At 44.1% G+C, this 56,170-nt stretch carries 59 protein-coding genes and 1 pseudogene; 57 read left to right on the forward strand and 3 right to left on the reverse strand.

From position 1 onward, the window contains the following. From QVP35_RS13135 to QVP35_RS13195, 13 genes are all read left to right on the forward strand, one after another. Positions 1-643 (forward strand): ABC transporter substrate-binding protein (locus QVP35_RS13135; RefSeq protein WP_288187925.1); only part of this gene is annotated, 643 nt, incomplete at its 5' end. A 5-nt stretch (positions 644-648) separates the two neighbouring features. Then, the gene (locus QVP35_RS13140) at positions 649-1,383 is read left to right on the forward strand and encodes an ABC transporter ATP-binding protein (RefSeq protein WP_009291125.1); all 735 of its coding nucleotides are present in this window, start codon (positions 649-651) and stop codon (positions 1,381-1,383) included. 290 nt (positions 1,384-1,673) lie between these two features. Then, the gene (locus QVP35_RS13145) at positions 1,674-1,934 is read left to right on the forward strand and encodes an HPr family phosphocarrier protein (protein ID WP_009291126.1); all 261 of its coding nucleotides are present in this window, start codon (positions 1,674-1,676) and stop codon (positions 1,932-1,934) included. A 6-nt stretch (positions 1,935-1,940) separates the two neighbouring features. Continuing rightward, complete coding sequence (locus QVP35_RS13150) at positions 1,941-3,995, forward strand: BglG family transcription antiterminator (protein WP_006567705.1); 2,055 nt, start codon at positions 1,941-1,943, stop codon at positions 3,993-3,995. Next, the gene (locus QVP35_RS13155; RefSeq protein ID WP_022261250.1) at positions 3,992-4,717 is read left to right on the forward strand and encodes a phosphoenolpyruvate-utilizing N-terminal domain-containing protein; all 726 of its coding nucleotides are present in this window, start codon (positions 3,992-3,994) and stop codon (positions 4,715-4,717) included. Before QVP35_RS13150 ends, QVP35_RS13155 begins: the two co-directional genes overlap by 4 nt. A gap of 12 nt (positions 4,718-4,729) precedes the next feature. Next, positions 4,730-5,137: a hypothetical protein gene (locus tag QVP35_RS13160; RefSeq protein WP_006567703.1), complete on the forward strand. Its 408-nt coding sequence runs from the start codon at positions 4,730-4,732 to the stop codon at positions 5,135-5,137. Positions 5,138-5,289: 152 nt separating this feature from the next. Continuing rightward, on the forward strand, positions 5,290-5,745 hold the full coding sequence (locus QVP35_RS13165) for a PTS sugar transporter subunit IIA (RefSeq protein ID WP_006567702.1): 456 nt from the start codon (positions 5,290-5,292) through the stop codon (positions 5,743-5,745). Between the two features lie 15 nt (positions 5,746-5,760). Next, the gene (locus QVP35_RS13170) at positions 5,761-6,060 is read left to right on the forward strand and encodes a PTS sugar transporter subunit IIB (protein WP_009291130.1); all 300 of its coding nucleotides are present in this window, start codon (positions 5,761-5,763) and stop codon (positions 6,058-6,060) included. A gap of 41 nt (positions 6,061-6,101) precedes the next feature. Further along, a complete protein-coding gene (locus QVP35_RS13175) occupies positions 6,102-7,529 on the forward strand; it encodes a PTS transporter subunit IIC (protein ID WP_009291131.1) in 1,428 nt (475 codons plus the stop codon). A 40-nt stretch (positions 7,530-7,569) separates the two neighbouring features. After that, positions 7,570-8,625: a 2-hydroxyacid dehydrogenase gene (locus tag QVP35_RS13180; protein ID WP_009291132.1), complete on the forward strand. Its 1,056-nt coding sequence runs from the start codon at positions 7,570-7,572 to the stop codon at positions 8,623-8,625. Positions 8,626-8,638: 13 nt separating this feature from the next. Then, positions 8,639-9,319 (forward strand): L-fuculose-phosphate aldolase, encoded by a 681-nt coding sequence (locus QVP35_RS13185; RefSeq protein ID WP_006567698.1) that lies wholly within the window; start codon positions 8,639-8,641, stop codon positions 9,317-9,319. Positions 9,320-9,389: 70 nt separating this feature from the next. Next, positions 9,390-10,418, forward strand: coding sequence for a zinc-dependent alcohol dehydrogenase (locus tag QVP35_RS13190; protein WP_009291133.1), 1,029 nt, complete (start codon positions 9,390-9,392; stop codon positions 10,416-10,418). 21 nt (positions 10,419-10,439) lie between these two features. Continuing rightward, the gene (locus QVP35_RS13195) at positions 10,440-11,612 is read left to right on the forward strand and encodes an iron-containing alcohol dehydrogenase (protein WP_006567696.1); all 1,173 of its coding nucleotides are present in this window, start codon (positions 10,440-10,442) and stop codon (positions 11,610-11,612) included. A 195-nt stretch (positions 11,613-11,807) separates the two neighbouring features. Here QVP35_RS13195 and QVP35_RS13200 read toward each other — a convergent pair whose 3' ends face one another. Further along, the gene (locus QVP35_RS13200; protein WP_022261251.1) at positions 11,808-13,214 is read right to left on the reverse strand and encodes an MATE family efflux transporter; all 1,407 of its coding nucleotides are present in this window, start codon (positions 13,212-13,214) and stop codon (positions 11,808-11,810) included. Positions 13,215-13,336: 122 nt separating this feature from the next. On the opposite strand from QVP35_RS13200, the gene QVP35_RS13205 reads away from it, so the two are divergent. The 42 genes and pseudogenes from QVP35_RS13205 (at position 13,337) to QVP35_RS13410 (ending at position 52,609) form a co-directional block, all read left to right on the forward strand. Then, positions 13,337-13,861, forward strand: a complete 525-nt coding sequence (locus tag QVP35_RS13205; protein WP_006567694.1) for a PadR family transcriptional regulator — start codon at positions 13,337-13,339, stop codon at positions 13,859-13,861. Between the two features lie 30 nt (positions 13,862-13,891). Further along, positions 13,892-14,161: a DUF3795 domain-containing protein gene (locus QVP35_RS13210; RefSeq protein WP_009291135.1), complete on the forward strand. Its 270-nt coding sequence runs from the start codon at positions 13,892-13,894 to the stop codon at positions 14,159-14,161. Between the two features lie 202 nt (positions 14,162-14,363). Then, positions 14,364-15,209, forward strand: a complete 846-nt coding sequence (locus QVP35_RS13215) for a class II fructose-bisphosphate aldolase (protein ID WP_006567692.1) — start codon at positions 14,364-14,366, stop codon at positions 15,207-15,209. Between the two features lie 14 nt (positions 15,210-15,223). Further along, positions 15,224-16,228 (forward strand): zinc-dependent alcohol dehydrogenase family protein, encoded by a 1,005-nt coding sequence (locus QVP35_RS13220; protein WP_009291136.1) that lies wholly within the window; start codon positions 15,224-15,226, stop codon positions 16,226-16,228. Positions 16,229-16,249: 21 nt separating this feature from the next. Next, on the forward strand, positions 16,250-17,884 hold the full coding sequence (locus tag QVP35_RS13225) for a PTS system mannose/fructose/sorbose family transporter subunit IID (RefSeq protein WP_006567690.1): 1,635 nt from the start codon (positions 16,250-16,252) through the stop codon (positions 17,882-17,884). 12 nt (positions 17,885-17,896) lie between these two features. Beyond that, the gene (locus tag QVP35_RS13230; protein ID WP_009291137.1) at positions 17,897-18,331 is read left to right on the forward strand and encodes a PTS sugar transporter subunit IIA; all 435 of its coding nucleotides are present in this window, start codon (positions 17,897-17,899) and stop codon (positions 18,329-18,331) included. After that, on the forward strand, positions 18,303-18,779 hold the full coding sequence (locus tag QVP35_RS13235) for a PTS sugar transporter subunit IIB (RefSeq protein ID WP_006567688.1): 477 nt from the start codon (positions 18,303-18,305) through the stop codon (positions 18,777-18,779). The genes QVP35_RS13230 and QVP35_RS13235 overlap by 29 nt, the downstream gene beginning before the upstream one ends. Positions 18,780-18,793: 14 nt before the next feature. Continuing rightward, the gene (locus QVP35_RS13240) at positions 18,794-19,576 is read left to right on the forward strand and encodes an SDR family NAD(P)-dependent oxidoreductase (protein WP_006567687.1); all 783 of its coding nucleotides are present in this window, start codon (positions 18,794-18,796) and stop codon (positions 19,574-19,576) included. A gap of 33 nt (positions 19,577-19,609) precedes the next feature. After that, positions 19,610-20,344: a GntR family transcriptional regulator gene (locus QVP35_RS13245; RefSeq protein ID WP_006567686.1), complete on the forward strand. Its 735-nt coding sequence runs from the start codon at positions 19,610-19,612 to the stop codon at positions 20,342-20,344. 49 nt (positions 20,345-20,393) lie between these two features. Beyond that, the gene (locus QVP35_RS13250; protein WP_006567685.1) at positions 20,394-21,005 is read left to right on the forward strand and encodes an AAA family ATPase; all 612 of its coding nucleotides are present in this window, start codon (positions 20,394-20,396) and stop codon (positions 21,003-21,005) included. A gap of 600 nt (positions 21,006-21,605) precedes the next feature. Continuing rightward, a complete protein-coding gene (locus tag QVP35_RS13255; protein ID WP_006567684.1) occupies positions 21,606-22,424 on the forward strand; it encodes a DNA-3-methyladenine glycosylase family protein in 819 nt (272 codons plus the stop codon). A 309-nt stretch (positions 22,425-22,733) separates the two neighbouring features. After that, a complete protein-coding gene (locus QVP35_RS13260; RefSeq protein WP_006567683.1) occupies positions 22,734-23,426 on the forward strand; it encodes a cyclase family protein in 693 nt (230 codons plus the stop codon). Positions 23,427-23,440: 14 nt separating this feature from the next. After that, positions 23,441-24,340: a 2-hydroxy-3-oxopropionate reductase gene (gene garR / locus QVP35_RS13265; RefSeq protein ID WP_022261252.1), complete on the forward strand. Its 900-nt coding sequence runs from the start codon at positions 23,441-23,443 to the stop codon at positions 24,338-24,340. A gap of 13 nt (positions 24,341-24,353) precedes the next feature. Further along, positions 24,354-25,784, forward strand: coding sequence for a four-carbon acid sugar kinase family protein (locus QVP35_RS13270; protein ID WP_022261253.1), 1,431 nt, complete (start codon positions 24,354-24,356; stop codon positions 25,782-25,784). A gap of 29 nt (positions 25,785-25,813) precedes the next feature. Beyond that, complete coding sequence (locus QVP35_RS13275; protein WP_006567680.1) at positions 25,814-26,527, forward strand: MIP/aquaporin family protein; 714 nt, start codon at positions 25,814-25,816, stop codon at positions 26,525-26,527. Positions 26,528-26,694: 167 nt separating this feature from the next. Then, positions 26,695-27,369 (forward strand): GntR family transcriptional regulator, encoded by a 675-nt coding sequence (locus tag QVP35_RS13280; protein WP_006567679.1) that lies wholly within the window; start codon positions 26,695-26,697, stop codon positions 27,367-27,369. 116 nt (positions 27,370-27,485) lie between these two features. Further along, complete coding sequence (locus QVP35_RS13285) at positions 27,486-28,073, forward strand: sce7726 family protein (RefSeq protein WP_006567678.1); 588 nt, start codon at positions 27,486-27,488, stop codon at positions 28,071-28,073. 214 nt (positions 28,074-28,287) lie between these two features. After that, positions 28,288-29,397, forward strand: a complete 1,110-nt coding sequence (locus QVP35_RS13290) for an iron-containing alcohol dehydrogenase family protein (RefSeq protein ID WP_182483062.1) — start codon at positions 28,288-28,290, stop codon at positions 29,395-29,397. Between the two features lie 196 nt (positions 29,398-29,593). Continuing rightward, positions 29,594-30,388, forward strand: coding sequence for a CheR family methyltransferase (locus QVP35_RS13295; RefSeq protein WP_006567676.1), 795 nt, complete (start codon positions 29,594-29,596; stop codon positions 30,386-30,388). 249 nt (positions 30,389-30,637) lie between these two features. Next, the gene (locus QVP35_RS13300) at positions 30,638-33,304 is read left to right on the forward strand and encodes a translation factor GTPase family protein (protein WP_006567674.1); all 2,667 of its coding nucleotides are present in this window, start codon (positions 30,638-30,640) and stop codon (positions 33,302-33,304) included. 23 nt (positions 33,305-33,327) lie between these two features. Then, entirely contained in the window at positions 33,328-33,861 is a 534-nt protein-coding gene (locus tag QVP35_RS13305) for a DUF6933 domain-containing protein (RefSeq protein ID WP_006567673.1), read from the forward strand. Further along, positions 33,858-34,715: a S66 family peptidase gene (locus QVP35_RS13310; protein WP_006567672.1), complete on the forward strand. Its 858-nt coding sequence runs from the start codon at positions 33,858-33,860 to the stop codon at positions 34,713-34,715. Before QVP35_RS13305 ends, QVP35_RS13310 begins: the two co-directional genes overlap by 4 nt. A 94-nt stretch (positions 34,716-34,809) precedes the next feature. Further along, positions 34,810-35,898 (forward strand): radical SAM/SPASM domain-containing protein, encoded by a 1,089-nt coding sequence (locus tag QVP35_RS13315; protein WP_022261254.1) that lies wholly within the window; start codon positions 34,810-34,812, stop codon positions 35,896-35,898. Beyond that, positions 35,898-36,509, forward strand: coding sequence for a TetR/AcrR family transcriptional regulator (locus tag QVP35_RS13320; protein WP_022261255.1), 612 nt, complete (start codon positions 35,898-35,900; stop codon positions 36,507-36,509). The genes QVP35_RS13315 and QVP35_RS13320 overlap by 1 nt, the downstream gene beginning before the upstream one ends. 29 nt (positions 36,510-36,538) lie before the next feature. Next, entirely contained in the window at positions 36,539-37,036 is a 498-nt protein-coding gene (locus QVP35_RS13325) for a flavodoxin family protein (protein ID WP_022261256.1), read from the forward strand. 1 nt (position 37,037) lies between these two features. Further along, complete coding sequence (locus tag QVP35_RS13330; protein ID WP_009289393.1) at positions 37,038-37,673, forward strand: NAD(P)H-dependent oxidoreductase; 636 nt, start codon at positions 37,038-37,040, stop codon at positions 37,671-37,673. A gap of 22 nt (positions 37,674-37,695) precedes the next feature. Continuing rightward, positions 37,696-38,166: a pyridoxamine 5'-phosphate oxidase family protein gene (locus QVP35_RS13335; RefSeq protein ID WP_006567667.1), complete on the forward strand. Its 471-nt coding sequence runs from the start codon at positions 37,696-37,698 to the stop codon at positions 38,164-38,166. Between the two features lie 110 nt (positions 38,167-38,276). Beyond that, the gene (locus QVP35_RS13340) at positions 38,277-38,645 is read left to right on the forward strand and encodes a nucleotide pyrophosphohydrolase (protein WP_006567666.1); all 369 of its coding nucleotides are present in this window, start codon (positions 38,277-38,279) and stop codon (positions 38,643-38,645) included. A 10-nt stretch (positions 38,646-38,655) separates the two neighbouring features. Next, on the forward strand, positions 38,656-40,506 hold the full coding sequence (gene recQ / locus QVP35_RS13345; RefSeq protein WP_009289392.1) for a DNA helicase RecQ: 1,851 nt from the start codon (positions 38,656-38,658) through the stop codon (positions 40,504-40,506). Positions 40,507-40,536: 30 nt separating this feature from the next. Then, positions 40,537-40,998, forward strand: coding sequence for a peptide deformylase (gene def, locus QVP35_RS13350; protein ID WP_009289391.1), 462 nt, complete (start codon positions 40,537-40,539; stop codon positions 40,996-40,998). Then, positions 40,991-41,575 (forward strand): GDSL-type esterase/lipase family protein, encoded by a 585-nt coding sequence (locus tag QVP35_RS13355; RefSeq protein ID WP_009289390.1) that lies wholly within the window; start codon positions 40,991-40,993, stop codon positions 41,573-41,575. The genes def and QVP35_RS13355 overlap by 8 nt, the downstream gene beginning before the upstream one ends. A 42-nt stretch (positions 41,576-41,617) precedes the next feature. Continuing rightward, positions 41,618-42,289, forward strand: a complete 672-nt coding sequence (locus QVP35_RS13360; RefSeq protein ID WP_022261257.1) for a FadR/GntR family transcriptional regulator — start codon at positions 41,618-41,620, stop codon at positions 42,287-42,289. Positions 42,290-42,615: 326 nt separating this feature from the next. Beyond that, a complete protein-coding gene (gene ilvD / locus QVP35_RS13365) occupies positions 42,616-44,274 on the forward strand; it encodes a dihydroxy-acid dehydratase (RefSeq protein WP_039930278.1) in 1,659 nt (552 codons plus the stop codon). A gap of 262 nt (positions 44,275-44,536) precedes the next feature. Beyond that, a complete protein-coding gene (locus tag QVP35_RS13370; protein ID WP_009289387.1) occupies positions 44,537-45,013 on the forward strand; it encodes a zinc-dependent alcohol dehydrogenase in 477 nt (158 codons plus the stop codon). Continuing rightward, entirely contained in the window at positions 45,014-45,358 is a 345-nt protein-coding gene (locus QVP35_RS13375; RefSeq protein ID WP_022261258.1) for a zinc-binding dehydrogenase, read from the forward strand. Positions 45,359-45,382: 24 nt separating this feature from the next. Further along, the gene (locus QVP35_RS13380; protein ID WP_022261259.1) at positions 45,383-46,537 is read left to right on the forward strand and encodes a pyridoxal phosphate-dependent aminotransferase; all 1,155 of its coding nucleotides are present in this window, start codon (positions 45,383-45,385) and stop codon (positions 46,535-46,537) included. A gap of 23 nt (positions 46,538-46,560) precedes the next feature. Further along, complete coding sequence (locus QVP35_RS13385; protein ID WP_006567658.1) at positions 46,561-47,940, forward strand: APC family permease; 1,380 nt, start codon at positions 46,561-46,563, stop codon at positions 47,938-47,940. Between the two features lie 64 nt (positions 47,941-48,004). Beyond that, a complete protein-coding gene (locus tag QVP35_RS13390; RefSeq protein ID WP_006567657.1) occupies positions 48,005-48,766 on the forward strand; it encodes an IclR family transcriptional regulator in 762 nt (253 codons plus the stop codon). 102 nt (positions 48,767-48,868) lie between these two features. Then, positions 48,869-49,632, forward strand: a pseudogene (locus QVP35_RS13395) (SDR family oxidoreductase). A 13-nt stretch (positions 49,633-49,645) separates the two neighbouring features. Beyond that, the gene (locus QVP35_RS13400; RefSeq protein WP_009289382.1) at positions 49,646-50,614 is read left to right on the forward strand and encodes a C-terminal binding protein; all 969 of its coding nucleotides are present in this window, start codon (positions 49,646-49,648) and stop codon (positions 50,612-50,614) included. After that, on the forward strand, positions 50,607-51,569 hold the full coding sequence (eda, locus tag QVP35_RS13405) for a bifunctional 4-hydroxy-2-oxoglutarate aldolase/2-dehydro-3-deoxy-phosphogluconate aldolase (protein ID WP_009289381.1): 963 nt from the start codon (positions 50,607-50,609) through the stop codon (positions 51,567-51,569). Before QVP35_RS13400 ends, eda begins: the two co-directional genes overlap by 8 nt. Before the next feature lie 11 nt (positions 51,570-51,580). Further along, on the forward strand, positions 51,581-52,609 hold the full coding sequence (locus tag QVP35_RS13410) for a sugar kinase (RefSeq protein ID WP_006567653.1): 1,029 nt from the start codon (positions 51,581-51,583) through the stop codon (positions 52,607-52,609). 66 nt (positions 52,610-52,675) lie between these two features. On the opposite strand, the gene QVP35_RS13415 is transcribed toward QVP35_RS13410, so the two are convergent. After that, entirely contained in the window at positions 52,676-54,424 is a 1,749-nt protein-coding gene (locus tag QVP35_RS13415; RefSeq protein ID WP_009289380.1) for an ABC transporter ATP-binding protein, read from the reverse strand. Positions 54,425-54,584: 160 nt separating this feature from the next. Between QVP35_RS13415 and QVP35_RS13420 the strand changes: the two genes are divergently transcribed. Further along, positions 54,585-54,794, forward strand: coding sequence for a helix-turn-helix transcriptional regulator (locus tag QVP35_RS13420; protein ID WP_006567651.1), 210 nt, complete (start codon positions 54,585-54,587; stop codon positions 54,792-54,794). Further along, positions 54,791-55,270: a hypothetical protein gene (locus tag QVP35_RS13425; RefSeq protein WP_009289379.1), complete on the forward strand. Its 480-nt coding sequence runs from the start codon at positions 54,791-54,793 to the stop codon at positions 55,268-55,270. Before QVP35_RS13420 ends, QVP35_RS13425 begins: the two co-directional genes overlap by 4 nt. 68 nt (positions 55,271-55,338) lie before the next feature. Here QVP35_RS13425 and QVP35_RS13430 read toward each other — a convergent pair. Beyond that, a partial coding sequence (locus QVP35_RS13430; RefSeq protein ID WP_288187927.1) for an MATE family efflux transporter occupies positions 55,339-56,170 on the reverse strand: 832 nt, incomplete at its 5' end.

Genomic DNA, 56,170 nt, shown 5'->3' on the forward strand with positions numbered 1-56,170 from the left:
TTCTGGGATCGTATCCAGAAAGGGTGACGGAATCAAACGTCCGAAAGGGCTGGAAGGCAAAAAATACGCCACTTGGAATCAGGATATTGAAAAAGCGATCTTAAAACAGGTGGTAGAAAAAGATAAAGGGAATTTCAGCAAAGTAAACATGATTCCGAGCACTGTCACAGATGAGGTCTCTGCATTAAAGAGCAAAAAAGTGGATGCCATCTGGATTTACTATGGATGGGCAGGGATTGCCACGGAGGTGGCCGGACTTGATACAGACTACTTTGCATTCAAAGATATTGATCCGGTCTTTGACTATTATACGCCGGTGATCATCGGGAACAGTGAATGGATGAAAAAGAATCCGGAAACGGCAAAAGCATTTTTGTCAGCCGCAAAAAAGGGCTATGAGTATGCCATTGAACATCCCAAAGATGCAGGAGATATTCTCTGTGAAGCATCACCGGAACTGGATTCTAAAATGGTACAGGCCAGCCAGAAATATATGAAGGATCAGTATAAGGCTGAAGTGAAGCAATGGGGCTATATTAATCCTGAAAGGTGGAATGCATTTTATAACTGGATCAGTGAGAAAGGTCTTTCAAAAACAAAGATTCCGGAAAACACCGGATTTACCAACGACTATTTGGAGTAAAGAAAATGTCGGATTTGACTGTAACGGGTGTTACGCTTGCATATGAGAATACAAATATAATAGAAGACATTAATATAGAGCTGCATGACAATGAACTGGTCTGTCTGCTGGGTGCCAGCGGCGGAGGGAAGACGACTCTGTTTAATGTGATTTCCGGACTGAAAAAACCTGATCAGGGAAAAGTCATGCTGGACGGCAGGGATATTACGGGACAGCCGGGGAATATCAGTTATATGCTTCAGAAAGATCTGCTGCTCCCTTATCGGACAATCGAGGATAATGTAGCACTGCCGCTTTTGATTAAAGGTGAGAACAAAAAAGCTGCCCGTCAAAAAGCCGGGGAACTTTTTCAGGAGTTTGGCCTCGAAGGCACTCAGAAAAAGTATCCGAAACAGCTTTCGGGAGGTATGCGCCAGAGGGCTGCGCTTCTGAGGACCTATATGTTTTCTAAGAATGTGGCTTTGCTGGATGAACCTTTCAGTGCATTGGATACACTGACGAAAAGTGATATGCATCGGTGGTATTTGGATGTGATGGACAAGATCCATCTGTCTACACTGTTTATCACCCATGATATTGATGAAGCGATCCTGCTTTCAGACAGGATTTATCTGCTGACCGGAAGACCCGGAAGGATTACGGAAGAAATTGTGATCCGGGAGCCTAAGTCCCGGAGAAAAGATTTTAATCTGACGGAAGAATTTCTGGAGTATAAGAAAGATATATTGAAAAAGCTTTAGACAGATATGATTATATTAATACAGGCCTTTGGAAAAAATTATATATTGTTTTCCAAGGGTCATTTTTTATAATTTTAATTAGAGGGATAACATATATAAACGGGTGCACAGGGCTGCATCCGTATTTCATTTTTAAAGAGAAAACTTGCTGTCGGATTAAGGTTCCATTTTCAGTACAATATTTGCACAAAACAAGAAAAAAAGAGTGACAACAACTGCTATTTTCTGAAAAAACGAAAGAGAATATAATGAAAGCACAAATAAAATTGAAACAATCAGGAGGAGCAGACATGTACGAAAAAGAAATGATCATTAAGAACAAAACAGGACTTCATGCCAGACCAGCAACGGATTTATCTACGTTATGCCAAACTTATGAAAGTGATATAAAAATCAGGACAAATGATACGGAAATTGATTCCAAGAGTATTATCAGCATTTTGTCAGGAGGGATATGTAAAGGAACAAAAATTAAACTTGTAATAAACGGAACAGATGAAAAAGAAGCAGGAGAGAAAATCAGTGAATTTATTGAAAATTTAAAGGAGTAGATTGCTTTGGAATTAAAAAGCAGACCGGCATATATTTTAAAAATTATACTAGAACAAAAAAACGGTTATACGGTTGACCGAATTATTGAGAAATTAAACATTACAAAGAGAACATTTTACTATGATTTTGAACTGATCAATGACTGGCTTAAGAGCAGGGAATTAGGCAGGCTGGAGATACAGTCAAAAATTATCTGTGTCAAATCAAAGAAAATTGAAATACTGGAAGCTGAGATGAGGAAGAACGGAAGCTACTATTATTCTGTACAAGAGAGAAGAATACTGGAACTCTTAATGATACTGCTGTCTGCCGAGGTTGTAACAATAGAGAAGATGCAGAACCTTTTTGATGTCAGCAAAAATACAATCTTAAAAGATATTAAAGAGTGGAAAAAAATTTTGGGTAACCAGAATATTTCTATAGCCAGTTCGATCAAGTTCGGATATGTACTCCAGGGAGAAGAATTTGCAATCAGAAAAATTGTGGGAAAGGAAATTAAGAAATTACAAAATTTTCAGCCTAAGGATATATTGAAAAAATGGATGCAGCAATCTTTGGTTACGATAACCGGAGAGGACTACGATTACCTGGAGATTGCCAGATGTCTGATAAAGCAGTATGAACAAGACGAAAATATCAAACTGGTTTTGGAAAATGAAGAACTGGAATGCAGCATGATCCTGATTTCCTGGATCAGAAGCATGGATGGCTACACGATGAATCTTCATACAGAAGAAAAAGTAACTTTAGTTGAAACAAAGCCGTATCAATCACTGAAACAGAGTTTTGAAAAATTAAAAGTTTATAACTTAGAAATTCCTGAATCGGAAATATATTATATTGCAACTCTCTTGTTAGGGATAAAGGTTGCACAGTTTGTTTCCCAGGATCAGGAAGATCTGTACATATCTAATTTTACAAAAGCGCTGGTTGTAAATTTTGAACGGATTGCCTGTATTTCTTTTGATAATAAAGACCGCTTAATGACAAGGTTAAAAGGGCATATCAGACCATTGTATTATAGATTGAAATATGGAGTGCAATCGACAAATCCCCTGGTTCAGGATGTCATGAGAATGTATCCCGAAATATATGATTTCACTGGGAGAGCCGTGAGGGAGATGAAAGATGATCTTGCCAAAATGTTAACATCAGATGAGATTGCATACTTAACAATCTATTTTATAAGCGATGAGAAGTATCAGACAATTCAAAAGAAAAGCAATGTCTCTAAGGTCTTAGTACTCTGCGCAGATGGAATGGCAACTTCAACTTTAGTAAAAGAACAGCTGAAAACACTGTTTGGCAGCACCGCCGACATTAAATTGGGCATTATTTCTGAGGCTAAAAAATATAATTTGGACGATTTTGCGCTGATCATTTCCACGGGATATTCAGAGCTGCTGGCACACCGGAAAAATATTGTGTTTACCAATGTTATTTTGGAGGATTCTGATAAGAAAAAAATCATCCAGGTCATGAATCAGTGCGGGGTCATCGGTGAGTATAACAAAACAATTCAAAGGATCATATCGGCGGCCGTTCAGAGTACAAATGGCATTGTTGATGAAAATGAACTATATTTTGATGTGCTGCGGATATTATTTGAATCTGATAACAGAAAGATAGACAAAAAATTAAATTCTATTGCAAATTATATTCAAAATCAAAGATACAGCGTACTGCCTGCACGCAGCACCAAAGAAGAGCTGCTCATGCAGGGATGCCAGAAAGCGGTTGGCGAAAAAGCGTGGAAGCGTCTGTATAACAGATTATGCAATATGATGAACCATAACAAAATCAAATTTTATGAAATTTCTCAGGATGTCGTAATACTCCATTGTCCTATGCGCGGAGATTTAAATGTAGAAATAAATTATGAAATTGTTGTTTCAGAAGAAAGAATCAAAATATCTGAAGAGATAAAAGGAAAGATATTCATCTTCTTTGTGACCGTAGATCAGAATACACATTTTCCTGTGCTGGAAGGTATTTATCGTTACTGTGAGAGTGAAAAGGGGAAAAGTTTTATAGTTGACATGAAAGGAGTTAAGAAATGAAAAAACGGAAAGGAACCGGAGGTGCTGAAGGTAAAGCTGCTGGCACCATTCTGGTTTTAAACAATTTGGCTTTTGAAGCGAGAGCTGAAAAGTCTGAAGATGCAGAATACGAAATCAGCCGTTTTGAAACGGTAAGAAAAGAATACAAGGAGGAGCTGAAGCAACTGTATAGAGAGGCAGAGATTTCAGCAGGAGAAGAGCCTGCAAACATTTTTCTGGCTTATATTGAAATGGTAAATGACGATGCTTTTTTTGGGAAAATTATCAGGAGGATACAAAATGAAAAATTGAACCTGGTTTATGTTTTAGAAGAGGAGAAAAAAGCGGCGGCTGTAATATTTCAAAGTATGGATGATCCATATATGCGGGAGAGGGGGACCGACATTGAAAATGTGTGTGATGCTTTGATCAGGAAGATGGAAGGATTAAATTCCCCAATGGATGAAGTTTCAAAAACAAAAGAGGACATTGTGATTGTCGCGGCGGATCTGACGCCGGAAGACATCATGCGGATGGACACAACACATGTAAAAGGGTTTGTAACTGAAAGAGGAGGGAACACATCTCATACGGTGATTCTTGCAAAAGCATTAGGGATACCGGCTGTTGTGGGTGTGAAAAATATATTGGAGGAAGCCGGTTCTAAAACTAATATTTATATGGATGGCGGGGAAGGTACAATAATTTTAGAACCGGACCAGGAGGTATCAGACATCCTTTGAAAGGAGGTTTCTATGGAAAAAAGGTGTATATACTGTGGGCAGCCAATCACTAAAAAGCCGGCAGCTGTTTGGCTGAAAAGGGAAAAAGAAGAAGTCCAGTGCTGTAGTATGGACTGTTATAACAAAACGTCCAGATTTATTAAATGGGATCAAGCGTCAAGGCTCAAAGCATATGTCATTATTGGAATATGTGCTGCTGTTAATTTAATAAGCATTGGTTTCTCAATGGAAGGCTGGTGGACACATATACCGTTAGTTGTCATAGGGATGTGTTTATGTAAGTGGCCTCTGGTATTTATGCATTTTCATAACTATGAAAAATTCGGAATCCCCAAAACACTCAGGTATGTCCGTTTTGCCGCAGGGGCGCTTATTGTGTTCGGAGCAGCCATTACGGTATGGGATATATTTTTCTTATAAAACAGGTATAAAAAATGTAAAACCGGCGAAATAAAAAGTGAAAGAAACTGCTCTTTTTGATAAAAAACATTGGTGTTATAGTGTATTTAGAAATTAAGTTATCGATAACCAAATATTCTATAAAAGTCTAAAAAAGAAAGAGGTGACCATTTTTGAAACTGCTAGATGAAGAACTTGTAGTTATGGATGCAGAAGTTAAAACGGCAGAAGACTGCATTCGGCTCGGCGGAACGATTTTTTATGAAAAAGGGTATGTAAAAGAAGGATATACACAAGCTGTGATAGACCGGGAGAAAGTATATCCCACCGGTTTGCCCGGAAAAGGAGTTGCGATTGCGATTCCCCATACAAATAATACATATGTAAATAAACCGGCGGTAGGTGTCATCATACCCAGAGAACCTGTAAGATTTTGTGCAATGGGAACAAAAGATGTGTGGCTGGATTGTGAAGTGATCATTCCTCTGGTGATCAAAGACTCAGATATGCAGATCAGTATGCTGAAGCAGATGATGAAGATCATTCAAGACGGAGAGCTGTTGAAGAAAATCAGGGATTCTAAAGACAGATCAGAAATCCTGGATTGTTTAAAAATTTTAGAAGATTAGAAAGGAAGAGAAATTATGAGAGCAATAAAAGTATTATCAGTGTGCGGTTCGGGAACGGTGAGCTCAGCAATGCTTTCTTCAAAATTAGCAGATATATTTGAGGAAAAAGGATATGAGATGGAAGCTACGGAAGTGAGTCCCGGAGGTGTTCCGGGTGCCATGCAGGGAGGCGGTTATGACTTGATCGTTTACACAAGCCCTGTGGAAGGAAACTACGGGGTTCCCATTTTGAATGCCACAGGTTTCCTTGTGGGCATTAATGAAGAGGAATTTATTGAAGAATTAATGCAGGAGGTAGAGAATCTGGAACTGTAGCTTTGAAAAGCGGGAAAACATTCATACGAGGAGGTTGAAATATGTGGGATACACTGAAACTGTTTTTTGATACATTCGGAAACTATATAACAGTGCCGATTATCATCTTTATTATTTGTTTAATATTCAAAGCGCCGGTAAAAAAGGCTTTTATGTCTGCTGTGCTGATCGGTGTCGGTTTGAAAGGTATGGCGTTTATAACCAGTGCGTTTGGCAGCGTATTATCAGCATTAGTGACAAAATTGATTGAACAGACGGGAATCAATCTGCCGGCGCTGGATGTAGGGTGGCAGGCCGTTGCTTCGGTGGCTTATTCGACAGACATCGGAATGATGTTTATCGGAGTCGGGCTGATCTTCCAGATTGTAATCTTCCTTGTAAAAATTACAGATATTTTTCAGCCGTCGGATCTTTGGAATAATTACTCAATCATCGTATGGGGATCGCTGTTATACCAGATCAAAGGAAATCTTGTGATGTCATTTGTTCTTATGCTTTTTGTCAATTTGGTTGTCTTGCTGCTTGCGGAGATTGTTCAAAAGAGATGGTCAACATACTACCACTATCCAGGCTGTGCAATGATAGCACCTCATCACATGGGGGATGTACCGCTGTATTTAGTCTTAGACTTTATACTCGGGAAATTAGGAGCAGATAAGATTAATTTAAGACCAGACGCGATCAAGAAGAAAATCGGATTCCTGGGTGAACCAATGTATGTAGGCTTGATCGTGGGCCTGATCCTCGGAATTGTCGGAAATATCTCCACTTTAAATGAGATGACTTCATGGGGACAGGTTGCAGATGTTGCAGTCACCTGTTCAGCGGTAATGGCAATCTTCCCTAAAATTGCGGGATTGTTTGCCTCAGGATTTACGGTCATTACGGATTACTCAAGAAAGACATTAAAGAAATCAAAGTATGGAAAGGACCGGGAGTTTATCATCGCAGTAAATGATGCATTGGGATATGGAGAAGCGGCTACATTGACAACAGGCCTGTTAGTTATCCCGGTCGCCCTTCTGTTAGCCTTCATTTTGCCTGGAAATGTCGTTCTTCCGGTGATGGTTTTACCTTCTCTTCCATATATGGTAGAAGTACCGGTATCTCTGTCAAACGGCAATATCTTTAAATCCTGGATTGCAGCCTGCATTGTGTTCTGCGCAAAGCTGTTAATGGCATCCTCCTGGGCAGCTGTATTTACTGAGATCGCAGTAAATGCCGGATATGAAGTGACTGCAGGAACCGTTTTAATTATCGGATTTATCTTGTCAAACTGTACGGCAGGACTTATTACATACGCATTCCTAACCATGAACCCAATCATTATTGGACTGGTCATAGCTGTCTATCTTTTGTGCTTCGTATTATTTAAGAAGAATAAACAAAAAGTATGGGATTATTTAGAACACAATGCGATGGGAGGAGCACAGGCAGCCGCAGGAACATCGGGCGGAGAAACTGCATAAGACCCAGTGTGAAAGATAGTTTGAAACGAAAGGGGAAATTATGAAGATTGCAGTAGTAGGGGACATCATCGTGAGCAGCGGATTGCTGGCAGAAGCCGCAAAAAGCCTGAATATTGATGATGAACCGGAAATTAAAGAGATTATATGGAATGCAGATGACCGAAAGGATTTTCAGAAAAAGGCTTTAAACATAGAAACAAGGGGACCGGAGGCAGAAGAGATCCCGGAAGAACTTTATACTGAGATAAAAGATACAGATATTCTGCTGGTACATTTTTGTCCCGTTCCGAGAAAATTAATTGAGAGGGCTCAAAACCTAAAATTGATCGGAACATGCCGCGGGGGTCTGGAGCATGTAGATGTGGAAGCCGCGACTGAAAAAAATATTCCAGTGATGCATGTGATCAGAAATGCGGAAGCTACATCAGATTTTGCGGTCGGTTTAATGTTTGCAGAGACAAGAAACATTGCAAGAGCCCATGCGGCAATGAAACAGGGCATCTGGAGAAAAGAGTATGTTAATTCAGCATATACCACTGCAATGAGAGAGATGACAGTAGGGATCATAGGTCTGGGACATATCGGACGTTTAGTGGCGGAAAAAGCTGCCGGGATCGGCATGAAAATCATTGCTTATGATCCTTTTGTGACGCAGGATGTCATGAATGCCAAAGGCATTGCTGTAACAATGAAAGAGAGAGAAGAAGTGTTCAGAGAAGCAGATATTATATCGCTTCATTTAAGAGTAACACCAGAGACTGAAAACAGTATTAATGAAGAAGTTATCAGTCTTATGAAACCGACGGCGTATCTGATCAACACATCCAGAGCAAAGGTCCTGGATAAAGAAGCATTTATAGAAGCATTAGAGAATAAAAGGATTGGCGGAGCAGCATTAGATGTGTATTGGAATGAACCGCTGGATAAGGATGATCCGTTACTGAAACTGGATAATATTACTTTAACGCCGCATAACGCCGGAAACGTTGTCGATGCTCTTCCAAAATCTCCAAAACTTCTGACAGACACGATTAATCGTTTCTGGGAAACAAAAACCGGTGATATGATCGTCAATTTAAACCAGATCACATTTTAAAAAGGGGAACAATATGCTATTAAAAAAAGAAAGAGAATTGGTAGTCGAGTACGGCAAAAAAATGAGTGCAGCCGGTCTCAGCAAAGGGACAAGCGGAAATATCAGTATCTATAATGCAGAAGAAAAGCTGATGGCAATCAGTCCGTCCGGCGTAGGCTATTTTGAAACTGTCCCGGAGGATGTCGTTGTGATGGATTTAGAAGGAAATGTGGTTGAAGGTGATAAAAAGCCTTCCAGTGAATGGGGCCTGCACACAGTCTTTTATGTAAATAAACCGGATGCAGGGGCAGTCGTACATACACATTCTGCTTATTGTACAACGTTTGCATGTCTTAATATGCCGATTAAGGCACTGCATTATGTCATCGGAGGTGCAGGAACAGCAGAGGTACCGTGCGCACCATACTGTACATTCGGAACTCCAGAGCTTGCGGAGGCAGCAATCAAAGCCTGCGGAAAGGGAAAAGCTGTTTTACTTGCAAATCACGGGCTTTTGACCTGCGGACCGGGGATTGAAAAAGCGTTTGGGCTGGCAGTGAATATGGAATTTTGTGCGGAAATGCAGTATCGGGCGATGTCAGTCGGCGAACCGGTCGTTTTAAGCGACGAAGAAATGGACGTGGTTATGGAGAAATTTAAATCATATGGACAGCCTAAGAAAGACAAAGAAGATCAAACATCTAATTGTTACTGATGTTCCAATCCCGGTTTTCCTTTTGGAACCGGGATTTCCAAGTTAATTTAAAGAGGAGCAGAGCCCAGGAATGAAAATGAGAAGAGCAGTTTTGTATGAACAGGAAGATCTTCGGATTGAAGAATGTGAAGTCCCTGAAATCGGGGAAGGAGATGTTTTAGTAAAAAACAAGATCTCTGCTACGTGTGGGACGGATGTAAAAATATATAAGAGAGGATATCCTTTATTGAAACCACCGCATCCATTCGGGCATGAATACTCAGGAGTGATTGCCGCAGTGGGGAAAAAGGTCAAGAATTTCAAAGAAGGAGACCGGGTTGCTGTTCACAATACAGCCCCATGTAATCATTGCTATTTCTGTAAAAAGGGATTTCCGTCTATGTGCGAAGACATGTTATTTAACAGAGGGACATATGCAGAATATGTAAAAGTACCGGAGAGAATCGTAAAACAGAATATGTTTTTGCTGGATGAATCAATTTCTCATAAGAATGCTTGTCTGATGGAACCATTTTCCTGTGCTGTATACGGTATTGAGGAATGTCCCATTCACTTAGGCGATGTGGTAGCGGTAAACGGTGCAGGTCCGATCGGCCTGATGTTTGCGAGGCTTGCAGTGTTAAAAGGTGCCCATGTTATTGTTACGGATAAGGCACAAAATCGATTGGAGCTTGCAAAGAAGCTTGGGGTTCATGAGATATTAAATATTACAAACATTGAGGACAGCGCATTTGCAGTAAAAGCGATGACAGAAGGAGGCAGGGGTGCAGATATTGTAATTGAGGCCACCGGTCTGATCAATGTATGGGAAAGCAGTGTTAAGATGGCCAGAAAAGCCGGTTTTGTTCTTTTGTTCGGCGGAACAAAGGAAAAAAGTATCCTTTCTCTTGATGCAGCTCTTCTGCACTATTCACAAATAACGGTCAAAGGAGTATTTCACACAACGCCGAGACATGTTCAGACTGCGTTGGAATTGTTAAAAATGGGAGTGATCCAAAGTGATGATTTTATTCAAAAGGAATATCCGCTTGAGGAGCTGGAAGAGGCGATACTTGAACATGCGGCCCAAAAAGTAATTAAAAATTGTATTGTTTACTAGAGAGTAAAGGATGGTGATCACGTGTATTCTATTAAATTGGGGTGCGAAAAAGTATTCTGGGGGAAGAATGCGGTACAGCAGCTTAAGACATTGGAAGGACCCAGGAAAAGAGCATTTATTGTCATGAGCGGAAATGTTCTTATCGATGTCGGCTCCTATAAAAAAGTTACGGATGTTTTAGAAGAAGCCGGTTTTGAATACGAGGCCTACACAGAAGTTGAACCGGAGCCAAGTTTTCAAACAATTTTAAAGGGTGCAGAAAGAATGAAAACTTTTAAACCGGACTGGATTATTGGATTTGGCGGCGGGTCAGCAATGGACGCAGCAAAAGCTATGTGGGTGTTTTATGAGAATCCTGCGTATCGGACACTGGAAGAGACAATGCCTCCGAATATCATAGAGAATTTAAGAGTGAAAGCAAAAGTCTGCTGTATTGCTACGTCTGCCGGAACAGGAAGCGAGGCAACCCGCGCAGCTTTAATTAAGGATATGAAACAAAAGAAAAAATATTCTGTCAGAGACATGAATGGAAGGCTGGTTCCGGATGCCGCTGTTTTAGATCCTGAATTTACGGCAACAATGCCCAAGAGTTTAACGGCAGCTTCCGGAATGGATGCCCTGACACATGCAATAGAATCTTATGTAACGCCGACTGCAAATCCATTTTCAAAGGCGATGTCCCTGGCCGCTTTTCTTTATGGATATAAAAGCCTGGAAAAAGTGTACGAAAATCCGGAAGATGAAAATGCGGGAGCAGAGATGCTGGCCGCATCCTGTATGGGAGGAATCGCATTTTCTAATTCCGGATTAGGAATTGTTCATGGGATTGCTCATTCTTTCGGGGCGGAATATGGAGTGCCTCATGGGCTTGCCAATGCGATTGTGCTTCCATATGGATTGGAATATAACAGTCGGAATGATGAAGTTAAAAAAATGTATGATGAACTTGCAGGATTTATTGGGAAAAAATCATTGGCGGATGCAGTTGCTGAGCTGAGTGAGAAAATTAATATTCCAAAGTCAATGAAAGAGAAGGTACAGGAAGACACTTTTATTAAAAATTTGGATAAATTAACAGAGAAAGCAATGAGTGACGTGGCAACGCCATTTAATCCGATTCAGCCGACGGCAAAAGAGATGAAAGAATTAATTCTTAAGGTATACTATGGAAAAGATACTGTGAACAGCTTGTAAAGGCTTAATTTTATATTTTGTCAAAGCTAACCTTTGATAGTAATCGATTTCAGAGGTTAGCTTTTTGAAAAAAAGCTTTAAAAAGAATATTAAAATTACTTAGAAAGAAATATACATAATATTTTTTTATGAGCGAGAGAGAAAAATCCCCGTTCCGTCAAACCGCATGGAAACGGGGATTTTGTACAGACAGGATTAAGACTCATATTTCATACTGTCTGGTTGGGGATTCCTGCTGATTTGGACAGCAATGTCTGCTGTACTCTTAAGTTCCCTGTGAAGATACAGTGCCATGAAAATTGTGACAAAAGCAGAGATCACATCAGCAATGGGCTGGGCATAAAGGATTCCGTTGATGCCCCAAACCGCAGGCAGTAATAAGATGACAGGGACAAAACAAATTCCTTGCCTGCATGCACCAAGGATAAAACCTTCCTTTGCTTTTCCGAGGGCAAGAAAAAGGGATGAGTATACAGTATAGAAACCAAAGAGCAGGAAAGAAAATCCGTTTGCCCGCAGTGCCGTTTGCCCGGCCTGGATCATCTCTATATCGCCTGCTGTAAATCCTGATATAATGGATGAAGAAAATAAAGCGGCAGCTGCTCCGAAGATAAAACAGAAGATTGTGGACCATAAGATAGATGTCTTGATCGCTTCATGTAAGCGGTCATATTTTTTTGCACCATAGCTGAATCCTGCAATCGGCTGAAAGCCTTTGATAAATCCGAAGACCATGAGACTTCCCATAGAAATAACTCTTGTGACCACGCCCATAGCAGCAATAACAGAGTCTCCATATACTTTTGTCTGTTTGTTGATTAATGCAATGGAAAGGCTGGTCAGCAGCTGAAAGACCAGTGTGGGTATCCCTATTTTCATAATTTCTGACATAATCTTTTTAGAGAAACAGCAGTCTTTTATTTTGAAATTAAATACACTTTTCTTTCTGAATACATAACATAAATACACAGCAGTAGAAATCATCTGTGAGATGGCCGTAGCGATCGCAGCACCGGCGACACCCAGATTTAGAACATAGATAAAAATTGGATCTAACACTATATTCAGTACAGCACCTGTCAGCAAGGCACACATCGTTGTCTTAGCGGCTCCTTCACTTGTGACAATATTATTCATTGTTACATTAAAGATGTTGAAGATTGATGAAATGATATAAATGCTTGTGTAGGTTGCTGCATAGGGAAGAATGCTTTCTGTTGCACCTAACATCTTAAGGATTGGAGTCAGAAAAATAATGGAAAAAATTATGATTATAGCTCCCACAAATATACTGCTGTAAAGGGCAGTGCTGGCGACTTTATTTGCTGTTTCTTTTTCCCCTCTTCCCAGAAGCCTTGAAATATAGGATGCTGCCCCATTTCCGAATAACAGACCTAAACCTACCACAATCTGTCCCAGAGGAAATGCCACAGAAATCGCACCCATTTGGCTGGTCCCCAGCCCTCCCACAAAGTATGCGTCTACCAGGTTGTATAAGGCATTGATCATCATTCCGATCATAGTCGGCAGCCCCATGGCTAAAAGCGCTTTTGGTATCGGAGCACTTCCTAACAGTTCTATCTTTTTGTTTTGTTCACTCATAATGAACTCTCCTTTCGGTTGACATAAAATATAAAATATATTACTATAAATTATAGTGATTTTATCGGCGAAGCACATACTACTATAAATTATAGTGGTTGTCAAGCGAAAAGGGGGAAATCATGGCAACTATTGATCTTATCGTGCTGGGAATTTTGAAAAAGGAGTCTTTGAGTGCATACGATATTCAAAAGATCGTAGAGTACCGCAATATATCCAAATGGGTAAAAATCAGTACGCCTTCCATTTACAAAAAGGTTATTCAGCTGGAAAAGAAGGGCTATATGAAAGGGGATGTTGTAAAAGAAGGAAATATGGCGGAGAAAACGGTTTATTCTTTGACAGAGGCAGGAGAGAAGCAATTTGAAAAGCTTATGCTGGAGATTGCCTCAAAGCCGGTCCGGATATTTCTGGACTTTAATGCCGTCATTGTAAATCTGGACAGTCTGCCGAAGGAAAAACAGAAGTCCTGTTTGACAGAGATCGAAAACAACATGGAGACTTTAAAAGGATATATCGAAGAAAATATAAGCCTGAAAGAACATCTGCCGGAGATTCCGAAAACAGGAATGGCTGTCTTAGAGCAGCAGCTTATCTTGGCACAGGCACTGGAAACGTGGATTGAGGAATTAAAAGAAACTATGTAACTGCAGGATAAAATTTTTAGGAGGATAATTATGTTTGAATCAAGATGCGGTGTCTGCTGCAATTCATGTGAGCGAAAAGAGGAGGTCCACTGTACGGGATGCACAGAAATGAAACAGCCGTTTTGGGGCGGTGAGTGCGGAGTGAAGTCCTGCTGTGAGGCAAAAGGATTGGACCACTGTGGAGTCTGTCCGGATTTTCCGTGTGAGATGCTGTCTACCATGGGAGTAGAAGAAGGATTTGACCCGGAACCGAAGATTGCACAATGCAGGATTTGGGCGGGAGAGAGTACTGTTAAATAAACAACAGAATATGAGAATGACCTTAAGCCAGAAGATTTTTTCATCTTCTGGCTTAAAAATTGTTTACAAATCGAAAAAAGAGTTGTATAATACATTCAAAAGTACAAACGTCCGTACATTATAACGTTAGGATAAAATGATGGGAGGTGAAGTAATAGAATTTTAAAACAAAAGGCAGCAGTTAATATTTGAGGAGGTTAAGATGTATACAAATTTAAAAAAGGTTTTGAAAAAAGCAGATGAACTGAACATGGCAGTGGGGGCGTTTAATACCCACAGTCTGGAAATGCTTCCAGCGATTATCCTGGCAGCAAAAGAACAGGGAACACCGGTGATCATTCAGACGAGTGTCGGAACTGCTAAATATGTGGGACATAAAAATCTGGTATCTGTGTGTAGGACCATGTCAGAGGAAGCAGGAATCGATGTGGTGCTTCATCTGGACCATGCAAAAGAGTATGATGAGATCAAAGAGGCGATCGATGCCGGTTACAGTTCTGTCATGTTTGACGGATCATCCCTGCCGCTGAAAGAAAATATTTTAAAGACACAGCAGATCATTGAATATGCCAGAAAGTTTGATGTCTCTGTGGAAGCAGAATTGGGGATCGTCGGGGGAACAGAGGACGGAGTAGCCGTATCAGAGGCAGAAGTACGCTATACAGACCCAAAAGAGGCAGTGGACTTTGTGAAGAAGACAGGGATTGACGCGCTGGCAGTGGCGATCGGCACCAATCACGGACAGTATAAGTCCAAGACAAACATTAATTTTGAAAGACTGAAAGAGATTAAAGAGGCGGTAGACCTTCCTCTGGTTATTCACGGCGGGACCGGAGTAAAGGATGAAGATGTGAGACAAGTGATCGATCTTGGAATTCGGAAGTTTAATGTGGGTACAGAACTTCTGGTCACCTGGACGAAAAAGTCCAAAGAGCTTTTTGGACAGACATCAGAGAGCAGTTCTCTTAGAAATAATGTAATGCCGTGTATAGAAGCAGTCAACCAGGTAGTACAGAGGAAAATAGAACTTTTTAAAAATCTCAATTAAGGCGGGTGATGCAGATGAGAGCAGGATATTATACAGGGGACCGGACCTATGAAGTGAGAGAAATACCTGACCGGGAACCGGAAGATGATGAAGTAAAAATCGAAGTGGCATGGTGCGGACTGTGCGGCACAGACATTCACAAGTTTGAGGGGAAAAACGGTGCCAGTCCGGTGATTCCGCCGATCATCCTCGGACATGAGTGTTCCGGGATCGTGACGGCTGTGGGTCCGAAGGTTAAGTATTTTAAGCCCGGAGACCGGGTCGCGGCAGATCCCAGTTACGGATGCGGGAAATGTAGCTACTGCCAGCAGGGGCTTCCGAATTTCTGTCTTGAAAGGCACGGTGTGGCAAAAGGATTTTCTGACTATGTTTACCCTCCGGAGCAGAACGTCTATAAAGTGTCGGAGAAACTGGATCTTAAAAATGCGGCATTCGCAGAGCCTTTGTCCTGTGTGATCCACGGACTGGATCTGATTCAGATCCGAAGCGGCTCGGCAGTGGTAATTTACGGTCTGGGTTCTATCGGAAGCCTGATGCTTCAGATGGTGAAACTCTCAGGGGCCTCTGTCATTATCGTGGTTGAGAGGGAGAAAGAGAAACAGAAGCTGGCTCTTGAGCTGGGAGCCGATTATGCAGTGGACGACAAAGAGATAGAAAAGCTGGCTGAGACATTTAATATTGACTATGTTATCGAATGTATCGGATTAAAAGCGACCATGGAGCAGTCTCTAAAGATTGCGGGAAAAAACGCCAGGGTACTGCTGTTTGGGCTCGGAGATCCGGATGAGCCGATTTCCATGAACCAATTTGAGGCGTATACAAAGGAACTCAGCATCTATACTTCTTATTTAAATCCAAATACAACGAAACGGGCGGTGGCGCTTTTAGAGAGCAGAAAGCTTGATACCGATGCGATCATCAGTGCCAGTCTTGACCTGGAAGAGATGGGCGAGGAGCTTAAGACACAGAAGTATGCAAAGAAAGGAAAAGTGATGGTCCGTTTAACCGGAAAACACTAATCGAAAAGAGGAGGATTTAAGATGGTAATTTCAGCGATTTTAGTAGCTTTGTTGGCAACGATGGGCCAGTGGTGGTTTTTCGGTCCGGTGACAAAATGTCTGGTGTATCCGCTGACCACAGGTCTGCTGACCGGTATTTTTATGGGAGACCCGATGACAGGTATGCTGGCGGGAGCCAACATTCAGTTAATCTATCTTGGATGGATTTCCGCAGGGGGAACCATGCCGAGCAATACGATCGTAGCGGGGATCTTCGGCACGGCGATGACGATTCTTTCAGGCGCAAGCCCGACCATGGCGGTGACATTTGCCATTCCGTTCAGTATGTTCGGACTCTTACTGAACCAGGTTTATATGACCGTAAACTCTTTCTGGATCCACAGGGCTGATGGAATGCTTGAGAAGGGAAATATCAGAGGGGTGAGGCTCATGAACTTTGTCCCGTCTTTCCTGGTGGCCTTTGCTCTGTATGGGATTCCCGCCTTTGCCCTCGTGATGTCCGGGAAGTCCTGGGGCACGGCCCTGATCAATGCGATTCCGAAGAGTCTTGTATCTGCGCTCCAGGTCGTCGGAGGGATCATGCCCGCCCTTGGAATCGCCATGCTTTTAAACTATCTTGGAAAGAAAAAGCTGATTCCGTATTTCTTCGCCGGATTTTTCCTGACGATCTACTTAAAACTGGATATTATGGCCGTTGCGATTTTCGCGGCAATCATTGCAATTATCATGTTTATGGCTGATAATAAAAAGGAAGAAAAAACGAAGAAAGTGAAGCGCCTGACTCTGAAGAAAAATGAAGAGCGCACAGACTATACAGACGAAACGCAGGCAAGAGATTATGAGAAAAAACTGTCAAAAAGAGATCTTGTAAAGACATGGCTTGCCACTACCAGCACAGAGGCATGCTACAACTATGAACGGCTGCAGGCACTAGGAATCGCCAACCTGATGATTGGGCCGATCAGACGTCTCTACGAATCCAATGAAGAACGGGTCAGAGAGCTTAAAAAGTATATGGTATTTTATAACTCAGAAGTCTTTACCATCGGGCCGATCATTAACGGGATCACGGTTTCTATGGAAGAGGCCAGAGCCAACGGAGAAAGCGTATCTGCAGAGGACATCAATTCTGTCCGCACCGGACTGATGGGGCCGGTAGCCGGTATCGGAGACACCGTTATGCAGGGAATCCTGTTTCCGATTTTAGCAGGTATCGGCTGTACCATGGCTCTGGACCGGAATTTCGTCGGACCGGTATTCTTTACGGTATTGTTTGAGATCCTGATTTTTACATGCGGATATTTCATGTTCATGAACGGCTATAAATACGGAAAATCTACTCTGCTGAAAATTCTTAAAAACGGCGTGATCGATAAGGTGACCAATGCGTTCAGCATTGTGGGCCTTATGGTTGTGGGATGCATGGCTTCCACAAGGATTACGGTGAATACACCGTTTAAAATTGCCGTGGGCAGTGGTGTCGTGAAGTTTCAGGAGATCTTAAATTCCCTTCTTCCGGGACTGATTCCTTTGGCTATTACCCTGATCGTATGGAAGCTTGTTTCAAAGAAGATCAATGTCACATGGATCGTTATCGGCATCTTCATTGTAGGAATTGCGGCATCCTATCTGGGAGTGCTGGGATTTGTAGGATAGAGGGGTGCTGTTATGATACATATTATATTAGTAAGCCACGGGCGTTTCTGTGAAGGTCTCTTAGAAAGCCTCCAAATGGTGGCAGGAGAACAGGAGGGGATATCAGCTGTCCCTCTCATGCCCGGAGAGTCGCCGGAAGCATACAGAAACAGACTGGAAAGTGAGATAAAAGAGTACGAATCAGAGGAAGGCACTTTGGTTCTTACGGATGTGACAGGGGGAACCCCTTTTAACAGTACAGGATACCTGGCGAAAGACCATAAGATCGGTCTGGTTTCAGGTATGAGTATGCCGATGCTGATCACTCTGATTTTTGCAAGGACGGAAAAGAGCACACTGGATGAGCTGATACAGGAAGCGGTCTCTCCGGGAGCATTGGCAGTAAAGGGAATGAATTTAAGCGAAGGAGGCAGGAAGCATGGAAAACTTAGTCTTAACAAGAATTGACGACCGGCTGATCCACGGGCAGGTGATGACGGCATGGATCAAGCAGAAAAATGCAGTGCAGGTTGTCGTGGCTGATGATGAAGTGGCAGAAGATGAATTTATGATCAATGTGCTGGAAATGGCAGTGCCCGATGAGATTGCCATCGGAATCTTTAACAGGGATGACGCGGTGGAATTTATGAAACAGGGGCTGGAGGCTCCGACCATCCTTCTTGTGAAAGGACCGGAGATTTTAAATTACATGGTGGATCACGGAATTGAAATCGATGAGATTGACGTGGGAGGAATGGGTGCAAAAGAGGGGAGAAGTGTTTTGTATAAAAACATTTCCACCAACCCGGAAGAAAATAAAAACTTCCTTGATTTAATCCAAAAGGGAGTCAATGTTTTTGTCCAGGTGATGCCTCAGGATAAACAGGTCAATGTTGCGGAGTATATCAAAAAGTAAAGGAGGCTTTTAAAATGAATGTGGAGAGATTAGATGACAAGGTAACCGTCATCACCGGAGGCGGAAGCGGTATGGGAGCCGCTATGGCAAAAGAGTTTGCAAAGAGAGGAGCCAAAGTTGTGATCTTTGACTTGAATGAAGAAAAATCTATGCAGGTTGTGGATGAAATAAAGGCCGGTGGCGGTGAGGCCTGCTTTTTTAAGACGGATGTAACGAAGAAAGAGCAAATTGATGAAAACACATGTAAAGCAGCCGAAAGATATGGTAGAATCAATTCATGGATTAACTCTGCCGGATTTTCCAAAATGGCGCCGTTTCTGGAAAGCAGCGAGGAACTTTGGGATACGACAATCAATGTGAATCTGAAAGCTACCTTTTTATGCTGTCAGGCGGCAGTGAGGCAGATGCTTGACGGAGGCGGAACGATCATCAATATGTCTTCACTTTCAGGGAAAAAGCCAAGTTCCTGGCAGACCATTTACTGCGCAAGCAAATACGGAGTTCAGGGATTATCCCAGTCTATCGCAAAAGAGTTTGCGGACAAGGGCATACGGGTAAATACCATCTGTCCGGGAATCGTCCCGACAGAGATGTGGCAGAAGTTAAAATATGAATATGCAAAGAAAAGAAATTTAGATCCGGAAGAAGTGCTCCCGTATTTTGAGAAGAATATTCCGATGCATAAGCTGGTAGATCTGAAAAATGTAACGGATGCGGCGATCTTCTTATCTACGGACAGTTCAAGTTATCTGACCGGACAGTCCATCAATCTTGTGGGCGGGGAGCTGATGGAATAATTTTAGGAATATAGTTACAGAGAGGTGTAAGCGATGAAACACGAATTGGATTTCAGCGGAAGGGAACAGCTTTATTACCAGATATATGATTATATGTACCAGGACATTGTCACCGGAAAGTATCAGATCGGGGATCTGATCCCTGCGGAGAGTGAAATGATGGCATATTACAAGGTCAGCAGGGCTACGGTCAGAAAGGCGATGGATATGCTGGCAGATGAAGGGCTGATCGAAAAAAAACGCGGCCATGGGACTTATGTAAAGAACTTGAAGGCAAAAAGCGATAACCAGAAGATCGTCAATTTTTTACGGGAACACAGCGACGGCAAGAGAGTGGCGAGCAAAAAGGTTCTGGACAAGACGGTCATCAGTGCGGATCAGGAAGTTTTGGAAAATCTTCAGCTTGAAGAAGGGGCAAAAGTGATCAGGATTGAGAGGGTCCGGTATGCAGATGAAAAGCCCATGTATATTGAGACCAACTATCTGGATTATCAGTGGGTTCCGGAGGCCCTGGAGAAAGACTTTTCCAAGGAATCGCTGAGAGTGTATTATGTGAACCATTGCCATATCAAGCTGGCAAAAGCGGAAGAAAAGATTTATTCTATTCTGGCAGATGAGCGGAGGGCCAGGCTGCTTCAGGTGGAAGAGGGAGCCCCGCTGATCTATGTGAAACGTGTTTCCTATGATGAAAATAAAATTCCAAGAGAGTATGTAGAAGCTTATTACCGGGCAGATACTTATTATCTGACAGTTGAATTAGCATTATAATAGGAGACTGCCGCTTTGCCGCGGCAGTCTGTTTCTTTGGGAGAGATGTATGAAAAAAGCAATGATACTCCTTGCCGGTTATCCGGCGACAGGGAAGACATTTCTGTGCAGCCGTATTTTGAAGCGGCACAGTGAATTTATTGTAGTTTCTCAGGATGAAATGAAAGAGAAGCTGTGGGACCGTTTTGGATTTGAAAATATCGAAGAAAAGACTCGTCTGGAAGATCAAAGCTGGGAGTTGTACTATGAAACGCTGGAGGAACTCATGAGCGGGGAGCACTCGGTAATTTCGGATTATCCGTTCAGCGAGAAACAGAAGGGAAGGCTTGAAAGTCTGTCTTTGACTTATGGATATCAAGTGCTCACGATTCGCCTTACCGGAGACATTGATGTTCTGTATGAGCGTTCAAAAAGCAGAGACCTGGAACCGTCCAGACACCTGGCACATCTGGTGACACGATATCATGAAGGGGACGTACTGGAAGACCGGACGAAGGCGGATGCTCTGGTGACTTATGAAATATTTAAAGACAGGTGTTTAAATAAAGGTTATGATAGGTTTCAGCTGGGGAGCCTGATTGAACTGGACGTGACGGATTATGAGAAGGTTGATTATGAGGCGGTGTTGGATCGGGTGGATGAGATAATTGATAGAGACTGAATTGTGAAAAAATTTGTTTTTAATGATTATCGGAAGTATAAAATGTGATGAATTAAATACTGCAGTTTTTTCTCCTAATAACTTCAGAATTCGTTTCTGAGGCTATTAAAACATTTAGAGGATTGTACCAGTATTTTTTATAAATTTTTAAAATATATGGGAAAAAGGCAGTTGTTATAGTATGATATTTAATAAAGGTCGACCTATGATAGCGTAAAAAGTATGGGGGATCGACCGTTTTAAAAAATACGAGTTTATACGGGATGTAGAGATATATGAACTTTTTGGTAAGAATTGTTGTTTTAAAAGAATGACTATTTTATGCGGAAGAAATGGGTATTAGAAATAGCTATAGGCGATTGAAATCCCGGTGTCCCCGATCGTTCAAGTATCAGGCTTAGTGTATTAGAGATAACTATAAGTGATTGAAATCCTGCATCCAAGTCATCCCACCGCTTTGGGTATACGTATTAGAAATAACTATAAGTGATTGAAGCTGCTGAAATACAAGAGATGTAAGTTAGATAATTTCGTATGAGGCAAAGAGAAAATGTTGAAGTATAAAAAGAAAGTTTATATATCTACAGTATAAGGAGTACTATGATAACAAAAGAATTAGACTGTTTTAACATTGCACAGATCTGCGATTCCGGTCAGTGTTTCCGCATGAGGCAGAAGCGTGACAATCTATATTCAGTAATTGCAGGAAATGAATATTTAGAAGTGACCCAGAATGGAGGCCAATGCACATTTCACTGTGATGAAAATAAGTATGAGACATTTTGGAAGAAGTATTTTGATCTGAATGCAGATTACAAAAAATACATAGAATCCATAGACGAAGAAGACAGTTACCTTAAAAAAGCCTCGGAATTTGGTTTTGGCATCCGTATTTTGAGGCAGGATTTGTGGGAAATGATCGTCTCATTTCTAATTTCACAGCAAAATAATATTGTCCGTATCCGCCGGTGCATTGACAATATTTGTGAGCGTTATGGTGAGAAAAGATCTGACGGGTGCGGGAATTTTTACTATACATTTCCCAAAGCAGAAATATTGGCGGAGCTTCATGAGGATGCTTTAAAGGACTGCAACCTGGGGTACCGGAGCAAGTATGTAGTGCGGACGGCAAAGAGTCTGACCGGAGGAGAGGTATCTTTGGAGGCAATAAAACAGATGCCTTATAAAGAGGCAAAGGCCGAATTAATGAAACTGTATGGTATCGGGGAGAAAGTGGCAGATTGTATCTGCCTGTTTGCGCTGCATCATTTTGAGGCATTTCCGGTGGACACCCATATCAGACAGGCTCTGGAAGGCCATTATCCTGACGGGTTTCCGGCAGAGAGATACAGAGGGTGTGAGGGTGTGATGCAGCAGTATATTTTCTATTATGAGCTGTTGGGAAAGAAATTAGGATGATTTCAGTTTTGCTTTGGAAGCAGACTGCTCAGGGAATTAATAAGTTATTGAGTTCAGATTAAAGTTTTAAGATAACCTTAGAAAGAAATTTACATCAGAAGTCTCTTTATGTTTTTTAACGTAGAGAGACTTCTTTTTGTTAATAAAAAGAAAAACTATTATAATTATGCACAATAAATAATTGATAATAATATATAAATTATACAAAATGTCAAGAAACCATTGACTGATATACCGATATACCGGTATACTAATCGTATCAAAAGTATAGGTTCATTTTAGGTTTTTAGAGAGAAGGAGGTAGCTGCAATGTATTTATTTTTATCACACAAATTAGACCCTGAAGGATTCGCATGGCCGGGAGAGCCGGTTATTAAGGTGGAGCAGATGACGGATGTATCAGAGGATTGTCCGTTTTGTTCCTTTATCAGTACTTTGCCCAATCACTTTGGAACTCACATGGATGCTCCACGACACTTTGTTAAAAACGGGATCAGTATCAATGAACTGCCGATAGAATATTTCTTTCACAAGGAAACCGCGCTTTTAGAAATACCAAAGAGCGATGCCCAGGGAATCACCAAAGAGGATATAGAACCTTTTGCGGATGTTTTATCACAGGTATCTTTTGCCCTGATCCGTACAGGATTTGAACAGTATAAGTTTACAGAGCCGGAGAGATACCAAAAGGAAGGACCGTATATTGCACCGAGTGCGGGTATTTACCTCTCCGAAAATTTTCCGGATTTAAAGGGAATCGGAATGGATTTTCTCGCTATCGGATCGCCGTCTGACAAAGTGCCGGAAGGAGAACTTCCTCCGGATTGTCACAGAAATATTTTGGGATTCTATACAGGGAAATTTGTGACAGGGATTGAAGACATGCATCTTTCAGAAATTCCAAAAGGTGCGAAAATACTGAATTTTATCAATGCGCCACTGAGAATTGAAGGACTGGATTCCAGCCAGGTTGTATGCATAGCGGAAATTGAAGAGAAATGACAGGAGACAGAAAAATGACAAAAGTAGGATTTATAGGTCTTGGGATCATGGGACTCCCAATGGCCATTAATTTAAAGAATGCAGGGATAGAACTGATGGTGAATGATCTGAATCATCAGTCAGTAAGACAGATGACAGATCTTGGAGCTTTAGAAGGAACAAAGGCGCAGATTGGAAAGGAATGCGGCATTATTTTTATGATCCTTCCAAATGGTATGATTGTGAAGGATGCTGTTTTCGGGAAAGACGGGATTGCATCTGCGGTCAAAAAAGGGACGGTCATATGTGATATGAGTTCTGTGACTCCTGTACAGTCGAAAGAATGCTATAACAGATTGGAAAAGATGGGGGTCAGTTTTGTGGATGCTCCTGTCAGCGGCGGGGAGCCAGGGGCTGTTTCAGGAACACTTGCCATTATGGCGGGAGGCGATCAGGACGCTTTTGACAGACTGATTCCATATTTTGAGATCATGGGATCTTCGGCACTTCTGATTGGAGGAAGCGGAAGCGGCAGCATTACAAAGCTTGCCAATCAGGTGATCGTAAATATGAATATTGCTGCCGTTTCAGAAGCTTTTGTGCTTGCATCAAAGGCCGGGGCAGATCCATCCAAAGTGTATGAGGCTATCAGAGGCGGACTGGCCGGAAGTGCTGTCTTAGATGCAAAAATGCCGATGATCCTTGAAAGAAATTTTAACCCGGGAGGGAAGATCTCTATCAATCACAAGGATATTAAAAATGTAGTTGAGACAGCCCATGAAATTGACGTGCCGGTGCCTTTTACCAGTCAGCTTTTTGAGATTTTTCAGGCTCTGAAGGTAGAGGGACATATGAACGACGATCATGCGGGGATCGTGCAGTATTTTGAGAAACTTGCACAGACAGTAGTAAAAAGTACAACGAAAGAATACTGAGAGGTGATGAATCATGGCTGAATATAGGAAGACAGAAGTTTTAAAGCAGTACAGTCCTGTAAATGAAGGGGTAATCGATCGTCTGTTGAACGAAGAAATTAATAAAAGTCAGACAAAGTTTGTTGTTTTGGATGATGACCCTACCGGAATACAGACTGTTCATGATATTTCGGTATTTACAGACTGGTCAAAAGCCAGTATGAGAAAAGGTTTTATTGATGAAAACAGACTATTTTACATATTAACCAATTCCAGGTCTATGACACCGGAACAGACAAGACAGGTGCATGAAGAAATTGCCCGAACAGCAGAAGAAATCTCCCGGGAATTAAATCAGAAATACGTGTTGATCAGCAGGAGTGACTCCACGTTAAGAGGGCATTATCCTTTAGAGACAAATGTTTTAAAGGAAGTCATGGAAAAGCAGGGCGGTCATTCTGTGGACGGGGAGATTTTGTGTTTCTTTTTCAAAGAAGGCGGAAGATATACCATTGATAATGTCCATTATGTAAAAGATAATGAAATGCTGGTGCCGGCCGGAGAGACGGAATTTGCCAAAGATAAAACGTTCGGATACAAGAGCTCAGATCTGAGAGAGTATGTAGAAGAAAAAAATCAAGGGTTGTTTAAGGGTAAAGATACCGTCTGCATTTCTCTTGAAATGCTCAGAAACTGTAACTATGCACAAATCGAGCAAAAGCTGATGACTGTTAGAGATTTCAATAAGGTGATTGTCAATGCAGTGGATTACTGTGACCTTAAAGTATTTTGTACTGCGCTTTACCGGGCTATGGGAAAAGGGAAGACATTTTTATTCCGTTCGGCAGCATCCCTGGTAAAAGTGATCGGAGGGGTATCAGACCGGAAGCTTTTGACCAGAGAAGAGATGATAACTAAAGATACAAACCATGGGGGAATTGTAGTAGTGGGTTCTCATACCAATAAGACGACAGCGCAGTTAAAAGAACTCCTGACACTAGACGAGGTAACAGGGATTGAATTTGACTCGGATCTGGTGCTGAAGGGAGATCAGATTTTTGACGGCGAGATCAGCCGGGTGGTCAGTCTTAGTGAACAGATCATAGCATGCGGAAAGACTGCTGTATGTTATACAAAACGCAGGCTGCTGACGGTTGACAATGACAGCAAAATGGAAGCGCTGCTCCGGTCTGTAAAGATATCACAGGGGGTACAGGCTCTGGTGGGAAGACTGAAAATTGTTCCTGCCTTCGTGGTTGCAAAGGGGGGCATTACATCCAGTGATATTGGGACGAAAGCACTTTCAGTGAAAAAAGCAAATGTTATGGGCCAGATCAAACCGGGAATTCCTGTCTGGCAGACAGACGAACAAAGTAAATTTCCGAAAATCCCATATATTATCTTTCCGGGTAATGTAGGAGAGACTTCTACACTGAAAGAGGCTGTTGAGGAATTGATCCGCTGATAAAACGGCGGTTCAGGAAGGAGTGGCAGATGGAACATATGAATCTGTATCTTGCAGAACTGGTTGGAACTGCATTATTTATGGTGTTAGGATTGGGGGTCTGTGCCAATATTTCTTTGAGTAAATCCGGTATGTGCGGGGCCGGAGGTATTGTAGCGGCTCTTGGATGGGGTGTTTCAATGGTGACGGTAGCAGTGTGTTTTGGACCTGTATCCGGAGCTCACTGTAATCCGGCGGTGACGGTAGGTTTTTGGGCAGCAGGAAATTTGAGCGGAAGCCTTGTTCCGGGATACATCATCTCACAATGCATCGGGGCATCTGTCGGAGCTTTGATCATCTGGCAGCTGTATAAAGATCATTTGGATGAAGAAGAGTGTCCGGGTACCAAGCTGGGTGTATTTACCACAGGTCCGTCAATTCAGAATTCCTGGCGGAATTGTCTGTCAGAGATCATGGCAACCTTTTGTCTCATGTTTGTCCTGCTTTCCCTTGGACATCAAAATCCGGCAAATGGAGTGGCAATGTTCTTTGTATTCTGCGGAGTGGCAGGAGGGGTCATGTCTTTTGGGGGACTGACCGGTTATGCCATTAACCCGGCAAGAGATCTTATGCCCCGTATTATCTATACACTTGTCCCTATAAAAAATAAAGAAGGATCAAATTGGGGATATGCATGGGTTCCCATAGCAGGTCCTTTGATGGGAGCATTTCTTGCGGCAATGTTGTATAAAGTGATTTTTTAGCAATTTAAGATTTCAGCAGACATCCTTTTTTCAGAGAGATTAGAAAAAAGGATGTTTTTTTGTTCCATAATAATCTGCGGTGGATGAAAGATTCTGAAAGATATGCTATAGTATTAGGTAATTGTTAACAATATGAAGAGGCTTTTTATAGAAGATGAGGTAGTAGTATGAAAAGTACACAGCTGTTGCAGTCCAAAGCATATGATTATCTGAAAGATCTGATACTGAACGATAAGTTGGAGCATGGGGTCATCTATTCCCAGAAAAAAGTGGCGGAAGAACTGGGAATTTCAAAAACACCTTTGAGAGATGCTGTTTTACGGCTGGAGCAGGAACGATATATTGATGTCTATCCAAGCAAAGGCTTTATGATTCATGAAATGATGGAGGATGATATCAGGGAGACCTATCAAATACGGAATGCTATCGAAACCTTTTGTTTAAAGCAGCTGGTTGCAGATTTGGATTCAGCTAATGCACAAAAATGTCTGATTGATCTGCGGACAAAGATTAAACTGCAGCAGAATCTGATCGAAACAAATGGTTCCAGCGAGGAATTTGCGAGGATCGATTATGAGTTTCATAAAGGTATTGTAGAATTTCTGGGAAATGATGCAATGCTTCATTTATATAAAGAATATATGCACCGTATCTTTTGGCAGAATGTTCTTTCTTTTACACGGGAAGGAAGGATGCAGGAGACAATTAGGGAACATCAGGGGATCATGGATGCTCTGGAAAAGCAGGATGGAGCAGAGCTTGAGAAGCTGCTGAACCGTCACTTATCAGTAGCTGAAAATATTAATCTGGAGCTGATAAAAGAAAAACCAAGGATGTTGTAATGGATAAAAAAGAAGCGATTGTTTGGCAATAGAGAATAAAATAAACGATAGTTTGAAGGCAGAGGAAGAAGAACGAAGTATAAAGGTTTCTAAATCATAAAAACGAAAAGGAATTTATGCTGTACGATAAAGACATACGCGATCCTCTGTTTGATTTTCTGGAGGAGCGCTACCATAAAATTAGGATTATAGAAGAAAAACAGATGGGACGCTCCAGGGCTGATATTGTCATGGTTACAGAAGATTCTGTTTTTGGTATAGAGATTAAGAGCGATGCGGACAGTTATACACGGCTGAACAGACAGGTCAAAGATTATGACCGGTTTTTCGACTATAACTATGTAGTAGCAGGCACCAGACATGCACTGCATATAGAGGAAAAGGTCCCGGAATGGTGGGGAATCATTACGGCAGAAGAGATAGGTGATCAGGTGGATTTCTATCTGCTCCGGAGTCCGGTCAAAAATCCGAAACTCGTGTGGAGAGATAAAATGAAATTGCTATGGAGGCCGGAACTGGCTCATATACAGCAATTAAATCAGCTTCCTAAATACAAACAGAAGAGCAAGGCATTTGTTATTGATAAAATTATAGAGAGGGTTCCTCAGGCTGTATTAAAGACCCAAATCAGTGATGAGCTGTTTGAGCGGGATTATCACGCAATCGAAGATACTATCCGTCTATATAAATCTAGGAAAATTTGACAGGTGTAAAAGGTACTTGCATATTATTTTTTTGAGGATTATAATGACTTCAATGTATCAGCAGCAGTCCGAAAATGAATAGCGGATGATTTGGTCTCTTTATGTTTATCGACATAAGGAGACTTTTTAGTCCGTTATGAAAGCAAAGAAATTCCTCGGCGGAATAAATGAATATTCTGTGAGGCTGCATAAAATGAGAAAGGAAGGACAATATATGAGTTACTACAGTGTAAATCTACCCAGGTATACCATTGGAGAAGGCTGTTATCGGGAAATTCCGGAGAAGGCTCGTTTTCTTGGAAAGACAGCAGTTGTCATCGGAGGAAAGACGGCAATGTCAAAAGCAAAAGAGAAGCTTTTGGAGGGGGTGAAGGATTCTGACGTGCAGATTTTGGACTTTATCTGGTACGGAGGAGATTCTACATACGAAAACGGGAATGCTCTGATGGAGCAGGATGTGGTGAAGCAGGCAGATATGATTTTTGCCGTTGGAGGAGGACGTGCCTGTGATACAGGTAAATATCTGGCCAATGAGCTGGACAAACCGCTGTTTTGTTTTCCTACAGTTGCATCCAACTGTGCGGCAGTGACTGCGATTTCAGTGATTTATCATCCGGATGGTTCTTTTCGCGAATACTACTATCCCAAAGCAGCGGACCATACATTCATTGAATCATCAATTATAGCCGATTCTCCGGGACAGCTCCTCTGGGCAGGGATCGGAGATGCCCTGAGCAAGGAATGTGAGGCCGTGTTTGCGTCCCGGGAAGATGAGTTATCTCATACGCCTATGATGGGAGTCCAGCTGAGCCGTATTTGTACAGCTCCGCTGATAGACTATGGAAAAAAAGCGCTGGAAGATTTAAGGAAGAAAAGAGTTTCCTATGAACTGGAACAGGTGACGCTGGATATTATCATCAGTACAGGACTTGTTTCCAATATGGTCAGCAGTGCGCCTGATTACTACTATAATTCAAGTCTAGCACATTGTGTATATTATGGATCAACGGTTACGGAGGGAGGGCACCGTCATCTTCATGGGGAAGTAGTGGCCTTAGGAGTACTGTGTCTGCTCACATTTGCGAAAGAGTTTGAAGAACGTGATAAAATCGCAAAATTCAATCTGAGTATGGGGCTTCCGGTTTGTTTTGATGATATAGAAGTGTGTGAGAACGAATTTTATGCAATGGCAGATAAGGCTCTTACAACGACAGAATGGGAGTTTCGTCCAAAGAAAAGCGGAGTGACAAAAGCAAGTTTTATTCAGTGCATGAAAGAAACAAATATTTACGGAAGAGCATTGAAAGAATGTCTTACTTCATAAATTTGGTGAAATTATGTCTATATCTGAAAGAATATCTTGAAAAGAGTCTGAAACAGTTGTAAAGTAAACCTTATCGTGCGAAGCGCGCCAAGCCCCAAGGGCATAAAATACGGTGTGCCCTGTGGGTAGAGCTTATCGCGCAGAGCGTATTTCACTGAAAAATAGATGATCTCTGTAAAACCTAGGAGTAAAGAAAATGATTGAGATGAATCAAGATGAGTTTGATGCCCTGACAGAATACATTCAGAAAAGATATGGGATGAAGCTTTCCAACAAAAGAAATTTAATTCAGTGCAGGATTCAGCATGAGCTGGAACGGCTGCATCTGGAGAGTTTTTTGGAGTATGTAAAGACAGTAAAGAAAGATCCGGAGACAGAACAGAATTTAATTGATCTTACAGCCACGAATTATACATATTTTATGAGAGAAAGCGGGCAGTTTGAGTATCTTGAGCATGAAATATTACAGAGATTAAGAGATAGAGAAAACGTATTTCGCATATGGAGCGCAGGCTGTGCCACTGGTGAGGAATGCTACACGATTGCCATTACAGCGGAGGAATGCCGCAGACGGGGGTGGAAACTTCCCAAAATTGAGATTACCGGGACAGACATCGCAAAACACGAACTCACACAGGGAGAGGAAGGAAAGTACCTGCCCCGGCAGCTTATAAAAGTTCCGGTGGACTGGAAGATGAGATATTTTAAGAAGGATGGAACTGTTTATGCAGTGACTCAGCTGATTAAGGATATGGTGCGGTTCCGCTATCACAACCTGGCAGAGCTTCAGTGGCCGGATGAGCAGTATGATGTGATTTTCTGCCGGAATGTGATTGTGTATATGGATATCCAAAAGAAAAAAGAGATTTTGCAGGGTCTTTATCAGTCTTTAAAACCGGGAGGATATTTATTTCTCGGGAACGGAGAAATTATTCGGCCGGGGCACGGGAAGTGGGAGTTTTTAGGACATTCTGTTTATCAAAAAAAGTAATATGGACAGTCTCAGGTTTTTGATCTGGGGCTGTTTTTTCATGTATTAGATAAAGTAATACCTATATTGTTTAAAGGGTATTTGTTATAATATTTTAGATCAAAAGATATCTTTACATGGCAATGAGCAATTATTTGCAGCGAAATATAAATTGTATTTGCCCACATGATGAAGAGTTGAGAGCGGAAACAGAGAGTCAGAAAGCAATAAATTTTTACAGCAGAAGGAGAAAAAGGACGAGGAATTATAATGGAAGCTACATCTGAAAGCAAACCAAAGAGATATACTTGTATAGGAATTTTAGCCCATGTGGATGCGGGAAAGACAACCTTGTCGGAAGGTCTGCTCTATGAGAGCGGCAGCATCCGGAGCATGGGAAGAGTTGATAATAAAGATGCGTTTTTGGATACCCATGAGATTGAGAGGAACCGGGGGATTACTATATTTTCAAAGCAGGCAGTGTTCCGGTTCGGAGAAATGGAAATTACACTCCTGGATACACCGGGTCATGTGGATTTTTCTGCCGAGATGGAACGGACTCTGCAGGTTCTTGATTATGCGGTCCTTGTGATCAGCGGTGCCGACGGGGTGCAGGGTCACACGCAAACGCTGTGGAGCCTGTTGGAGAAATACAAAATTCCGACCTTTTTATTTATCAATAAGATGGATCAGCCGGGTACTGACAAACAATGGATTTTGACAGAATTAAAAAATCGGCTCGATGAGGGCTGTGTTGATTTCAGCAGGGAGTGCGGTGAGGATTTTTATGAAGATATCGCAGTTTGCGACGAAGGACTGCTCAACACATACTTAGACAGCGGAAGGATTGGCAGCAGGGATATTGCAGAGATCATTGCAGAGAGAAGGGTATTTCCCTGCTATTTCGGGTCTGCATTGAAAGCAGACGGAGTCCGGGAATTTCTGCAGGGAATTGGGTCTTATACCCGGCCTGTGGATTATCCCGAAGAATTCGGAGCAAAGGTGTTTAAAATCTCCAGGGATGAGCAGGGCAGCCGCCTGACTCATTTAAAAGTCACAGGAGGTGTGCTGAAAGTAAGATCGGCGCTGATACAAAAACCCAAAGAGGAAAAGGTCAGTCAGATCAGGATTTATTCCGGAGAAAAATATCAGACGGCGGAGGAAGCACAGGCAGGAATGATCTGTGCGGTCACAGGGCTTGCGGATACCCGTCCGGGAGATGGGTTTGGTATCGAGGATACCGGGTATGAGCCGGCGCTGGAACCGGTGCTTACTTATCAGGTCATACTGCCGGAAGGAGTGAGTGCTGGAGTAATGCTCCCAAAATTGAGGCAGCTTCAGGAGGAAGAACCTGAACTTCATATTGTTTGGAATGAGCAGCTTCAGGAGATCCAGGTGCAGATCATGGGGGAAGTGCAGCTGGAAATACTGAAAAGCCTGATTGCAGAACGGTTTGATACAGAAGTTGAATTCGGGACTGGAAATATTGTCTACAAGGAGACTATTAAAAATACAGTGGAGGGTGTTGGGCATTTTGAACCTTTGAGGCACTATGCGGAAGTACATCTTTTCATGGAGCCGTTGGAGCCGGGAAGCGGTCTTCAGTTTGATACTCAGTGCAGTGAGGACATGCTGGATAAAAATTGGCAGAGGCTGATCCTGACTCATCTTCAGGAACGGGAGCATTCCGGAGTCCTCACCGGTTCGGCGATAACTGATATGAAGATCACGTTAGCGGCGGGCCGGGCACATTTAAAACATACCGAGGGCGGTGATTTCCGGCAGGCTACTTACCGGGCGGTGCGCCAGGGCCTGAAACAGGCGGAGTCGGTCCTTTTAGAGCCGTACTATGAGTTTCGCCTGGAAGTGCCTCAGCAGATGGTGGGACGGGCTATGTCGGATATTGAGCGGATGTACGGAGAGTTTGAGAATCCTCAGACAGAGGGAGAGATGTCAGTTCTGACCGGAAGTGCTCCGGTCTCAGAGATGAACGGCTATCAGAGAGAAGTCATAGCTTACGCGAAGGGAAGGGGCCGTCTTTTTTGTGCCCTTAACGGTTACAGGCCCTGTCACAATGCAGACGAAGTGATCGAAAATACCGGCTATGATTCTGAACGGGATACAGATAATCCGACGGGTTCTGTCTTCTGCTCACACGGGGCAGGATTTACAGTGAGCTGGGACAAGGTCAAGGATTATATGCATGTGGACAGCCAGCTTACAGATAATGAAAAAGAGACAGAGGAAGAGAATGCGGTGCGCCGTTCTTATACCGAAGAAGAATGGATTGATACGGAGGAGATCGACCGGATTCTGGAACAGACTTATTTTGCGAACCGAAAGAAAAAGACCGGATGGGCCAAAAAGAAACTGGAGAGGACAATAGATGATTATAAGAGTTCGGCTTTCAGGGCTTCAGTGAAGAAAAAGCCGGGTGAAAAATATCTGCTGGTGGACGGCTATAATATTATCTTTGCCTGGGAGGATTTAAGAGAACTGGCAGAGGCAAATATCGACGCTGCCAGAGGAAAACTTTTGGATATTATGAGCAACTATCAAGGAATCAGAAAATGTCAGCTGATCGTTGTTTTTGATGCCTACCGCGTTGTGGGCCATGATACGGAGATACTCGATTATCATAATATCCATGTGGTATATACGAAGGAAGCGGAGACTGCAGATCAATATATAGAGAAGTTTGCGCACGAACATGGACGGAAATATGATGTTACGGTGGCCACCTCTGACGGCATGGAACAGATCATTATCCGGGGCCAGGGGTGTTCTCTGCTCTCAGCCAGGGAACTGCTGGAAGAAGTGAATCTCGCCAATCAAACACTCAGAGAAAAATATTTAGAAAAGCAGCAAAAGGACCGCAGTTATTTGCTGGACTCTATGTCTGAGGAGGAGCTGAAAAAGATAAGAGATTTAGAATAAGCCAAAAGCGAGGAGGAGAACAAATGCAGCTGGGGATTACGATTACGTTACAAAAGCATCTGAAGGTAAAACAGCCGCCGTATGGGCAGCCCACCGACTTGTTTTTTTGCTGGGAACTGCATGTTATACGTTTTATGGGAAAAAGAGCATTGGCTATGGTCAATGCAAACAATCGGTTCTTTGTGATGCTCGCGGGAATGAAAGCAGCGGACTGGAAAGTGCTGCCCGAAAGGGCAGAAGAAGCCATAGAGGCCGGTCTGCGCAGTGAGGGATATAAAGAGGAGCAGATCAATGCTTACTTTAATCTGGCCGGAGCGCTAAAGATCACAAAGACTCACGGGCGGAAGCCTGTGGCGGGGCTTAATAAGGCAATAGAACGCCTGGATTATACAGATGAGCCCTGGAATCTGGGAGAGATGTATCAGGAGGATATTTGTCATTGGGTGAACCGAGATATTTGTTCGCCGGCCGGTTTTGAGACATATGATCATCCGTGCGCATTATTGGAAGAGGATATGAAACGGGTTGGAATTGTTAAGAGAGGGAAAGGGCAATGATGCTTAGGAGACAGGATAAGGTTGGAATAGTATGCTGTTCCAACGGACTTTCAGACTCGGCCCGGCCCGCTGTGATGCCGCTGGAAAATGCCCTGAAGGAGCTGGGATTAAAACCAGTCTTCAGCCGGTATCTTTATGCCGGTTCCTCAGTTTTTGACAGAACCGGGAGGCAGCGCGCAGGGGAACTTATGGAGTTTTACCGGAATCCCGGAATCAGGGCGGTCTTCGATATTTCGGGAGGAGATCTGGCCAATGAAGTTCTGACGAATTTAGACTTTCAAGTCATAAGAGAACATCTAAAACCATTTTTCGGATACAGCGATCTCACTGTAATCGTAAACGCAGTCTTTCAGCAGACAGGCCGGAAATCTTATTTGTACCAAGTCCGGAATCTGGTCATGGATCACTCAGAAGAGCAGAAAAAGAATTTTAAAGATTCACTGCTTGGAAACGGTAACGGCCTGTTTCAGTTCAGGACCAGGCTGATCAGAGGAACATCAATGGAAGGCATGGTGGTGGGAGGAAATATCCGCTGTCTGCTGAAGCTGGCAGGAACCCCGTTCTGGCCGGATATGCAGGATAAGATCTTATTCCTGGAGAGCAGAGGAGGGGAGGTTCCTCAGATGGTCACGTATTTAAACCAGTTAAAACAGATTGGAGTCTTTGAGCAGGTCAATGGAATTTTACTCGGAACATTTACAGCAATGGAAGCCGGAGGATGTCTTCCAAGGATGGAGGAGTTGGTGAAGAATACGGCTGGTCCGGGAATTCCCATTGCAAAGACGGAGGAAATCGGTCATGGGACAGATTCAAAATGTCTGATTATTGGAAAGAAATATAGATTCGGCGTATAAATACTTGACAGGCTAGTGTTCACTACCCTATACTGAAGATGACAGAAGCTAGCAATTACTAGCCATATATGGCGTGTCAAAGGAGGGCAAGAGTATGCAGGATTTTCGGCTGGAGAAGTATTTAAGTGACGGGGTTGAACGTATCCTCCGCGGTATTTTGAGAGTTTCAGATCCAAGGGGAAGCTTTTTTATGCTGAAATTTATGGCGGCGGGAAAAAGAGCACGAAGATTAAGAGAAATTGCAGAAGAAGAGGGCGGGCATATTCCGCCATTTTTAATTGCAAGTATTACGAGTCAATGCAATCTTCACTGCAAAGGATGTTATGCCAGGGCCAGCGGAGCCTGTGCTGAAGGTCAGCCTGAAGGAGAGCTTTCCGGCGCTCAGTGGAATGATATTTTTGATCAGGCAGAAAAACTGGGCATAAGTTTCATCTTGCTGGCCGGAGGGGAACCTTTGATGCGCAGGGATGTGATAGAATCTGCAGGCAGACATAAAAAGGTGATCTTTCCGGTGTTTACGAATGGGACTTTAATGCAGGAAGGCTGCCTTACATTGTTTTCGGAAAACAGGAATCTGCTTCCGGTGCTGAGCATTGAAGGCGGCAAGGAACAGACGGATGCCAGGAGAGGAAGCGGAGTCTATCAAAGGCTCAGACAGGCCATGGGAAGTTTAAAAAAATGGAGCCTTTTATTCGGCGCATCGGTTACGGTGACAAGGGAAAATCTTTACGAGGTCACGTCGGAAGAATTCCTCGGTGAACTTGGAACAAATGGCTGTAAGGCGGTCGTTTATGTGGAATATGTACCGGCTGACGGAAAGACAGAGTATTTAGCTCCGGGGGAAGAAGAGAGAGAAGCGTTGGAAAAAAGGATCCGAAAGCTCAGAGAGGAACAGGAGGATATGGTGTTTATATCGTTTCCGGGAGATGAAAGGGCTTCGGGAGGATGTCTGGCGGCAGGCAGGGGATTTTTCCATATCAATGCATCCGGCGGCGCAGAGCCCTGTCCGTTTTCTCCCTATTCAGATACCAGTTTGGTACATACAAGCCTCAAAGAGGCACTGCAGTCTCCACTTTTTTCGAGACTGCAGGAAAGCGGAAGCCTTGAGAAATTTCATACCGGAGGCTGTGCCCTGTTTGAACAGGAACAGCTGGTAAAAGATTTATTACAGGGAGAGAGATGATGAATACAAAAGAACGGATTGTGAAAGAAGCGCTCACGCTATTTTCTAAACATGGGTATCAGGGGACCAGTGTGAAAAACATTGCGGATGCGGTAGGCATAAAAGACAGTTCCTTATATAAGCATTTCAAAAGCAAGAAAGAAATATTTGATACGATTGTTCAGGAGATGTCGGTTCGGATGGAGCAGATGTCCAAGGAGTACGGCCTGCCCGATGAACACGATATGGCAGAAGCCGCAGAGCTTTATGGAAGCATCAGCGAGGAAGGGATTCTTGCTCTCAGTGAAAAGATTTTCCTGTTTTATCTGAAAGATGAATTTGCGTCTAAGTTCCGCAGGATGCTTGTGATCGAGCAGTACAGGGACAGAGAGGTGTTTGAAGTGTACCGGGGGCTTTTTATGGATGCGGCAGTGTCCTATCAGACAGAATTGTTTGCGGAAATGACCGCCAGGGGCATTTTCCATGGGAAAGACCCAAAAGCCATGGCAGTTAATTTTTATGCCCCGATTTTTTTCCTGCTGAACCGATATGACCAGGAACCGGACAAGGAAGAAGAGGCATTGGAGGCGTTGAGAAAACAGGTAATGGAATTTTCGAGGCTGTATAAATAGACAGAACTTATACTATGAGAGGGGGAAATATGAAATTAATCATTCATGATCTGGACGAAGAAGAATTCAAAAATATATTTTCTGAACCGGACGAAGATGTAGTCCTGATAGGAAACAGCGGGGAAATCCTTAATTGTATCGGCTGTTTCGGATGCTGGATCAAGACTCCGGGCAAATGTATTATAAGAGACCAGTATGGTGATATGGGAGAACTGCTTGCCCGGTGTGAGGAGGCCCGGATCATCAGCCGGTGCTGTTACGGAGGCTACAGTCCTTTTGTGAAAAATGTGCTGGACCGGAGCATCCCTTATCTGTATCCGTATTTTAAGATTAAGAATGGCGAAATGCACCACAAACAGAGATACGATAAAATATTAAAATTAAAAGTGGGATTTTACGGAGAATGTATATCAGAAGATGAGAAGCGGACTGCAGAGGAGCTTGTTAGAGCTAATGCGGTCAATCTGTATGCCCAGGTGCAGGGAATACGGTTTGTGAAAACACCGGATGAGTTAGGAGGAAGGTAACATGAAGATTGTATGTATCAACGGAAGTCCTAAGCCTTCAGGGAGCAGTTCCGGGGTTATTTTAAAGGAACTCAGAGATTTGCTGAAAGGGCAGGACATAAAAGAAATTTCTGTCCGAAAGCCGGAATTGACGGAAGAAATGAAAGCAGCAGTCATGGACAGCGAGTGCCTTGTATTTGCGTTTCCTCTATATGTGGACAGTGTACCTTCTCATCTGACGGCTGTGCTGCAGCAGATGGAAAAATTGTTTCAGGAATCTGAGACTGACAGGATGGTCTATGCGGTTGTAAACTGTGGATTTTACGAAGGATATCAAAATCATATTGCCCTAAACATTATGAAGTGCTGGTGTAAGAAAGCAGGTCTCTCATGGGGACAGGGCCTTGGCATCGGCGGGGGAGGAATGATCCCCATGCTTTCTGATATACCGGAAGGAAAAGGAATCAAGAAAGATTTCTCCGCTGTGCTGAAAGAGATGGCGTGCAGTATCAGCACCGGGCGGAAAGCCGAAGACCGGTTTGTTTCTCCGGGGATACCGAGAATCATGTATAAGCTGGCTGGTCAGATGGGATGGAGAAAACAGATCAAAGAAAATGGACTTTCAGTAAAGGAACTGTCCAGAAGGATTTTAAAATAAGTATTTTACGGGGGACTGGATCATGAGAAGAAAAGACAGGGAAATCACAGATCCTGCGAAGATCAGGGCAATTATTTCGGCGTGCAGCTGCTGCAGGCTGGGATTTGCGGATGGAGAAAGCGTCTATATCGTGCCTTTAAGTTTTGGATACTGTGAGGATGGCGAAAAGAGGACTTTTTATTTCCACAGTGCAGGTGAGGGCAGAAAAATTGAATTGATCTCCAAAAATCCCTGTGCAGGGTTTGAACTGGATACAAATTATAAGCTGAATGAGAGTACAAAAGCCTGCGGCTATTCCGCCCGGTTTCAGAGTGTTGTAGGAAGCGGAAATGTATCATTTGTGGAAGATACGAATGAAAAAAGAAAGGCGCTTTTGGCTATTATGTATCAAAACACCGGGAAAGAAGAGTGGGAGTTTTCAGAGGAAATGTTTGACGCAGTGTGTACTTTTAAGCTGGAAGTGAGTGAGATGTCCTGTAAGGAGCATTCCTAAAACGAAAAATGTAAAATATTTCTAAAATTTAAAGAAGGGTATACCACACCCGGGGAAATTGTTATATAATAGCAGTATTCATGAAAACCAGATGTTGATGGAGAAGGTATATGGACACTTTAGAATATTTAACAAAAGAGGTACAAAAGTTTTGTGAGGACAGAGACTGGGATCAGTTTCACGGGCCAAAGGATCTGGCCATCGGGTTGTCAACCGAGTCCAATGAGCTTCTGGATCTGTTCCGGTTCAAATCAGAGGAACAAATGGGGGAGATGATGGATCGGGATACAGCACGGGAACGCATATCGGAAGAACTTGCGGATGTGTTTTTCTTCCTTCTCCGCTTTTCTCAGATGTATGAATTTGATTTGAAAGATTCTCTCCTTGCTAAAATTGAAAAAAACGGAGAGAAGTATCCCGTGGATAAAGTAAAAGGAAAGAATTTAAAGTATACGGAGTTAAAAACGACTACAGAATGAAAGGTTACATATGGAGGATGCACGCGGATTACTGAAACAATATTTCGGATTTGATGACTTCCGGGAAGGCCAGAAGCCTTTAATCGACGCGGTTTTAGACGGGCGGGACGTTTTGGGTATCATGCCCACGGGTGCCGGGAAATCGCTCTGCTTTCAGATCCCTGCGCTGATGATGCCGGGGATTACGCTGGTTGTTTCCCCTTTGATCTCTCTGATGAAGGATCAGGTGGGAGCATTGAATCAGGCCGGGATACATGCAGCTTTTCTGAACAGTTCATTGAGCATGGGACAGTATAGAAAAGCCCTGGATCTGGCACGGGAAGGCAGGTATAAGATCATATACGTGGCTCCGGAGCGGCTGGAGACAGAGGGATTTTTACGGTTTGCTCTTTCGCCCGGCGTGGATATTTCTTTTTTGGCTGTGGATGAAGCACACTGTGTATCTCAGTGGGGACAGGATTTCCGTCCCAGCTATTTAAAGATTCTTTCCTTTTTGGAGAAGCTGCCGAGGCGTCCGGTTTTAGGGGCGTATACGGCTACGGCCACTGTGGAGGTAAAAGAGGATGTCCTGGATATCCTAAATCTGAGAGACCCGCTGGTCGTGACAACAGGATTTGACCGGGCAAATCTGTTCTTTGGAGTTAAGAAGCCCAGAGATAAATACCGGGAATTAGAATCCTATTTAAGAGAGAAAGAAGAAAAAATGCCGGGAAGCAGCGGCATTGTGTACTGCCTTTCCAGAAAAAGTGTGGAAGAAGTATGTTATCAGCTCAGAGAAGCAGGATTTTCGGTGACCAGATACCATGCGGGACTGTCGGATACAGAACGGCGTGAGAATCAGGATGACTTTATTTATGACCGGAGACAGATCATGGTGGCAACCAATGCGTTCGGCATGGGTATTGATAAACCGGATGTGCGTTTTGTCATTCATTATAATATGCCGAAGAATATGGAAAGCTATTATCAGGAAGCCGGAAGGGCAGGACGAGACGGAGAGCCAGCAGAATGTATCCTGTACTTTGGTGCCGCCGACCAGAGGACCAATCGTTTTTTGATTGAACACGGCGAGGATAATCAGGAACTGGACGAGGAGACCCGCAGGATCGTCATGGAAAAGGATCTGGGGCGGCTGAAACAGATGACATTCTACTGTGCAACCAGCAGCTGTCTGCGGCATTATATCCTTGATTATTTTGGAGAAGAAAGCAGCGCGGAATGCCAGAACTGCAGTAACTGTTTAGAAGAATTTGATCTTTTGGATGTGACAGAGCAGGCAGAGGCAGTTGTCAGATGTATCGAAGGCTGTCAGAGAAGTTTTGGAGTCAATCTGATCGTGGATGTCCTGAGAGGGGCAGACAATCAAAAGATTCGTCAGAGAGGACTGGAGGAAAATCCGGAATATAAGGCATTGCCGGATATGACAGTTCCGAGACTGAAACAGCTGATCAATGAGATGATGATGCAGGGATTTTTAAACCTGAGCAATGATGACTATCCGGTAATAGAATTGACAGACCGGTCCGAAGAGCTTTTGAGCGGTGAAAAACTTGTTATAAAAGTTCCGAAGAGAGAAGAAAAACAGGCGCCGAAAGCCAGGAAAAAGAAGGCCGGAGCTGCTTCTGCTCTGGAAGAAAAAGATATGGGTCTGTTCGAAGAACTCAGGAAGCTTCGGATGGAGATCGCAAAGGAGGAGAAGATACCGCCGTATATGGTATTTTCGGATAAGACGCTGGCAGGCATGAGTGAGGTAAGACCGCAGACTCTGGATGAGATGCTTAATATAAGCGGAGTGGGACAGTTTAAGCTTGAAAAATACGGGGAGAAGTTTCTTGAGAGTATTAAAAAGTATGAAGAATAAGAAAGACAGAGAACTGAAGGAGGAGATGAAATGGCTGTCAGAAAGATCCGTACCGGAAATGATCCGATATTAAAGAAAAAGTGTAAGACGGTGCCTGAGGTGGATGACAAGGCAAGACAGCAGCTTGACGATCTCATGGATACTCTGCACAGTGCAGAAAACGGGGCGGCACTGGCTGCGAACCAGGCCGGTATTCTAAGGAGAATGATCGTCATTGACCATGAAGGGTATTATTTAAAACTGGTAAACCCTGTGATCGTTGAGAGCAGCGGGTCACAGGAGTGTGTGGAAGGGTGTTTAAGTTTTCCGAACCGTTTCGGTAAAACTATTCGTCCGGCCAAAGTGACGGTAGAAGCGCTGGATGAACACGGACATGAAGTATCTTATACGGTGGTAGGTGAGATGGCAAAGTGTTTCTGCCATGAGATCGATCATTTGGATGGAGAAGTATTCATAGATAAAGTATATGAATACGTAGGAATCGATGAGTAAAGAAAAGGTCCTCGTTTTGTTCGGTGACTCTCTCACCGACTACTTTCCTATGGAATTGTTTAAAGATGTGGAGGCGCAGGTTTATAACAGAGGTGAGGCGGGCAATACAGTGCCGGAGATGGCTGCCAGGGCAGAGATGGATGTGGTTTCGCTGAGACCGGATTTAGTTCTAATGCAGGGCGGGGCCAATGATTATCTGCTTCCTTTTTACCGGGGCGCAGAGGTGATAGCCGGTCAGCTGTTGAGGACGGCAGAGCGGATTTTGGAGAAACTCCCGGGGACAAGGATTTGTATCGAATCACTGTATCCAATGTATACGAAAAAAACAGGAAATGGAATTCCTTTCTGGTCAGAAGGGAAGTCAAACAAAGAGATACAGGCTGTTAATTCAGAAATTGAGAGACTTTGCGGGGAAAAAGAAATACCATATGTGGATGTTTACCGGGAATTAATCGGGGAGGATGGAGAACTGCCGCTTTCTTATACGGTAGATGGTGTTCATCTCAGCAGAGAGGGATATAAACAGGTGTGGAAGGTATTGTCCCAAGTGTTGACAGCGGAAAAATTCCTGAGATAGAATTGTGGATAAAATGTGCCTGAGACGGAAAAGGAGAAAAATATGGGAGAAAAAAGGCTTTCAGACAGTGCGGCAGAGGAGATCCTTGCGATGATCACGGTTGAAAAACGGTTTCTGCCCGGTGATAAACTGCCCAATGAAAACGAACTCTCACAGGAGATGGAGATCAGCAGGACGACACTTCGGGAAGCGGTCCGGGCCTTGGTCGCCAATGGTATTTTGGAGATTCAAAGGGGCCGGGGGACATTTGTGAAACAGGATATCGACACGGATGATGTGAAGCTGCTCACGCCTTTGAAAGATGTCAAGGTGAATGCTAGGGAGCTCTATGAGATGAGATTGATCTTCGAGCCGGAAGTGGCCTATTATGCGGCTTTGAGAGCCAGTGACAAGGAACTTGACCGGATTCTTTCTTTCGGGCGTCAGGTGGAAGAAAAGATCCGGAAGAAGGAAGACCGGACAAATGAAGAGCAGATGTTTCACAGATCCATTGCGAAGGCTACTCACAATGAGTTTATGAATCAGCTGATGCCTGTGATCTATCAGGGAATCGGAGAGGGAGTCACGCTGTCCAGGCAGAAAGAGATGGCGGTACAGGATACCTTAAAGGATCATCAGCTGATCATGGAGTTTCTGGAAGCCAGAAATGCGGAGGGAGCCAGGAGCGCTATGAGGATTCATATCCTACATGCAATGAAAGAATTAAAAATATAAAGTTCAAGAGAAGGCGCAGGCCTTCTTTTTTTATTACTTAGGAAAGACCTTGTCACGCTAATGTGTGAAAGTGTTTCCTGAGTAATAAAAAACGCTCCGCGGGTTGTACACAGATGCGTAAGGAAATCATTTGACTACGTCAAATCGCATCTGGTACGCAAAGTTGTCAAGCCCTTCAAAGAGGTAGTGTTGGGGAGCTGAGATAGGCTTGCCCACTTTATTCTTTAGAAAATAGATACTATGTATATATTGACATAAGACATCATATGAATTATAATACGACAAACAAGAGGTATGATGTCTTAAATTAAGAGGAGGTTATTATGATGAGAAGTGACCGCATAAAACAAGGTGATAAATCAGCCCCGCAGCGTTCTCTGCTGTATGCTCTGGGCTTCACGGAAGAAGAAATGGAACGGCCGCTGATCGGTATTGTCAGCTCAAAAAATGAAATTGTCCCGGGACACCGAAATTTGGATAAAATTGAGGAGGCAGTTAAGCAGGGGGTGGCTTTAGCAGGAGGAGTGCCTGTTGTATTTCCGGCTATCGCCGTATGCGACGGCATTGCCATGGGACATGAGGGAATGAAATATTCTCTGGTGACCAGAGAACTGATTGCCGATTCCACGGAAGCTATGGCCGAGGCCCATCCTTTCGACGGACTTGTGATGATACCAAACTGTGATAAAAATGTGCCGGGACTTTTAATGGCGGCGGCAAGGCTTAATATTCCGTCTATCTTTGTAAGCGGCGGGCCGATGCTGGCAGGAACCATGAAGAAAAAGAGGATCAGCTATTCCACGGTATCGGAAGCAGTGAGCAGACATCAGACAGGTGAGATCACAGCAGAGGAACTCAGGGTGTGTGAACAAAAGGCATGTCCCACCTGCGGTTCCTGTTCCGGTATGTTTACGGCCAACAGCATGAACTGTCTGACCGAAGTGCTGGGTATGGGACTACCGGGAAATGGAACGATACCCGCTGTTTACTCTGAGAGGATTCGTCTCGCCAAGAGAGCGGGCATGCAGATTATGAAGCTGGTGAAGAAGGGGATCAGGCCATCGGATCTTATGACTGAGAAGGCATTTGAAAATGCCCTGGCAGTGGATATGGCTTTGGGATGCAGCACAAACAGCATGCTCCATCTTCCTGCTATTGCCCATGAGTGCGGAATCCGAATGGACTTAACCATGGCGAATGCTATTTCGGAAAAAGTACCGAATCTGTGTCATCTGGCGCCGGCCGGAGAGAGCTATGTTGAAGACCTGAACGAAGCCGGCGGCATTCCTGCAGTTCTGCATGAGCTGGATAAACTGGGACTGATCCGCACGGATCTGCTTACCTGTACTTTAAAGACAGTGGCTGAGAATATCAAAGGAAAAGAAATAAGGGATAAAACGGTGATCCGGCCTGCAGAGGACCCATACAGCAGGACCGGAGGGATTGCTGTTTTAAAAGGCAATCTGGCGCCGGAAGGATGTGTGGTGAAGCGGTCTGCGGTGGCAGAAGAGATGCTCTGCCACAGTGGAAGAGCAAGAGTCTTTGATGGTGAGGAAGCAGCCCTTGAAGCAATCTATGCCGGCAGGATCGAACCCGGAGATGTAGTGGTCATCCGGTATGAGGGTCCAAAAGGGGGACCAGGTATGCGTGAAATGCTGAATCCTACTTCTGCTATTATGGGCAGCGGTCTTGGAGACAGCGTGGCACTGATCACGGACGGCAGATTCTCAGGCGCTACAAGAGGAGCGGCCATCGGCCATGTTTCGCCGGAGGCAGCCGTAGGAGGAACCATTGCACTTGTGGAAGAAGGGGATCTCATTGAAATCAATATCCCTGACCATAAAATCCAGCTTCTGGTAGATGAGGAAGAGATCAAAAACAGAAAAAGCAGATGGCAGCCAAGACAGCAGAAATTAAAAAACGGATACTTGAAAAGGTATGCCAGAAGTGTCACATCAGGCAGCACAGGCGCCATTTTAGAGTAATACTATTTGGGAAATATAAAGATGACAGAGGTTTTTTGGAACCTCTGTCATCTTTTTTGCGTCTATAAAAAGAGATGACGCACAAAAGTTAATTAGAGGAATTAACCAAATATTAGATTGAAATGAAGCTATTGTTCCTTAATGTCTTGGTTAAATTGTGGAAAATGAACTTAATGATTGACAGCCTGAAATGATTCTTCTATGATGTAGTTGCAATTAAGAAACAGTGTTCCGGATAACGGAACAAGTGAAAGGAGGCAGTATGAAAACATTAGTTTATGCCGGACCTGGAAAGGTGGAAGTTCAGGAGAAACCTTTTCCTGAACTAAGGCCGGGACAGGTGCGCATAAAGGTGCATTACTGTGGTATATGCGGTTCTGACATCGGGATTTTTTCAGGAAAACATCCCAGGGCAAAGGCACCGCTTGTACTGGGGCATGAATTTATCGGCATCATAGAAGAAACTGCAGAGGACAGCAAAAAATTCAAAAAGGGTGACAGGGTTGCGCCGTATCCGCTCTTATCCTGCGGGGAATGCTTTGCCTGTGCCAATGGGATCCCTCATGTGTGCGATACTTTAAAGCTGATCGGAATCGATGTGGACGGGGGAATCGCGGAGTTTATCTGCTGCGATGAGGATGTATTGTTTAAGCTTGATGACGGTATCACGGATAAGGCGGCAGCAGTGATTGAACCTTTGGCAGTGATCATAAGGACGATGCACCAGGCAGATTTTTAAATGCTGAATACAGCGGCGGTCATCGGGGCAGGACCGATCGGAGTACTCACTGGAATTGTACTAAAACATGCGGGAGCTTCCAGAATCATTATTTCTGACGTAGATCAGCAAAGGCTGGACATCTGCAAAGAATTCGGACTTGAAACGGTGAATGTACAAGATCATAACCTGGAAGAGTACATAGAACAACAGACAGATGGAGCCGGTGTTGATACAGTGTTTGAGTGCAGCGGTTCTGCTCAGGCGGCGGCACAGATGACAAAGATATGCCGGATCGGAGGCAGGATCTGTCTGACCGGCGTACATAAAGAGCCCCATGCAGTCAATCTGCAGTATGAAAAATGAAGGTTGATGACAGGGGGTCAGAAAATGAAGAAGTTATCAGATGCAACTTTATTGCCGCAGTCAGGCATCAGGAGGATGTTTGACCTGGCAAAGAATAAAGAAAATACCATCAGTTTTGTTCTTGGAGAACCGGACTTTGACACACCTAAAAATGTAATAAAGGCGGCACAAAAAGCACTGGAAGAGGGACAGACCCATTACACGGACAACTCCGGAATTCTGCCTTTAAGACAGGCTATTGCCAGAGAAACAAAGAAGTATGATCATGTGGCCTATAATCCGGAAAATGAAATCCTTGTATGTACTGGAGGCATGGAGGCCCTGTATCTGAGCATGGCTACCCTCCTGGATCCGGGGGATGAAGTGCTTATTTCAGACCCGTGCTATGCAAATTATTATGGGCAGATCAGCATGAATCACGGGGTGCCGGTGCCGGTTCCCGTGTACGAAGAAAATGGTTTTAATTTTACCTATGAGGGGCTTTCAAAAGCAGTGACAGACAAGACAAAAGCCATACTGCTCAATTCTCCGTGCAATCCTACGGGGGCAGTGGCAGGACGGGAAGTCATGGAAGATATTGCAAGAGTGGCTCTGGAACACGACCTGTATGTGGTCTATGATGCGGTTTACAAACATCTGCTGTATGAGGGTGAATATGTGAATATCGCATCTCTGGACGGCATGAAAAACAGAACAATTTACATTGATTCCTGTTCAAAGACCTATGCTATGACAGGATGGAGGATCGGATATCTGGCAGGACCGAGGGAGATTGTGAGTCTGATGCCAAAACTTCAGGAAAATGTACCTTCCTGCGTCACCACATTTGCCCAGTACGGTGCGGTAGAGGCGATCAGCAGCGGGCAGGAATCCATAAAACAGATGCATGACCAGTATGCAGAGAGAAGAAAGGTACTTCTGGAATGTATTGAGAATATCGAAAAGATTTCCTGCAGACCGCCGAAGGGAGCCTTCTATGCTTTCATTAACATTAAGAAGACAGGACTTGGATCTGAGGAGTTTGCAGAACGGCTGCTGAATCAGGAGGGAGTCGTGGTTGCACCCGGATCTGCATTCGGAGAGCAGGGAGAAGGTTATATAAGGATCTCCTATGCGACTTCCGTGGAGACGATCAGAAAAGGAATGGAAAGAATACAGAAGTTTGTAGAGAGCCTGTAAAGGGGAAAGGAGGATATTGAATAATGAAAAATGAATCAAATACACAGTTAAAAAGAAGTCTTGGACTTAGTACGGTTATGCTGTCGGTCATCGGCATGGTCATTGGCTCCGGAGTATTTTTCAAACCGCAGGCAGTCTATACGATTACCGGCGGAGCACCGGGGATCGGGCTTCTGATCTGGGTGTTCGCAGGGCTAATTACACTGTTCGGAGGACTAACTACCGCAGAGCTTGCCGCATCCATTCCAAAGACGGGAGGGCTGGTATCCTGGGTGGAAAAATGTTTCGGACAGGGACTCGGCTATCTGCTTGGATGGTGTGAATCCGTTGTTTTCTGGCCGGCCAATGTAGGAGCTTTAGGAACCATTTTTTCTATACAGGCGCTGAAACTTATCGGGGTTAGTGATAAATATACGATTCCGTTCGCCATCTTCATGGTATTTTTCCTGATCGTCTGCAACTGCCTGGGGGCAAATGTAGGAGGCATGATCGGAAATGTATTTACTGTTGCAAAACTTGTGCCTCTGGCTGTCATTATCCTGATGGCTTTTACATCCACACAGAGCAGTCCGGAAAATCTGACGCCGTTTATTCAGAGAGGAGACTCGTTTATTGCCATCTTTGCCACCGGAATGCTGACTTGTATGTATGCCTATGACGGGTGGATTCATGTGGGAAATGCGGCAGGTGAAATGAAGAATCCGAAAAAAGACCTTCCAAAGGCCATTGTGCTGGGACTCAGTATTGTCATACTCGTATATGCAGTTATCAACATCGGTTACCTTCTCGTTATACCGGCAGACCAGCTGGCAAATACGGCTACACCGGCAGCAGACGTTGCAGCTAAACTGATGGGAGGCAATATGGGTGCCAAGCTGATTACAGTGGGCATTTTGATTGCAGTATTTGGTACTTTAAACAGTAATATTATGATGGGTATGAGAATCCCCTATGCCATGGGAGTGCAGAATAAGCTGCCGTTCAGCAAACAGTTTGCCTATCTGCATCCGAAGTATGCAACTCCGGTTGTAAGCGGTATTTTCCTGCTGGCAGTGACCTCTATTATGATCATTTCAGGTTCTTATAACTCTCTGACCGATATGTGTATGTTTGTTATCTGGATCTTCTATACGATAGCATTTTATGGCGTGATCAAGTTAAGGAGGGATGAGCCGGACCTCAAGAGGCCTTATAAAACCCCGCTTTATCCGCTGATTCCTATTCTGGCTATCCTGGGAGGACTGTTTGTAGTAATCATTACAGTCTTTACACAGCCGGTCAATGCGCTGATAGGCGTAGGACTTACTTTGCTGGGCCTTCCGATTTATCTGTCCAGAAAGGATAAATTTAAGGATCTGAGTCATTTGGATGAAGACAGCAAAGGAGAAACCGGGGATCTGTGATCTGTGTAATGAAACTGCAGATTGTGGTATAATAGCTGTAATAGTCGAGAATTAGGAGGGTATTATGGCGAAAGAAACAGTACAGTCTGTGGAGAGAGCATTTCAGATCATAGAGCTGATGGCAAAGAATGAGACCATGGGGATTCGGGAAATCCACCATGAGACAGGACTTACGGTGACGGTGGTCCACAGGATCATCAACACTTTAGCAGAGCTTGGATATGTAAAGCAGGAAAAAGAAACAGAAAAATATTTTCTCACATACCGTCTGCTTGTGATGGGCAACTATGTGCAGGAAAGAAACAATGTAGTTCGTTTGGTGCACCCTTATTTGAAGCAGCTTTCAGAGGACTGTAAAGAGACAGTACATTTTGTCCAGAGGGCGGGAAATAAGATCCGTTATATCGACAAGGTACTTCCGACGGCAAACATTTTTGCCACAGGATCTTACATAGGACTGGAGCTTGAGATGTCAAGCACCGCAGTGGGAAAGGCAATCCTCGCGGAACTTCCTGAGGAGGAAGTCAGGAAGATCTGGAATCAGGGAGAAAATGTCATCTTCACACCCCATACTATTCAGAGTCTGGACCAGCTGTTAAAAGAGCTGGAGGAAGCGAGAGAAACCGGATTTGCGTATGACTGGGAAGAACGGGAAGCGGGACTGTGCTGTGTCGGCGTCAGCGTCCGGGATTACAGGGGAATCTATAATTATGGAATCAGTATTTCAGCCCCGGTCACCAGGACAAAAGAAGATAATTTGACACGGATACAGGAGAAACTCTGGGAGACAAAGCAGATCGTGTCAGAGCTGATCAGCGGAAATTAAGAGTAAGGTGCTGTGAAAAACGCGGCACTGTGCACCTTTCGGATGTAAAAAACATGTAGAAAAGATATATTTTGTATGTTGACATGTGCGGAAGGAGATAACATGGGATATTTAGATTTGACCGGGAAACGCGCCATCGTGACGGGCGCGGCAGGAGGACTCTGTCTCGGTATGGCAGAGGGATTGATGGAAGCAGGGGCATCTGTCTGTATTATAGATATTAATCCCGGGGCTGAAAAGACGGCTCAAGAGATGACAGACAGAGGATTTCAGTGCAGTTTTGTGATCGCAGACATTGCAGATGACAAGGAGAGGGAGCAGGCATTTTCAGAAGCGGTGAAGCTTCTCGGAGGAACATTGGATATTATCGTCAACGGAGCGGGAGTACAGAGGCGGCATAAGAGCGAAGAATTTCCCATGAAAGACTGGAAGTTTGTGCTGGATGTGAATCTGACGGCGGTATTTTCCCTGTGTCAGATGGCAGCAAAACAGTTTATGGTCCAGCAGACAAAAGGAAAGATCATTAATATTGCGTCGATGCTTTTTTTTTCGGAGGGTATACAGTGTCGGCCTATGCGGCATCTAAGGGGGCAGTGGCACAGATCACAAAGGCATTCTGCAATGTGTGGGCCGAGAAGGGGATCAATGTCAATGCGCTGGCGCCGGGTTATATGGCTACGGAGATGAATACGGCGCTTCTGGACCCTGAAAATCCGAGAAACAAAGAGATCACGGACAGGATTCCTGCCCACAGATGGGGGACCGACGAAGATATGAAGGGACCGTGTGTCTTTTTGGCATCGGAGTGTTCCGATTATCTGAACGGCGCGGTGATCCCGGTAGATGGGGGATATTTGGTGAGATAGGAGGAGACTGATTATGAAGGTGATTATTACAGACTGCGATCATGAAAACATTGATATCGAGACGAAAGTCCTGTCTGATGCGGGGATTGAATTTAAACTCACATGTGCCAGAACAGAAGATGAAGTGATTGAACAGTGCGCCGGGGCAGACATATTTATCGTTCAGTATGCCAATATTTCGGAAAAGGTTATGAAGGCACTGCCGGAGCTTAAATATGTGGTGAGATACGGGGTCGGCGTGGATACTGTGGATCTGAAAGCGGCAGCGGAGTATGGGATACAGGTTGGAAATGTACCGGATTACGGAATGAATGAGGTGGCAGACCACGCACTGGCTCTGCTTCTCATGATGCTCAGAAAAACTGATCAGATGAACCGGTTTACAAAGACGACTGGCTGGGATTATACGCAGTCGATCCCGATCCGCCGGTTTTCTGAACAGACCGTGGGGGTTGTCGGTCTGGGCCGTATCGGAAGAAATTTTGCTGAGAAAGCAGCAGCTCTCGGATTCCGGGTGATCGGATATGATCCCATGGTAAATCAGGGTGAACGGATCGGAAATGCAGAGGCCGTCAGCTTTGAAGAACTGCTGAAGCAGTCCGATGCCGTTTCTCTTCACTGTCCGGCAGACGGAAACCAGAATCTGTTTGATATGGAGGCATTCAGGGTAATGAAGGATTCAGCGGTCATCGTCAATGCAGCCAGAGGAGGGATCATCAATGAAGAAGACCTTGACCGTGCACTAAAGGAGAAAGTGATCGCAGGGGCAGCTCTTGACTGTATGAAATCGGAGCCTATGATGACGGATTCTTCCATCTTCGAGAATGAGAATCTGATCGTGACCCCGCATATGGCGTGGTATTCTGAGGAGGCGGCTATGGAACTTAAGCGAAAAGCGGCCGAGGAGGCCGTGCGGTTTGCAAAGGGAGAAGCGATCCATTACCCGGTCAACCGGATCGAAGGAGGCAGATACCATGAATGAGCTGCTGCGCGAGATTGAGAGTATCGGAATTGTGCCGGTGATCAGCCTGAAAGACGCTGAGAAAGCGGAACCTTTGGCAAAAGCCTTATGTGAGGGGGGTATACCTTGTGCCGAGGTGACTTTCCGCACCGATGCCTGTGTGGAATCGATCCGAAGAATGACAAAAGCCTGCCCGGAGATGCTTGTGGGGGCAGGTACGGTTATTATGAAAGGACAGGCAGAGGAGGCAGCCAAAGCCGGAGCAAAGTTTATGGTCAGTCCGGGTTTTAACCATGAGGTCGTTGAATACGGTATGGGGCATAACATTGCTGTGATTTCGGGATGTTCAAGTCCTACGGATGTAGAGCAGGCAATGAAGTATGGACTTCATCTTGTGAAATTCTTTCCGGCAGAGGCTGCAGGAGGGGTCAGGATGTTAAAATCTCTGTCAGGACCTTATTCCGGGATGAAGTTTATGCCTACCGGAGGAATTACGGAAGCCAACATGGGGGAATATCTGGAGCTTAAACAGGTTGCGGCCTGTGGAGGTTCGTTTATGGTACCGGAAAACCTCATCGAGAAAGGCGATTTTATCACAATCAGGGAAATGGCTAAAAAGGCGGTCCATGAGATGCTTGGTTTTGAACTTGCCCATATAGGGCTGAACATGAAGAATCGGGATGAAGCCATGCTCGCCGCCGGAATGTTTGAGTCTGTTTTTGGATTCCAGAAGAGTGAAAACGATAATTCCATTTTTGCGGGAAGTTATATTGAGGCTATGAAGAGCCCGTTTTTTGGGGAGAAAGGCCACATTGCGGTGAGGACGAACGATGCCGGAAGGGCACTAAGTTATTTTAAAAGAAGAGGTTTTTCATTCAGGGAAGAAAGCGCAGTGTATAAAATGGATGGGACCCTTGGAGCTGTCTATTTCAGAGAGGAGATCGGGGGATTTGCAGTCCATCTGGTCCAGAAATAAGGGGTGATACAATGGGAAAAATAATGACGTTCGGGGAGATCATGCTGAGACTCTCGCCTCCGGGAAACCAAAGATTCATTCAGGCCTCTTCATTTGATGTGACTTACGGCGGTACGGAAGCCAATATTGCGGCAGGGCTGTCTAATTTTGGACATGAGGTCTCCTACGTGACAAAGCTTCCGAACAATGCCGTCGGGGAATGTGCGGCAGCCGTGCTGAGGAAATCCGGAGTGGACTGCTCCGGGATCAGTTACGGCGGTCCAAGACTCGGCATTTATTTTCTGGAAAACGGAGTTTCTGTGCGGCCGTCCAGTGTAATTTATGACCGTGCAGGTTCTTCCATGGCAGAGGCGGTGCCGTCGGATTTTGACTGGAAATCCTTGCTTTCGGATGTATCCTGGCTGCATACATCGGGGATCACTCCGGTTATCAGCAAAAATGCGGCGCAGATCACTCTTCAGGCACTGAAAACAGCCAAAGAGATGGGGATTACGGTTTCCTTTGACCTCAACTACCGGGCCAAACTCTGGACAGAGAATATCCCAGAAAAGCAGGGTATCATGCGGGAACTGATGAATTATGTGGACATTTGTTTTGGAAATGCAAGGGATGCGGCGCTGGTGCTCGGATATGAAGAGGCAGGCATGGATTTTATCAGCGGAGACTATGAGGACTGTGTAGATGAAGAACATATGCAGAGAGTAAGAAGACAATATGGATTCACGTATCTGATCAGCTCTCTCAGGGAGAGCATTTCTGCTTCTGATAACAGTTATGGAGCGGAAGCTGCGGGGGATTTCGGCCTTTACCGGGGAAAACGGTATATGGTACACATTGTTGACCGGGTAGGATCAGGAGATGCGTTTGCCGCAGGGTTCATCCACGGGATCACGGAGGGCTGGACACCTCAGCGGGCGCTGGAATTTGCCACGGCATCGGCGGCACTCAAACATACGATACCCGGAGATATGAATTATGCCCGGGCAGCAGAGATTGAGACTCTGGCATCGGGCGGGGGCGCCGGCAGAGTCGTGAGATAGCATATTCATTGCCATGTGGATATATAAAATGAGGCTGGACGCTTTGATGCGTCCGGCCTCATTGTTTTATATTTCAAAGGTTTCCAAACCTTCAAACTGCATTTTATAATATTTTGCGTAGATTCCGTCCTGTTTTAACAGTTCTTTATGGGAACCCCGCTCCTGAATGGTGTGGTCATCTATGACGAGGATCTCATCGGCATGTTTGATCGTGGATAGACGGTGGGCGATGGTGATCGTCGTCCTGTTTTTAGAAAGCTCTTCCAGACTTTTTTGAATGTGGCGTTCACTTTCATTATCCAATGCACTGGTTGCCTCATCGAGAATCAGGATCGGAGGATTCTTTAAAAATACACGGGCAATCGAGATCCGCTGTTTCTGCCCGCCGGAAAGCCGGGTGCCCCGCTCTCCCACAAAAGTGTCATAACCGTCGGGAAGTTCTGTGATAAAATCGTGGATGTTTGCTTTTTTGGCAGCCTCAATGATCTCTTCCATGGAGGCCTCCGGTTTTCCGTATGCGATATTATCCCGGACAGTCCCGCCGAACAGGTAAACGTCCTGCTGAACGATGCCGATGGAATTTCTCAGGCTCTGAAGAGTCATCCTGCGAATATCCTGGCCTCCGATTGAAACGGTGCCGCCGCTCACATCATAAAATCTTGGGAGCAGGGAACAGATCGTGGTTTTTCCTCCTCCGGACGGTCCGACCAAAGCCACAGATTTTCCTGCTTCAATTTCAAATGAAACGTGGTCCAGCACTACCTCATTGTCTTCGTAGGAAAAACTTACATCCTGATAAGAAATGCTGCCGTCCGGATCGGTGATCGGTTCTGCACCCGGCAGATCCACGATCTCAGGTTCTGTCTCAATAATATCCAGGAACCTGCGGAAACCGGACAGGCCTTTCTGCATCATTTCCGTGAGTTCCACGAGGATCTGGATCGGGCTGATAAAGATACCGATGTACAGGGCATACATCGCCAGGTCTCCGGGCGTCATCTGCCCGGCGGCGATGAAGCAGCCTCCCGCTACGAGAGTCACCAGATACATGATACCCTGAAAGAAGGTATTGCCGCCCTGGAAGGTTCCCATGGCTTTGTAGTTATCCCGCTTGGACGTGAGAAAGCCTTCATTTCCCTGATGGAACTTTTCCCGTTCAATATCTTCGTTGGCAAAGGACTGTACGATCCTGATGCCGGCCAGAGAATCCTGAAGGGTTGCATTGATATTCCCGATTTTCTTCCGGTTATCCAGGAAGGTGGCCTGCATCCGTTTATTCTGGCGGGCGGAAAAGAGGATCATCAGAAGGACTACGGCTGACAGGATCAGAGCCAGCTTCCACTGGATGATGAACAGAAAGACAAATGATCCGGTGATCTTTACTACGGAAATAAATAAATTTTCCGGACCGTGGTGCGCAAACTCAGAAATATCAAATAAGTCGGACACTAACCGGCTCATCATCTGTCCTGTGTTGTTCTGGTCGTAATAGGAAAATGAGAGATTCTCATAGTGTTCAAACAGTTCCCTTCGCATATCCCGTTCCATCTGGGCGCCCATGATATGCCCCTGACAGCTTACATAATACTTGCATAATGCCTGGAGGATATAAAAGACCAGCAGAATTCCTCCAATGATAAAGATGTTTTTAAGGATCACGGAAGATTCCTTTAAAAACAGTGTATTTGTAAGGGTTCGGAGTATCTGCGGGTATGCCAGATCTACGATGCTGATGAAGGCGGCGCAGAGCAGGTCAAAAAAGAAAACAGTCTTGTAAGGACCGTAATATTTGATGAATTTTTTATAAGTATCCATAATATAAGACTCCATTCTCATAGTTAATTTCAGTGATAGTAAAGATTCTAACACAGGACAGAAAACATGTAAACAGAGAAATGTAAAATGCACTTGACATTAGATGTAAAGCGAGCTATACTAAAATTGTAAAGCAAACTATACAAAAAAGGGTGTGCATATGAAAACAAGAATTCAGGAATTGAGAAAGGATCAAAAGGTGACGCAGATGGAGTTGGCCGAATCCGTAGGAGTGACCCGGCAGACCATTATCTCTCTGGAAAACGGCAGATACAAAGCCTCGCTTGTGCTGGCCCACAAGATTGCGCAGTTTTTTGGAGTCACAATTGAGGATATTTTTATATTTGATCAGGAGGAGGAAAACTTATGATAGGATTATTTTGTGCAGGAAATGCAAGAAACGATGAGGAATACAAAAATTCAGTCAGGAAAAAACAGAGATATCTTATTTTACTGTTCATAGCGGGAGCTGCAGCGCTGGCTGTTTCACTTTTAGCGGACAGTTATTGGGAGGTTAACATCAATGAACATATGATTTCAACGTATGCGGGAGTGGGGTCCGGAGTTATGGCAGCGGCCTTGGTCCTGTGGATACGGTTTCAGCGCATATTAAAAAATCCGGAAAAGCTGAAAGCAATGCGGCTTTCCAATACTGATGAGAGAAATAAGGAGATCGGGGGAAAAGCATACAGGTTTGCATCCACGGTACTGCTCATTGGGCTGTACGGCATATGCCTGATCGGAGGCCTGTGGTACCCGATATTGATCAAGGTGGTAGGAATTCTCATGTGGATTTTCCTGATCACTTATATCATTTCCTACAAAGTATTTGAGAGGAAAATGTAAAGCAAAAGAAACATCCGGGAACAGCGGATTTGCTGCGGTCCCGGATGTTTTTTATTTGTTTTTCCCTGCTATGCAGCAGAGGTTTTTCGTTCCCATTTGCTGCTCTTAAAATAGCAAAAACCGAAAATGGCAGGCAGCAGGGAGGACAGAGCCTGCCCCAGACAGATTCCGGGAAATCCCAGTCTCAGAGGAAATGCAAACAGCCAGCTCAAAGGCAGGCGCACAATGACAGCATCGAAAAGAGCATTGATCATGGCAATATGGGAGGAACCTATACCGATGGCAAAGGAGTCAAATGTATACATTACGGCATAGGCCAGGCTGTTTGCTCCGCAGCACATCCGGAGGTACAAAATCCCGCTTTCCAGGACCTCCGGGCTCGAAGGGTCAAACAGCATAATGATGGGCTCAGCAAAGATCTGGACGATCAGGATAGAAAGCAGTGTCACCGTGACATTGAGACGGAGACCGGTCAGGGTAGTTTTTTTCACGCGCCTGATGTTATCTGCACCTATGTTTTGTCCGGCCATGGCTGTGACTGCCTGTCCGACAGCCCAGCACGGCATGCCTGCAAAAGTATTGATTTTCAGCCCGACACCGGATGCCGCTGCGGCAGCCGTGCCGAAATTGTTGAGCATGCCTGTGATCAACAGATAAGAAATATTGACAATGATCATCTGGCCGGCCGCCGGCAGACCGATTTTCATAATAACTGCCAGCTTATCGGCTTTGACCGCAAAGTGTCTGATTTTAAAATCAAAGACAAAGTTTCTGCGTTTCAGATAAATGACCGCGGTTACAAATGAAATTCCCTGAGAAAAGACGGTAGCGTAAGCCGCACCTTTCGTTCCGATCTTAAGATAAGATACCAAAAACAGATCCAGTATGACATTAACGGCA

This window comes from Anaerostipes sp. CAG:276, from assembly GCF_000432215.1.
GTDB lineage: Bacteria > Bacillota > Clostridia > Lachnospirales > Lachnospiraceae > Anaerostipes > Anaerostipes caccae.

Bases quoted from the DNA above. Each gene is read 5' to 3' on its own strand.
- QVP35_RS13140 (WP_009291125.1), top strand. From the start codon at position 649: ATGTCGGATTTGACTGTAACGGGTGTTACGCTTGCATATGAGAATACA.
- QVP35_RS13145 (WP_009291126.1), top strand. From the start codon at position 1,674: ATGTACGAAAAAGAAATGATCATTAAGAACAAAACAGGACTTCATGCC.
- QVP35_RS13155 (WP_022261250.1), top strand. From the start codon at position 3,992: ATGAAAAAACGGAAAGGAACCGGAGGTGCTGAAGGTAAAGCTGCTGGC.
- QVP35_RS13160 (WP_006567703.1), top strand. From the start codon at position 4,730: ATGGAAAAAAGGTGTATATACTGTGGGCAGCCAATCACTAAAAAGCCG.
- QVP35_RS13170 (WP_009291130.1), top strand. From the start codon at position 5,761: ATGAGAGCAATAAAAGTATTATCAGTGTGCGGTTCGGGAACGGTGAGC.
- QVP35_RS13175 (WP_009291131.1), top strand. From the start codon at position 6,102: ATGTGGGATACACTGAAACTGTTTTTTGATACATTCGGAAACTATATA.
- QVP35_RS13180 (WP_009291132.1), top strand. From the start codon at position 7,570: ATGAAGATTGCAGTAGTAGGGGACATCATCGTGAGCAGCGGATTGCTG.
- QVP35_RS13185 (WP_006567698.1), top strand. From the start codon at position 8,639: ATGCTATTAAAAAAAGAAAGAGAATTGGTAGTCGAGTACGGCAAAAAA.
- QVP35_RS13190 (WP_009291133.1), top strand. From the start codon at position 9,390: ATGAAAATGAGAAGAGCAGTTTTGTATGAACAGGAAGATCTTCGGATT.
- QVP35_RS13200 (WP_022261251.1), bottom strand. From the start codon at position 13,214: ATGAGTGAACAAAACAAAAAGATAGAACTGTTAGGAAGTGCTCCGATA.
- QVP35_RS13205 (WP_006567694.1), top strand. From the start codon at position 13,337: ATGGCAACTATTGATCTTATCGTGCTGGGAATTTTGAAAAAGGAGTCT.
- QVP35_RS13210 (WP_009291135.1), top strand. From the start codon at position 13,892: ATGTTTGAATCAAGATGCGGTGTCTGCTGCAATTCATGTGAGCGAAAA.
- QVP35_RS13215 (WP_006567692.1), top strand. From the start codon at position 14,364: ATGTATACAAATTTAAAAAAGGTTTTGAAAAAAGCAGATGAACTGAAC.
- QVP35_RS13220 (WP_009291136.1), top strand. From the start codon at position 15,224: ATGAGAGCAGGATATTATACAGGGGACCGGACCTATGAAGTGAGAGAA.
- QVP35_RS13225 (WP_006567690.1), top strand. From the start codon at position 16,250: ATGGTAATTTCAGCGATTTTAGTAGCTTTGTTGGCAACGATGGGCCAG.
- QVP35_RS13230 (WP_009291137.1), top strand. From the start codon at position 17,897: ATGATACATATTATATTAGTAAGCCACGGGCGTTTCTGTGAAGGTCTC.
- QVP35_RS13235 (WP_006567688.1), top strand. From the start codon at position 18,303: ATGGAAAACTTAGTCTTAACAAGAATTGACGACCGGCTGATCCACGGG.
- QVP35_RS13240 (WP_006567687.1), top strand. From the start codon at position 18,794: ATGAATGTGGAGAGATTAGATGACAAGGTAACCGTCATCACCGGAGGC.
- QVP35_RS13245 (WP_006567686.1), top strand. From the start codon at position 19,610: ATGAAACACGAATTGGATTTCAGCGGAAGGGAACAGCTTTATTACCAG.
- QVP35_RS13250 (WP_006567685.1), top strand. From the start codon at position 20,394: ATGAAAAAAGCAATGATACTCCTTGCCGGTTATCCGGCGACAGGGAAG.
- QVP35_RS13255 (WP_006567684.1), top strand. From the start codon at position 21,606: ATGATAACAAAAGAATTAGACTGTTTTAACATTGCACAGATCTGCGAT.
- QVP35_RS13260 (WP_006567683.1), top strand. From the start codon at position 22,734: ATGTATTTATTTTTATCACACAAATTAGACCCTGAAGGATTCGCATGG.
- garR (WP_022261252.1), top strand. From the start codon at position 23,441: ATGACAAAAGTAGGATTTATAGGTCTTGGGATCATGGGACTCCCAATG.
- QVP35_RS13270 (WP_022261253.1), top strand. From the start codon at position 24,354: ATGGCTGAATATAGGAAGACAGAAGTTTTAAAGCAGTACAGTCCTGTA.
- QVP35_RS13275 (WP_006567680.1), top strand. From the start codon at position 25,814: ATGGAACATATGAATCTGTATCTTGCAGAACTGGTTGGAACTGCATTA.
- QVP35_RS13280 (WP_006567679.1), top strand. From the start codon at position 26,695: ATGAAAAGTACACAGCTGTTGCAGTCCAAAGCATATGATTATCTGAAA.
- QVP35_RS13285 (WP_006567678.1), top strand. From the start codon at position 27,486: ATGCTGTACGATAAAGACATACGCGATCCTCTGTTTGATTTTCTGGAG.
- QVP35_RS13290 (WP_182483062.1), top strand. From the start codon at position 28,288: ATGAGTTACTACAGTGTAAATCTACCCAGGTATACCATTGGAGAAGGC.
- QVP35_RS13295 (WP_006567676.1), top strand. From the start codon at position 29,594: ATGATTGAGATGAATCAAGATGAGTTTGATGCCCTGACAGAATACATT.
- QVP35_RS13300 (WP_006567674.1), top strand. From the start codon at position 30,638: ATGGAAGCTACATCTGAAAGCAAACCAAAGAGATATACTTGTATAGGA.
- QVP35_RS13305 (WP_006567673.1), top strand. From the start codon at position 33,328: ATGCAGCTGGGGATTACGATTACGTTACAAAAGCATCTGAAGGTAAAA.
- QVP35_RS13310 (WP_006567672.1), top strand. From the start codon at position 33,858: ATGATGCTTAGGAGACAGGATAAGGTTGGAATAGTATGCTGTTCCAAC.
- QVP35_RS13315 (WP_022261254.1), top strand. From the start codon at position 34,810: ATGCAGGATTTTCGGCTGGAGAAGTATTTAAGTGACGGGGTTGAACGT.
- QVP35_RS13320 (WP_022261255.1), top strand. From the start codon at position 35,898: ATGAATACAAAAGAACGGATTGTGAAAGAAGCGCTCACGCTATTTTCT.
- QVP35_RS13325 (WP_022261256.1), top strand. From the start codon at position 36,539: ATGAAATTAATCATTCATGATCTGGACGAAGAAGAATTCAAAAATATA.
- QVP35_RS13330 (WP_009289393.1), top strand. From the start codon at position 37,038: ATGAAGATTGTATGTATCAACGGAAGTCCTAAGCCTTCAGGGAGCAGT.
- QVP35_RS13335 (WP_006567667.1), top strand. From the start codon at position 37,696: ATGAGAAGAAAAGACAGGGAAATCACAGATCCTGCGAAGATCAGGGCA.
- QVP35_RS13340 (WP_006567666.1), top strand. From the start codon at position 38,277: ATGGACACTTTAGAATATTTAACAAAAGAGGTACAAAAGTTTTGTGAG.
- recQ (WP_009289392.1), top strand. From the start codon at position 38,656: ATGGAGGATGCACGCGGATTACTGAAACAATATTTCGGATTTGATGAC.
- def (WP_009289391.1), top strand. From the start codon at position 40,537: ATGGCTGTCAGAAAGATCCGTACCGGAAATGATCCGATATTAAAGAAA.
- QVP35_RS13355 (WP_009289390.1), top strand. From the start codon at position 40,991: ATGAGTAAAGAAAAGGTCCTCGTTTTGTTCGGTGACTCTCTCACCGAC.
- QVP35_RS13360 (WP_022261257.1), top strand. From the start codon at position 41,618: ATGGGAGAAAAAAGGCTTTCAGACAGTGCGGCAGAGGAGATCCTTGCG.
- ilvD (WP_039930278.1), top strand. From the start codon at position 42,616: ATGAGAAGTGACCGCATAAAACAAGGTGATAAATCAGCCCCGCAGCGT.
- QVP35_RS13370 (WP_009289387.1), top strand. From the start codon at position 44,537: ATGAAAACATTAGTTTATGCCGGACCTGGAAAGGTGGAAGTTCAGGAG.
- QVP35_RS13375 (WP_022261258.1), top strand. From the start codon at position 45,014: ATGCTGAATACAGCGGCGGTCATCGGGGCAGGACCGATCGGAGTACTC.
- QVP35_RS13380 (WP_022261259.1), top strand. From the start codon at position 45,383: ATGAAGAAGTTATCAGATGCAACTTTATTGCCGCAGTCAGGCATCAGG.
- QVP35_RS13385 (WP_006567658.1), top strand. From the start codon at position 46,561: ATGAAAAATGAATCAAATACACAGTTAAAAAGAAGTCTTGGACTTAGT.
- QVP35_RS13390 (WP_006567657.1), top strand. From the start codon at position 48,005: ATGGCGAAAGAAACAGTACAGTCTGTGGAGAGAGCATTTCAGATCATA.
- QVP35_RS13400 (WP_009289382.1), top strand. From the start codon at position 49,646: ATGAAGGTGATTATTACAGACTGCGATCATGAAAACATTGATATCGAG.
- eda (WP_009289381.1), top strand. From the start codon at position 50,607: ATGAATGAGCTGCTGCGCGAGATTGAGAGTATCGGAATTGTGCCGGTG.
- QVP35_RS13410 (WP_006567653.1), top strand. From the start codon at position 51,581: ATGGGAAAAATAATGACGTTCGGGGAGATCATGCTGAGACTCTCGCCT.
- QVP35_RS13415 (WP_009289380.1), bottom strand. From the start codon at position 54,424: ATGGATACTTATAAAAAATTCATCAAATATTACGGTCCTTACAAGACT.
- QVP35_RS13420 (WP_006567651.1), top strand. From the start codon at position 54,585: ATGAAAACAAGAATTCAGGAATTGAGAAAGGATCAAAAGGTGACGCAG.
- QVP35_RS13425 (WP_009289379.1), top strand. From the start codon at position 54,791: ATGATAGGATTATTTTGTGCAGGAAATGCAAGAAACGATGAGGAATAC.